Origin of the sequence: Mesorhizobium sp. M0772 (assembly GCF_040320135.1) — a bacterium.
In the GTDB taxonomy this organism is placed as follows: domain Bacteria; phylum Pseudomonadota; class Alphaproteobacteria; order Rhizobiales; family Rhizobiaceae; genus Mesorhizobium.
The window spans coordinates 56,850-113,300 of the sequence record NZ_JAMYPB010000013.1; the positions used below are offsets into that span (position 1 = coordinate 56,850).

Genomic DNA, 56,451 nt, shown 5'->3' on the forward strand with positions numbered 1-56,451 from the left:
TGGCCTCCATGAACTCGGCAACGCCATGCTTCTGGCCGCCTTCTCGCCCCAACCCGCTTTGCTTGACTCCGCCGAAGGGCGCCGCCGGATCCGACATCAGGCCGCGGTTGAGCGCGATCATGCCCGACTCGATCTTTGATGCCACGCGCATTCCTCTGGCCAGGTCGCGCGTGTAGATGTAGGCCGCGAGACCGTATTCTGTGTCGTTGGCCTTGGCGATGACCTCCGCCTCGCTGTCGAAGCGACTGATCGGCGCCACGGGACCGAAGATCTCCTCGTGAGCCATGGCAACGTCGGCCGGCACGTCCTTGAGCACCGTTGGCGGATAGAAAAAGCCTCTGCCTTCAGATACGCCGCCACCACACAGGATTTTGGCGCCGCGGGCAACGGCGTCCTGCACAAGCCGGTCGATCTTGTGCACAGCCTTCCTGGTGATCATCGGCCCGCATTCTGTGTCTGAGTCTGTGCCCGGGCCCACGTTGAGTGCCGCCATGCGTTTGCTCAAGCCTTCCGCGAAAGCATCATGGATGCCGGCCTGGACGTAAAGCCGGTTGGCGGCCGTGCAGGCTTCGCCGGCGTTGCGCATCTTGGCAACCATCGCACCGTCGAGGGCTGCTTCCAGGTCGGCGTCGTCGAAGACGATGAAGGGTGCGTTGCCGCCAAGCTCCATGGAACAGGAAATGACGTGCTTTGCGGCTTCGGCCAGCAGCACGCGGCCGACGCCGGTCGAGCCGGTGAAGGACAGCTTTCGCACGCGCGGATCGGCCAGCATGGCCGCCGTCACCGGTCCGGGGGTCGAGGTCGTCAGGACGTTGACGACGCCGGGCGGCACGCCGGCTTCCTCGTAGAGCGCCGCAAGCGCATAGGCCGTCAGCGGTGTCTCGCTGGCGGGCTTCAGGATCACCGTACAGCCGGCCGCCAGCGCCGGAGCGATTTTACGTGTCGCCATGGCGGCTGGGAAATTCCATGGCGTGATGAGCACGCAAATGCCGATGGGCTGGTAGTCGACAATGATCCGGTTCGCGCCCGAGGGTGCAAGGCCGAACTCGCCGTTGATGCGGACCGCTTCCTCGGCGTTCCAGCGAAAGAATTCCGCCGCATAGGCGACTTCGCCGCGCGCATCGCGCAGCGCCTTGCCGTTCTCCAGCGAGATCAGCGCGGCCAACGTCTCCGCCCGTTCGGTCATCAGTTCGAAGCAGCGCCGCAGGATTTCCGATCGCCTGCGTGGCGGGGTCTCGCGCCAGCCGGCCGCCGCCTTCGCGGCAGCGTCGACGGCGGCGGCGGCATCAGTGAGCGTTGCATCGGGAACCGCAGCGATCACGGCTTCAGCCGAGGGATCGACCACTTCGATCACGCGGCCCTCCGATGAGGGCCGCCAGCGTCCGCCAATGTAGAGACCGTGCGAGACCGTGGCGTAGTCGAACATATCTTGATCCTCGTCGGATATGCCTGCGGCAATGTTCATTGGATGAACTCCTGGTCGATCACATCATGGTGGCGGACATGTCGCCGTCATACGCAGCCCTGACCAGCCGTCGCATCGCGGCGCGGTCGAACGGACGCGGATTGTTCTTGATCAATCGGTCGATGCCGAGCGCCTGCTCGGCCGTCCAGTCGATCTTGTCTTCGGGAAGACCCAGTTCGGCCAATGTCGGCGTGATGCCGATGGCGCCAAACAGCCGGCTCACCTCCCGGATGGTGGCGTGCGCCAAGGCATCGGCGCCGCCGCCCTGAAGGGAAAGGCCAAGAGCAGTGCCGACTTCCGCAATCTCCGCGGCTGCTGCGGCCAGGTTGTAGGCCATCACATAGGGCAGCATGGTGGCGACCCCCAGACCATGCGGGGTGTGGGTAAGCGCACCGACGGGATACTGCACCGCATGGGCGGCGGCCGTTCCCGCCGTGCCGAAAGCGCAACCGGCGGCCAGCGCTCCCATCATCACGTCGGCGCGCGCATCCTCGTCCGATCCGTCGCGATATGCCTTTTCCAGACTGCGGCCGAGCAGCCTGATGGCCAAAAGCGCGAAATGATCGGTCAGAGCGCTCTTGCCGATGAACACGTGCTGTTGCGGCAAATGAGGGTCGGCGCCGCGTTTGGCCGCTGTGAAGGCCTCGATTGCGTGCGTCAGCGCGTCGGCGCCGGCGATCGCCGTCAAGGATGGTGGACAGGTCACCGTCAGATCCGGATCGCAAAGCGCCACTGCTGCGATGAGATGCGGACTGGCGATACCCACTTTCAGCGTCCGATCCGGGTCGGAGATCACGGCGACGGGGGTCACCTCGGAGCCTGTTCCAGCCGTCGTCGGCACTGCGATCACCGGAAGGGTAGGGCCGGGTACCTTGAACTCGCCATAGTAGTCCTCGAGCTTGCCGCCGTGGCTGAGCAGAAGTGCAGCGCATTTGGCCATATCGAGGCAACTGCCGCCCCCGATGCCGATCACCATGTCCGGCTTGAAATCTTTCGCTTGCGCAATGCAGGCGGCGACGCTGTCGCGCGGCACATCCGGCAGCGTTCGGTCGAAGACCAACGTCTCGATCGCCGCGTTGTGCAAGCCAGCGAGAATCTCGGCGAACTGCGACGTCGCCGCGAAGCGCTCATCGGTACAGACGAACGCGCGGCGCCCATATTTGGCGGCAATGGCAGGCAGGACATGGCGCTGGCCTTTGCCGAACAGAATCTCGCTCGGCAGGCGCGCCGCTGCAAACAAGCTCATGCACAAGATCCTGCGAAGACGGATTGGAAGCCGACAGGCTTGGCTTCGTGCCAGAGGCCGACCTCGGCGCTGCAGGTCATGATCATGCGATACCCCTCTAACAAAATCGTATAGGATATAGGATTGAGTTTCGCGGAGCATCATGTTAGTGGGTGGTTCTGTCAAGAGGCAAACGATGCAGAACACGGACCTGACGGTTGACAATGAAGCCCGTGCGACCGGTCGTATTCAGCGCGCCAACAGTCTGGCTGGCGACGTTTACGAAGCAATCTTCGCGCAGCTCATGTCTTTGAGGATTGCTCCGGGATCGCGCATCACCGTCGACAATCTCGTCAAGGAATTCAACGTCTCACATACCCCCATTCGTGAAGCGCTTGGCAGGCTGGAGGGGGAAGGGCTGGTTCTGAAAACTCACCTGATCGGCTATCGCGCCGCCCCACAAATCACCCGCCGGCGCTTCGACGAGCTTTACGAGCTGCGTCTAATGCTTGAACCTGCCGCCGCGGCCAAAGCCACCGCAACAATGGACGGCGAGCGCCTTGCCGCGCTGCAGGCGGCGGCCGGCGTGATGGCTCGGCGGGTGGGGAAAGACGAACGCCTGCGCTATTCGAACTTCGCCCGTCAGGATGCGATCTTCCACGACAAGATCGTCGAGTTTGCCCAAAACGAACTCATTCGCGAGACACTGAATCACCAGCATACCCACTTCCATATCTTCCGGCTGATGTATCACTCCAGGGTGACCGAAGAGGCGCTCGACGAGCACGAGGCTATTCTCGCTGCCTTTGCCGCGGGCGATCCGGACGCCGCCGAAAAAGCCATGCGTGCGCACATCGAAAATTCGCGGGACAGGCTCCTGCCTGCGTTCGAGTAGCCTGGCGATGTTGCTTGCCCGAGGCACCCTCAAGCGCGGCGCGCCGCTGTTCGCCCAGCCTGCCGCCTACGAATTCTACTCCCCGTTCTGAGCCGATTTCGATACCGGGAAGGAGGCGCGCAGTGCACCTCGCCCCTGAAACAAGCCGAGAGGAAAAGACATGCCAGCCAAAAAAATCCTGATGCTGACCGGTGATTTCACCGAGGAGTATGAAATCTTCGTCTATCAGCAGGCGATGGAAGCGGTGGGACACACCGTTCATGTCGTGTGCCCCGACAAAAGCGCCGGAGACATGATCAAGACGTCGCTGCACGATTTCGAGGGCGATCAGACGTACACCGAAAAGCCCGGCCACAATGCGCTGATCAACAAGACCTTTGCCGACGCCGAGAGGCAGCTGAGCCAGTACGACGCTGTCTATTGCGCCGGCGGTCGTGGCCCCGAATACATCCGCACCGACAAGCGGATACAAGCAATGGTGCGCCATTTCCACGAGGCGAAAAAGCCGATCTTCACGATCTGCCATGGCGTCCAGATTCTGATCGCGGTCGACGGCGTCGTGCGCGGCAAGAAGGTGGCGGCGCTCGCCGCTTGCGAGCCGGAGGTGACGCTTGCCGGCGGCACTTATATCGATCTGTCTCCCACCGACGCCTATGTCGATGGGACCATGGTTTCAGCCAAAGGCTGGACCGCGCTTGCGGCGTTCATCCGTGAATGCCTGAAGGTGCTGGGAACGGAAATCCACCATTCTTGAACGGTTTGTCCCGGCGCAACCCTGAGGGGATGCGCCGGCTCCTCCAACGGCGCGGCGACTTCCGTCATTTCATCAAGTTCAAATCAGGAACCTGCGGCAGGTGTGCTCCAGAACCTTGTGCCATCATCACCTCGGACGCCTTCAAGCGCTGCCGCATCGCGTGCGTGCACCAGCGCGCCATCCTCGTTGACCTTTCCCAGCTTGACGGGTGCGAACCCGAGTTGATGGACTCAATGGGAGGTCGACATGAAGTTGGCGCCCGGGAGCTGTCAGGGCTTCACGAACCGAAACGCGAAGCGATCGGTCTCGCCCTTGGTCGCGGGATCGAACACCTTGATCGAGTGCGGGTCATCCTTATTCACCAGCACGGTGCTTTCCGCGTCCAGTACGAAGCCGGCCGCCTCCACCTCCTCGCGGACGAATACAGGGTCGATCCGATGCAGCGACTGAGTGTCGCTCGTGCCCGACCCAGCGGCGGCGGCGTGGTCGACGATGACGTAGGACCCACCGGGTTTCAGCCGCTTGTAGACAGCTCGATTGAAGTCGGCCGCCGTCGCACCTTTCTTCTGGATCAGGGCGGTGTGAAGATCGTGGTAAAACAGGTGCAGCCATAGGACATCGGCTGGCGGCGTGACCTCCGGCATCGCGACGAGATCCGCCGAGGCGGCTTCGACGTTCTCTCGGCCCGGCTCCTTCGCGAGCGTCCGCATGAGGCCGACCGGATCGTTCTTGAAGTGGGCGACTTCGGCCGGCACGAAGCTGTAGACCCGCCCCTCTGATCCGACGATGTCGGAGAAGAGGCGCGTCCAGTCTCCGTCGCCAGGGTAGACGTCGATCACGGTGGAGCCCACCTCGATTCGTGCGAACCGGATTAAATCGGATACCTTGGATTGGTCGTACATCGAAATCTCCTTAGGAGTGGATATTCTTCTCGGTGCTCATAGTGATTTCTCCATTTTGCTCGGATCGGATCGGGCTTGATCCGATCCGAGCTCCGATCGCGTGCGTCGTCTCTTTGCGGGTGGGGACGTCGTGCTCGTCAGTCGAACTTGACTAGGTCCTCAAAGATCAGATGACACCAGCTGTTTCCGCGCGCCTGGACCAGCAGGCCACCTTCCGACACCCCGCCAAGCTTGATCGGCGCGAAACCGAGATTTTCCGCAAGCTCCCCAATCTGTGTTGCGGCAGCGTCATCGTCGCTTGCCAAGAACACGACCCTCCGGCCACCATGTACGGCCGGATCCTGATCAAGCACCGGGGCGACCAAATGGTTGAAGCCCTTAACCAGTTTTGCGCCAGAGAAGGCCTGCGCGATGAACTTGGAAGAAGGTTGTCCTCCCAGTTCCTCCGGGGGCACGCCATAGGCATTGGTCACATCGATGATCGTCTTCCCCTGCCAGGTGGGGAGCGCCTTCGCGACATTCGGGTGTGCCTCGAAGCGGACAGCCAAAAAGATGATGTCCGCCTTGATGGCTTCCGCCAGTTTTTGGGGATGATCGTGGGTCCGATCGCGGCCGCATCGGCGGCAAAGCTTTCCGGGTCGCGTGTGGTTGCAACGGAAACTTCGATGCCGTTTCGGGCAAACGCCTTGGCAAGGGCCTGTCCGATATTGCCGAATCCTACGATTGCATAGTTCATAGTACTTCTCCGATCTGGTGCTAATGCCGGGGTCAGACTTGCGCCATGCCTCCGTCGACGGCGAGATCCACGCCGGTGACGAAAGAACTTTCATCGGAGGCGAGGAACGTTACGGCAGCAGCGATTTCCTCTGGTTTGCCCCTGCGACCCATTGGGATCTGTGACGCAAACTGGGCGGCCGCTTGCTCCGCTTGCTCAGGGGTAAGGCCAGTCGTTGTCTCCAAGGCCGGCGTCTCGATTGGTCCCGGACTCATTGCATTGACGCGGATTTTGCGGTCTTTGAATTCCAGTGTCCAAGCGCGCGCGAAGTTGCGTACAGCCGCCTTGCTCGCGGCGTAGGTACTAAACCCTGGAAGCCCCAACACGTTCGACACTGAAGAATTCAGGATGATCGAACCGCCGTCTTTGAACAGGGGAAGGGCCTTCTGCACCGTAAAGAACAGACCCTTCACGTTCACATCGAAGGTCTGATCAAAATGTGCCTCGGTAGCGACGGCGAGCGGTGCGATCGTCCCCGCGCCGGCGTTGGCGAAGAGAATGTCGATATGACCATATTTCTCCTTCACGACGGCATAGAGGCGATCCAGATCTTCCAGGAGCGACACGTCACCCACGACCGTCGTAACGTTTTTCATGATGAAGGCTGCGGCCTCCTTCAGCTCCTTCTCTCTTCGCCCGGTAATCACGACGTGCGCTCCTTCTTCTACGAAGCGCTTGGCTGTGGCCAATCCGATCCCGCTGCTTCCGCCCGTGATGACTGCGATCTTGCCTTCGAGTTTTTTCATAATTCTTTGTCTTTCGTTGCGCACGGGCCAGGTATGGACCGCGCTGGGGGTCAGAGTTGAGCCAGGCCGCCGTCGACGGCGACCTCGCTGGCAGTCATGAAGCTGCTGTCCGGCGACGCGAGAAAGGCGGCCACGGCCCCGATCTCCGCCGGATCGGCCATGCGCTGGAGCGGAGTCATCGCGCCGTAGGCCTTCTGGCCTTCCTCGCCCAACGCCTCCTTCGCGAGTTCGGTCGCCGTCGCCCCGGGCGACAACACGTTTACCCGGATGCCGGTGCCCTTCAGGTCCTCCGCCCAGGTCCGCGCCAGGTTGCGCACTGCCGCCTTGCTCGCGCTATAGGCAGTGAACCCCGGAGCGCCCGTGGTGCCGGCGCTCGAGCCGGTCAGGATGATCGAACCGCCCTGGCTGATCAGCGGCAGCGCCTTCTGGACCGTGAAGATCGTACCCTTCACATTGGTGTCGAAGGTTTCGTCAATGTGCCTGGCGGTGATCTGCCCGAGCGGAAGCGGACTTCCCGCCCCGGCATTGGCGAAGACGATATCGAGGCTTCCGCGCTCGGCCTTCACCGCAGCGTAGAGTCGGTCGAGGTCGGCCTCATCCGAGACCGAGCCCTTAACCGCGCGGGCACCAGGCCCAAGGTCAGCCACGGCGGCGTCGAGCGCTTCCTGCCGGCGGCCGAAGATGAAGACGAAGGCGCCCTCCTCGATAAAGCGCTTGGCTGCGGCGCGGCCGATGCCCGTAGCGCCGCCAGTTATCACAGCGGTCTTTCCATTCAGTCTGTTCATGTCATGCATCCTTCGTTTCGCCGTCTCGTATCTTTGGCTGTACGGGAAAGTCCCGCGAGAGCCTCAAGATGGGTTCGCCGAAGTCGGGCGGTGAGTGCGCAATCGCGCACATCGCTGGTGCGAAAACGATCCAGCTAGATGATTGAACGCCGCGGCGACCGCACGAACTACGGCTGATCGTGTTAGTATGTGCTTTGCAAGCCGCACTGCGCTGCGCAGGAATGCACCATGATCGACTGGGATGACGTTCGCTACTTTCTTGCCGCCGCGCGCGTAGGCTCGGTGCGTGCTGCCGCCGCACACCTCGGTGTGAACCACTCGACCGTGCTGCGACGCATCGCTCAGCTCGAGGAACGCCTCGGGGCGCAGATGTTCGAAAAGCTGCCTTCCGGCTACCGCCTGACGGCTGCGGGCGAAGAGGTCCTCGATCTCGCGACCCAGATGGAAGCGTCGTCGCACCAGCTGGAGACGCGAGTCTTCGGTCGTGACCAGAGCGCGCGCGGGCTTTTGCGGGTGACGCTTCCACCGTTCCTCGCCACACACCTGCTCATGCCGGATCTCGCCGACTTCGCGCGTTTGCATCGCGACATCGAGATGGAAATCTTGTCGTCCGGCGAGCTGGCAAATCTGACCAACCGAGAGGCCGACGTCGCGATCCGCATTGTCGCCGACCGCAAGACCCTGCCGCTCAATCTTCACGGCCTGAAGGGACCGGAGCTGTTCAGCGGCGTCTACATGTCTCGCGATCGACTAGCCGCGTGGCGTGCGGGCACGCCTGATCCCATCCGGTGGATAGGCATAGACAATCATGGAATTCCGGACTGGGCGCGCGAGGGAGAAGTTCACGTCACGGGAGTACCGTTCAGGACACCTGACGCCGAGACGCAGATCATCGCGGCGCACCAGGGGATTGGGATAACGAAACTGCCGTGCTTCGTCGGAGATGCCGACCCCCTGCTGGTGAGGGTGCCGGGGATCGACGTGCCCATGCATGGGACACTGTGGCTTCTCACGCAAGGCGAGACACGCAAGACGAAGCGGGTGCGGCTCTTCACGGAGTTCGTATCCCGGAGGCTCGCCACGTACGCTCCGCTTCTCTCGGGGCTGTCCATATCGCGCGACTGACCCCCGGCAGGTCCGCCGGCAACGCTTCCCGCAATCCGGGTGGAAGCCGAGCTGCGATCGCCTGAAGCGGCGTGTTCAATCCGCGAATCCAGTGGGAGTAGGAAACGGCGGCAGTAGCGTAGAGGTACCAGCCTAAGCTCGACCTCTTCCCACACCATGATCAGACAACGATGCCACCGTCTTCAGCGCGCCATCGAGCATGTCGCCTTTCTCGTCTTTCAGCGCAGCTTCGCGCAACCGCCTGATCCAGTCGGCAGCGTCATCGCGGCCCTTGACCAGATCGAGCGCCGACAGCACGCGGTCGAATTTGGACTGGGCGCGGAGGTGGGTGTCGCTGTAGCCCTTGATCAGCCGGCGGCAGTTCAGGATTTCGACGGCGAGCGCGTAATCCTGGGGCACATATCCAAGTGCCAATGCATACCACCGCTCCAGATGCGCCGTCTCCACCTTGTGGCGCAACAGGCGGCGGCGCCAGCGGCGCAGGCCGCCAATGAACCAGAGGACCGCAAAGCCGGCAAAGCTGTCGGTGCGGATGCGCCGGCCGTGATTGATGCGCCGGTCGAGAAAGCCGGCAAGTTTCGGTCGGTTCTCGATGTAGCTGCCCAACCCCGCCGGCAAGGTGCCGCAGAACTCCTCGATGCGCGGATGGAAATATTCGGTCACCTGCAGGATGGAGCCGTCCTTGACGCCCACCTCCTTGCGCACCCGCCGGTCACGCGTCGAACGTGTCTTGAGATCGGCGACGCGGATCATGTCGTCGTAGCACAGCGCGTTGGCCAGATGCTTGGCGGCAGCGATGGACAATGCATGGGCATGTTCAGCGCTATCCAGCGCGACCGCCTGGTCGAGCCGGTCGAGATACTCGCCGCCATAGGAGATGTCCTGGTAGTCGACGACCTTTCTCAGGCCCCGGAGCGCCATGTCGCGCACCGCCGCGGGCATCAGGTCGATGCGGGCGGCCAGCGCCTGCCAACCCTGCAGCAGGTTCTGCGGACCGCTCACGCGCCCTGCACCCGGAGCTGGTTCGACCGTGGCCGGTTCTGCCGGCTCTGGCGCGGGGACCGTCGTACCGCGCGCGCGGTCGTAGGCAACGGCGAAGGCAGCGAGGCTGGCTTTCGCGCCCCGGCCGCCGGCGCCGATCGCTTGCTCATAGCTTTCACGCTTGAACGGCAATGCGTCGGAGCCGGCCAGCGCGCCAAGCAGACTGGCCGAGATCATCGAGCCATTGTCGGCGGCGATCTTTTCCATGTCGAAAGCGACGAAGCGTTTCGATGCAGCTTCCGCCGTCGCGCGTACCTTGGAAGACGAGGCCCGGCCGTCACCCGGCTCGATCTTTTCCGACACCGCGGCAATGCGATGCGAAGAAGCAATGAGCGTGGTTCGATCGGGCGTGACGAAGCCCCTGATGATGGCGCGGCCGGCTTCCATCAGCTCGGCGGCGATCAGTATGTCGACGTCGCCCTGCGAAGGCGACAGGGCAAAGACCGGCAGCCGGCCGGTGTCGCGGGCCATCTCGACGTAATAGATCGTAGCGCCGGTGCGCTGGGCGACGCCGGCGACGGAGGTCGATTGCGCGACGTAACCATTGCGCTCGGCGACATCGGTGATCCAGTCGGCGAGCACACCGCCGCCCTGGCCACCGACCGCGAGCAAAGCGAGCTTGATCACCGGCTCGGTATCGGCGGCAGCGGATTTCGGACGCAAGGGCGAAGCCTGGTCAAGCATCGGCGAACGTCAACCTACGGCTCTCGCGGCGGCGCTGCATCAGGCCGATCACGGCGCGGCGAGCGCTTTCCAGGAAACGGTCCCAGCGGCCCGGATTGTGCACGACATCGGCGCGGTAGAAGGATGGGCACAGCACGGCGGCGTCCGCCACCTCGCCGCAATTGCCGCAGCCGACGCAGCTCTGGTCGATCGATGCCACCGGATCGTCACGCAAGGGATCGTCGAGCGATTTCACCGACAGCGACGGGCAGCCGGACAGCCGCATGCAGGCGTGGTCGCCGGTGCAGATGTCCTCGTCGACGCCGAATTTCGGCTTGACGACACGCGTCCCTCCCTTGATCGCCTTGTCGATCAGCGGCTTTTCGCGACGCTGGCGGTTGAGCATGCATTCGGAAGAGGCGACGATGACCTTTGGTCCCTTTTCCTCCGTCGTCAGCGCCTCGCGCAGCGTGTCCTGCATCTTGCCGACATCGTAGGTGCGGTCGATGTGGCGCAGCCATTTGACGCCCATGCCTTTCACCGCCTCGGTGATCGGATGTTTTGTCGACTTGGTCTTGTTGCCTGCGCGCGACGACAATATGTCCTGCCCGCCGGTCGCGGCGGAGTAAAAGTTGTCGACGATGACGATGACGCCGTCATTCTTGTTGAAGACCGCGTTGCCGATCGAGGAGGTCAGGCCGTTGTGCCAGAAGCCGCCATCGCCGACGAAAGAGATCGACCGGCGTTTGGCGTCGGGCGAATTGAAGGCTGAAGCCGAGGCCGGCCCGAGCCCGTAGCCCATGGTGGTGGCGCCAAGCTCGAAGGGCGGCATGATCGAGAACAAATGGCAGCCAATGTCGGAGGCGATGTGGTGCTTGCCGAGTTCCTGCTCGACCAGCTTGGTCGCGGCAAAGATCGGCCGCTCCGGGCAACCGATGCAGAAGCCCGGCGGACGGCCCGGCACGACGTTGATCAGATCAGCAGTGTCGACGCCGTCGCCGACCTTGTTGGGCGCGCGCACTTCACCCGGCAAGAGATGCGGGGCCTCGGCGCGCAGGAAGGAGCCGATGCCGTCGAGCATCACCTGGCCGGTATATTCCCCGGCCATCGGCAGATACTCCTTGCCGACCAGCCTGGTGCCGCGCCCGGCCTTGTGCAGCATGGCGGCAAAGGCTTGCTCGATGTAGTTGGGCTGGCCCTCCTCGACCACGAGCACCGCCTGCTTGCCTTCGCAGAAGGTGAGGAACTCGTCGTCGATCAGGGGATAGACGGCATTGAGCACATAGAGCGGCACATCCGTCTCGCCGTAGGTGTCGGCGAGGCCGAGACGCTGCAGCGCGCGGATGACCGAATTGTACATGCCGCCCTGCATGACGATGCCGACCGAGCCGTGGTCCGAGCCGAAGAATTCGTTGATCTTGTTCTTGGCGATGAACTCCACCGCCGCCGGCCAGCGCTTCTGCACCTTCTCCTTCTCGTGCAGGAAGGAGGCGGGCGGCAACACGATGCGGCCGGTGTCGCGGCGCGGCGCGTCGAGCGCATCGGCCACCGTCATCGGCGGGCGCTTGTTGTCCTTGGCGATGAAATGGCCGTGGACGTGGCAGCAGCGGATGCGCACCTGCAGCATCACCGGCGTATTGGACGCCTCGGATAGCTCGAAGCCATCCTCGACCGCCTTGACGATCGAAGGCAGGTTGGGGCGCGGGTCGAGCAGCCAGACCTGGCTTTTCATGGCGAAGGCATGGCTGCGCTCCTGCATGATCGAGGAACCCTCGCCATAATCCTCGCCGACGATGATCAGCGCGCCGCCGGTAACGCCACCGGAGGCAAGGTTGGCGAGCGCGTCGGACGCGACATTGGTGCCGACAGTCGACTTGAAGGTCGCCGCGCCACGGATCGGATAATGGACCGAGGCAGCGAGCATGGCGGTGGCGGTGGCTTCCGAGGCGCTCGCCTCGAAATGCACCCCGAGTTCGCCCAGAATGTCCTGTGCGTCGGCCAGCACGTCCATCAGATGGCTGATCGGCGCGCCCTGGTATCCGCCGACATAGCCGACGCCGCATTGCAGCAGCGCCTTGGTGATGGCGAGAATGCCTTCGCCGGCAAATTCCTCGCCATCGCCGAGCCTGAGTTTTTCGACTTCCTTGGCAAAAGACCGTTCGGCCATTTTTCCAACCTTCCGTTGCCGGCGGTGCGGCCGGCGCCTGCGTCTAGATGTCGTGCTTGCGAATGTTCTTCAGCATCTTCTGCAATGTGGCGATCAGAGCCGCGTATTCGGCGTCGTCGACATCGTCGAACATCGCCTCGAACGCATCATGCATGGCCGGCCAGGCGCGGGTGAACTCGGCGCGGCCGTCATCGGTCAGGAAGACATGGCGGATGCGGCTGTCGGTGACGCCTTGCTCGCGCCGCACGAAACCTTGCCCTTCCAACGTGTCGAGCGTGCGGCTCAATGTCGACTGCTCGATGACGGTGTAGACCGAGAGGTCGTTGACGGTGACGCCGTCGGTGACCGACAGCACGGCCAGCGTGCGGACCTGCGGAATGGTCAGGCCCTGCTTGCGGAAATCGTCGCGCAAGGTGGCGTTGTAGCGCCCCATGATGCGGTTCATCAGATAGGGCGCGAATTGCTGCAGGCCGATCTGGCCAAGCGTCGAAATGCGCTGGCGCTTTTCCGGAACCTTCTGCTCCATCAAAGCCTCCCCGCCAGCAGAAAACCGGAACCGCCGCCGAGGCCCGCGCCCGGATGGGTGGACGCGCCGATGTGATAGAGGTTTTTGATGCCGGTCTGGTGGTTGCGGCTGGTCTTGAATGGGCGCCACAGGAACGACTGGTCGAGGGTCGAGGACCCGCCATAAGGATCACCGCCGACCAGATTGATGTTCATCGCTTCCAGATCGGCCGGCGAATAGGCGCGGCGCGCAATCACGCTGCCCTTGAAGCCATCGATGTGGCTGGCGAGAATGGTTTCGACGCGGTCGGCGTAGGCTTCACGCAGCGCCTCGGTCCATTGTCCGTCAGCCGGCGTCTGCAGCTTGCCGGCGGCGTCACCCTTGATGTGCCGGGGCGCCTCGGGCAGTTGCAGCCACAGGATCGCCTTGCCTTCCGGGCAGCGCGATGGATCGAGCGCATGCGGCTGGCCGACGCAGATGGTCGGCACTTCCGGCAGCATCCCGCGCGCCGCCTCGTTGCAGGCTTTCGAGACGCCATCGAGCCCCGGCGTCAGGTGCAGCAGCGCCACCTTGTCGAGGCCTTCGCCGCGCCATGCCGGCGGCTTGGCCAGCGCATAGTGGATCTGGAAATTGCCTTTGCCGTAGCGATATTTCTGTGTCGCCTCGACCTCGGCTTTGGGAGCATCCGCGCCGAGCAGCCGGCCGTAAAGCTGCGTCGGCGTGACCGAGCAGATGACGCTCTTGTTTGCTGTAATCGTTTCGTCGGATGCCAGCCGCACGCCGGTCGCGCGGCCACCGCTCTGGACGATCGAGGCGACATCGGCGCCGGTGCGGATTTCGCCGCCGCGTTCACGGATCAAGGCTTCGAAGGCGGCGAGCAGGTTCTTCGCCCCGCCCTTGACGATCGGCGCGCCGGCCGCTTCCAGCGCGAAGGCAATGACCTTGGCGATCTGCCCTGAGAAAGCATCTTCCGGTCCAAGCCCGGCATGCAGCACCCAGGGCGCCCACAGCGCGCGGATTGTCTCGGACTGATAGGTGCTTTCCAACCAGCTGCGCGCCGGCACCAGTGCCTCACCCAGAAAAGCGGCAAGGCCACGCGGGCTGCGCCGCCAGGCATCGCCGGCCAACAGCTTGGCTGTCGGATAAGACCACAGGCTGCCGCCGAGCAGGCCGAACAGCAGGCCGGCATTGCGCTCGATGCTGCCGACATCGTCGGCGTGCCGGTCGCCATCGCCGGGGGCGATCGCATTGATTGCAGCGACGTTGGCGGCGCGGTCGGTGGTGAGCACGGCATGGCTGCCGTCCGGCCGCAGCACGCCGGTTGGCGTGCCGGTGTGACAGAACTCCAGCCCGTGCCGCGCGAGATCGCTGCCCAATGCCGCAAAGGCCGGCGAGGTGATGAACAGCACGAAGGTGGTCGCCATCACGTCATGGATGAAGCCGGGCGCGGTGATCTCCTCGGTACGCATGCAGCCGCCGATGCGGTCGTTGCGCTCGAGGACGAGCACCTTCGCGCCCTTGCCGCCAAGCATCGCCGCGCAGACCAGCGCGTTGATGCCGCTGCCAACGATGATGTGATCCGGCTGGCTCACCTCAGCGTGCTTTCTCAGCCTTTCGACACCAGCGCCAGCGCGCGGATCGGGCTGCCGGTGCCATGTTCGATCTTGAGCGGTGCGGCGATCAGGATGGCGCCTTTTGGCGGCAACTGGTCGAGGTTGCAGAGGCTGGCAAGGCCATAGCGGTTGGCCTTGTGCATCAGCGTGTGCGCCGGGAATGGCGGCTCCATGCCGCCGGCCTTGCCGGCATCGGTGCCGATCGTCTCCGAGCCCCAGCCCTTGATGTCCTTGCTGATCAGATACTGGATGGCTTCGGCCGTCGGACCTGGCGTATGCGGGCCGGTCTCATTGGCGTTGAGGAACTCAGCCTCCGAACCATTGCGCTTGTACCAGTCGGTGCGCATCACCACCCACTCGCCAGGGCTGATGGCGCCATGCTTGGCCTCCCACGCCTTGATGTGGTCGACGGTGAGCAGGAAATCGTGATCGGCGGCGGCTTCCTTCGAGCAGTCGATGACATTGACCGGGCCGACGAAGTTCTGCGCCGGAATGGTGTCGGTGGCGCCGTCCGGATAATCCTTGCCGCTGATCCAATGCTGCGGCGCATCGAAATGCGTGCCCGAATGCTCCCCAAGCTTCAGCCAGTTCCATGCCCACCACGGGCCGTTCTTGTCATAACGGGAGATGTTATGGATCTCGACCTTTGGCGTGTCGACGGCAAGCTCCGGCGGCAGCTTGATAAGAGGCGTGTCGGGTCCGAGTTGCGCAGAGAGGTCGACCACCCTGATGGCGCCTGAAAGCAGCTGGCCGGCGACTTCGCCGAGGAGTTTTTGCGTGTCCATGGTCTGAAGTTCCCTCTTTATGGTGAAGATCAAGGCTCGTCTCGGCCCTTAATATCCTACTAGACGAAAACATATGCATCTGCAATTATCTTTAAGCATAAAGGAAATGGGAACGGGGCGTGAGCGAGTTTGACGCCATATTCGTCGGGGCGGGCCACAACAGTCTGGCATGCGCCGCGCATCTCGCGCTCAAAGGCTGGAAAACCGGGATTTTCGAGCGCAGCGCAGCAATCGGTGGCGCCGTCCAGACCCACGAATACACGCTTCCCGGCTTCCGGCACGATTTCGGTGCAATGAGTCTGAGCCTGTTCGCCGGCTCCGCCTTCCACCGGAAATATGCAAATGAATTGAAAGCACAGGGTCTTGAGTTCGCGCCGGTCGCCGACTGTTTTGCCAGCGCCTTCCCGGACGGACGCTGGTTCGGCGTCAGCAACGATCTGGAAAAAACCACCGGCCGCATGGCCGCTTTCTCCGCCGCCGATGCCGCGACCTGGCGTAGACTGGTCGCCGCCTTTCCGGGTGAAGCCGAGCACCTGTTCCGGCTGCTGGGATCGCCGATGAGTGCGCGTGCGCTTGCCGGCACCGCCTGGAACCTGTGGCGCAAGAAAGGCATGTCCGGCGCGCTCGATACGGGACGGCTGCTGTTGTCATCGCCTCGCGCCTGGCTGGAGGAAAATTTCGAGTCCGCGCATGTGCGGGCAACGCTTGCCACCTGGGGCATGCATCTCGACTTCGCCCCCGACATCGCCGGCGGCGCCGTATTCCCCTATCTTGAATCGATGGCCAACCAGAGCTTCGGCATGGTGCTGGGCAAGGGTGGCGCCGACACCATCATCCGCGCGTTGTCGGGCATGGTGGCGTCGGCCGGCGGCACGATCGTCACCGGGGCGGAAGTTGCCGAGATCACCGTTGCCGGGGGCAAGGCATCTGGGGTGCGACTCGCTTCAGGTGAGACACATACGGCCACCAAGGCAGTGATTGCCGGCGTCGCGCCCAGGGCGCTGACCGGCAGGTTGCTGCCCACCGGTTCCGGCGACACCGGCTTCGACACGGCTATGCAGAAATTTCGGCACGCGCCGGGCACGATGATGATCCATCTGGCGCTCGACGACCTGCCGGACTGGCGCGCCGGGGCCGAGCTGCGGCAGTTCGCTTATGTGCATCTGTCGCCGTCGCTCGACGCGATGTCGCGCACCTATCAGCAGGCGATGGCGGGCATGCTGCCGGACGAACCGGTGCTGGTCGTCGGCCAGCCGACCGCGATCGATCCGTCGCGCGCGCCTCAGGGCAAACATGTGCTGTGGGTGCAGGTGCGCATGCTGCCTGCCGAAATCCTGGGCGATGCGGCAGGCAGGATCGCTCACGCGCATTGGGATCAGGTCAAGGATGCCTACGCCGAGCGCGTGCTCGACATCATCGAGACCTACGCGCCCGGCCTGCGTACAAAAATCCTCGGCCGCGCGGTGTTCTCACCCATCGACCTCGAGCGCGAGAATCCCAATCTCGTCGGCGGCGACCAGGTCTGCGGCAGCCACCATCTGGCACAGAATTTCCTGTTCCGCCCGGCGCGCGGTTATGCCGGCTGGAACACGCCGGTCGGCAATCTGCATCTCATAGGCGCCGCGACATGGCCCGGCGCCGGCACCGGCGCGGCCTCCGGCTTCATGCTCGCGCAACAGCTTGGCGGGAGGTAGCTCGGAAGATTTCAGGAAGGCGACGAGAGGCAAGGCGCTGCTGCCCACGAAGCCCGGATCGATAAACTGATAGTGCCGCGCAAAGACAACAAAACCAACAAGGGGAACGACCATGACAATCAACAGACGAGAATTGCTGGGATACAGTGCCGCGGCACTTGGGGTGGCGGCGATCGGCCTGCCTGAGATCGCCAAGGCGGCAGCGGGCGAGCTGACCATCGCCTACAACGTCAATCTGCCGTCCTGGGATCCGACCACCGGACCTTCGGCCGTCAACCCGACGATCCAGGGTCTCTACCAGTCGGTGTTCGACCAGTTCATTCCGCAAAAGCCGGACCTGTCCTTTGCGCCTGGCCTGCTCACCGAATGGGGCTGGAACGAGGATCGCACCAAGGTGACGATGACGGTGCGCGAAGGCGTGACCTGGCATGACGGCTCGCCCTTCACGCCCGAGGACGTGGTCTGGTCGCTGCAGCGGGCGGGCGACGAAAAGACCGGCAATCCGATCCAGTTCGTCTGGAAGAACGTCAACAATTTCAAGATCGACGGCAACAAGATCACCGGCGACGTCGTGCAGTTCGATCCGGTCTACTTCAAATGGATGTCGTTCCTGACCGGCTACATCCTGCCGAAGGCCTATTACGAGAAGGTTGGCGCGGAAGGTTTCGAGAAGGCGCCGATCGGCACCGGCCCGTACATGGTGGAAAAATTCGAGCGAAATGCTTTCCTCCGACTGAAGGCCAACCCGCACTATTGGGGCGACAAGCCGGCCTTCGAGAATGTGACGATCAAGTTCGTCACCGACGCGGCGAGCCGCGTTGCCGAGATCGAATCCGGTTCCTCGCAGGTGACGCTGGAGGTCCCCTATGAAGAGTATGACCGGCTGATCGCCAAGGACGGGCTTGCCGGCTCGTGCAAGCCTGTTTCCGACATCGGCATGATCTTCTTCAATGACATTGAAGCGATGCTGGACAAGAACGTCCGCCAGGCCGCTGTCATGGCTGTGGACAAGGAGCTTCTGGTCAAACGGCTGCTGCGCGGCTATGGCCAGCCGATCGCTACGCTGGAGACCCCGGAGTACACGGCCTTCGATGCCTCGATCAAGGTCGAGCACAATCCTGAAAAGGCCAAGGAGCTGCTCGCGGCTTCCGGCTATTCGCCGGAAAAACCGGTCAAGTTCACCATCCAGACGACCAAGGGCTTCAAGCCCAAGGATTATGAGATGATCCAGGCAATCGTCGGCATGTGGCGCAAGGTCGGCATCGAGGCGACGATCGAGGTCTACGAGATCGCCAAGCACTATGAACTGCGCGCCGCCGACAAGCTGGCGCCGGCCGCCTTCTACAATTGGGGCAATGCCATCGGCGATCCGACAACGTCGACTGGTTTTGCCATGTATGGGCCGAGCCCGCATTCGGTGTGGGACAGCCAGGACCTGATCGACATGATCAATCCGCTCTGGGGCGAGAAGGACGAGGCCAAGCGCATCGCCGGCTGGAAGGCTGTCGACAAGTATATCGCCGAGCAGGCCTATGTGCTGCCGCTGATTCAGTATGCGCAACCGGTCGTGCATGCCAAGGGCGTCAACGTGGTGCAGCATGTGTCCGGCGCGCTGCTGCCGGCGCTGATGACCCCGGCCTGATATCGGCTTGTGGGCGCCACCCTTCGCTGAGCGGCCCCCTCATCCGGCCCTTCGGGCCACCTTCTCCCCGCTGGGAAGAAGAGACCAGCTCAGCTGTCCGTGACCTCTTCTCCCCTCGGGGAGAAGGTGGCCGCGAAGCGGACGAATGAGGGGGCTCTTCGTTAGAAACGCACTGGGCCAACACCAGAATGCTCCTGCAACGATTCCTGATCCGTCTGCTTACGATGCTGATCACGCTGTTCGGCGTGGCTGTCGTCGTCTTCGTCGTGATCCGCGTCGCGCCTGGTGACCCGATCGCCATGATGCTGCCCCCCGGTGCGACAGATGCCGACATCGACCGGCTGCGTGCACTCTACGGGCTCGACAAGACCATCGTGCAGCAATTCTTCATCTGGCTGTCCGGCGTCGTCAGGGGCGATTTCGGCACCTCGATTTCGCTCAGGCAAGATGTGCTCAGCCTTGTCTTCAATCGTTTGCCGGCAACGCTGGAACTTGCCATCATCGCGCTCGTCATGGCGGTTGTGCTCGGCGGCACGACGGCGATCCTCGGAGCCCGCGAGCGCGGCACGGCGGTCGAAGCCGGCATCGATATCGCCAGCGGCGCCGCCCTTTCCATTCCCGATTTCCTGTGGGGCCTCGTGCTGATCCTTTTGTTTGGCGTGCTGGTGCCGATCTTCGATATCTCCGGCCGCGTGTCGCCGCAGCTCGATCTGCCCTTCGTCACCCAGTTCTATTTCTTCGAGAGCTTGCTTCGGCTGCGCTTCGACCTGACCTGGGATCTGCTGAAACACATGCTGATGCCGGCAGTAGCCTTGGCATTGCCGCTGGCGGCAATCATCGCGCAGTTGCTGAAACAGTCGCTGAAGGAAGTGCTTGACCTCGACTATGTCGTGCTGGCCCGGGTGAAGGGGTTTTCGGAAACGCAGGTTATCCTGCGCGAGGCGCTGAAGAACGCTGCCTTGCCGACACTGACTCTCGTCGGCGTCCAGTTCACCTTCCTTGTCGGCGGCACGGTCATCGTCGAGCGGCTGTTTTCCTACGAAGGGCTCGGCAACATGGCGATCGATGCCGTCATCAACCGCGACCTGCCGCTGATCCAAGGCATCGTGCTGGTGTTCGCGCTGCTGTTCGTGCTGATCAATCTTGGCGTCGACATGATGTACGCGCTGCTCAATCCGAGGCTGCGCCATGGATGAGGCACGCATCGCCCGGCGCGGACTCGGCCCGAGGCTGTGGCTGGCCGGCGGCTGGCTGCTGCTGGCGCTGCTGGCCGCGATCTTCGCGCCGCTGGTCGCACCGCAGGACCCGCTGGCGCAAGACCTGATGCTGGAACGGCTGCCGCCATTCTGGATGAGTGGTGCGGAATCCGGCTATTGGCTGGGCACCGACAGCCTCGGCCGCGATCTCCTCTCCCGGCTGATCTTCGGCGGCCGTATCGCCTTCATCGTCGCTTTCGCGGCGGCGATCGCCGCCTGCCTTGTCGGCTCGACGCTCGGACTGGTCGCCGGCTATTTCGGCGGCTGGGCCGACCGCATCATTTCACGCATCGTCGACGTCTGGATGGCATTCCCGCCGGTGCTGTTCGCCATCCTGCTGGTCGCGGTGCTCGGCACCGGCCTCAGTTCCGTCATCCTCGCCATCGTCATAATCGACTGGACGCGCTTTTGCCGGGTGATCCGCGCCGAAGCGATGGGCCAGTCGCGCATGGACTATGTCGAGAACGCCCGCATCGCCGGCTATGGCCGCATCGGCATCATGCTGCGCGAGGTGCTGCCCAATGTGGTGCCGTCCATCGTGGCACTGCTGTCGCTGGAGATGGGCATCGCCGTCATCGTCGAGGCCATCCTGTCCTTCGTCAATCTGTCGATCTCGACCGACGATCCGACCTGGGGCGGCATCATCGCCGAGGGCCGGCTGTCGATCCATCAGGCCTGGTGGGTGCTGGTGTTTCCGCTTGTCACGCTGATCCTCACCGTGCTGTCGTTCAGCCAGTTCGGTGAGGCGCTGAAGACACGCTTCGATCCGGTGCTGCGATGAGCGCTTGCCTGGATATTGCCAATCTGAGCGCCGTGCTGCCGAATGGCCAGCGCGTGCTGCGCTCGGTGTCGCTCTCCGTGCAGCCGGGTGAGGTGCGTGCTCTTGTTGGCGAGAGCGGCGCCGGCAAGACGATGATCGGCAAGGCGGTGCTGGGTGTGCTGCCGTCAAGCGTGCGCATCGTCGAAGGCGCCATGCAGCTCGAAGGCCAAGACCTCGGCAGGCTGCAGCCCAAGGCAAGGCGCACGCTGATCGGCGCTCGCACGGCGCTGATCCCGCAAGATCCGTTGACTGCGCTCAACCCGTCGCGCCGCATCGGTCCGCAGATGACTGACCGGCTGGTGCGCATTCTCGGCTGGAACGGTGACAAGGCGTACAAGCGTATCCGGCAATTGTTGGATGAGGTGCAGATCCGCGATCCCGACCGGGTGCTGAAATGCTATCCGCATGAACTCTCCGGCGGCATGCGCCAGCGTGTGCTGATCGCCGCCGCCTTCGCCGCCGAGCCACGGCTGATCGTTGCCGACGAGCCGACAACCGCGCTCGACGTTACCGTGCAAAAGCAGATCCTGCGACTGATCGCCGAGCTGCAGCGCGAGCATGGCACCGCGATCCTGTTCGTCACCCACGATCTCGGCGTCGTTGCAAAGATCAGCCAGCAAGTGTCTGTGCTCTACGCCGGCAAGGTGGTGGAAGAGGCTGACACAGCCGCTCTCTTCGCCGCGCCTGAGCATCCCTATACGCGGGCATTGATGGCCGCTACGCCGCGCTACACGGATCCCTTTGCCTCGCTGAAGCCGGTGGATGAGACGGTGCTGGCAGGACTCGCTGCGGAGATCGCCGCCTCCGACCAGGCGTGGAGAGGGCCGCATGGTTGAGCCGCTGTTTTCCGTGCGCGGGCTGAAGGTGGCGCTAGCCGACATGACCCGCAAGCCGCTGATCGGGCGCGCGCCGCTGGCCGAGATTTTGAGAGGCCTGGATTTCGATTTGCCGAGGGGCTTGGTGACCGGCATCGTCGGTGAATCCGGGTCCGGAAAATCGACGCTCGGCCGCACGCTTGTCAGACTTCTGGAGCCGAGCGTCGGCAGCATCCATTTCGAGGGCCGCGATATCGCCCATCTGCCGGATGCCGAGCTGCGACCTCTGCGCCGCCACCTGCAGATGATCTTCCAGGACCCGATGTCGTCGCTCAACCCGCGTCGCACCATCGCCGGCATCATTGCCGCGCCGCTCAAGCAGAATGGGCTTGGCGACAGGCTCAAGGAACGCGTCGCCGAGGCATTGCATCGCGTCGGCCTGCCGCAAAGCTTCGCTAGTCGCTATCGTCATGAACTGTCGGGCGGGCAGCGCCAGCGCGTCGGAATTGCGCGCGCGTTGGCGCTTTCGCCGAAATTCGTGCTGGCCGACGAGATCGTCTCCGGCCTCGACGTATCGACGCAGGCGCAGATCCTCACCCTTTTGGAGAGACTGGCCGCGGAGATGGGGCTGACGGTCGCCTTCATCAGCCACGACCTGTCGGTCATCCGGCGGCTGTGCCAACAAGTGATCGTCATGCGCGAGGGCAGGATCGTCGAGGCGAGCGCCACCGATGCGCTGTTCGACAATCCCAGGAAGACCTACACGCGCGACCTGCTTGCCGCCATCCCACTGCCTGAGATCGACGCGGACTGGTTGCGGCCAGCAACGAAAGCGCCGGCATAGGACTGTTCACCCACCACGCCGAACAGCGGGCTTCGGACGTGCATGAGGGCAAAATCAGCCCGCGAACGGAGGGTAATATGAATTACGCAGCCCGCGGCACGATGCTTGCCGCGATCCTGTTCTGCTCGATGGGAACGGCTTCGGCCGATGCGATCCCGGGGATGCGCGGCCACGACCACACCGGCATCACGGTGCCCGACATGAAGCAGGCAGTCGACTTCTTCACCGAAGTCGTCGGCTGCAAGAAGGCGATGTCGTTCGGTCCGTTCGCGGATGACAAGGGCACCTTCATGCAGGATCTTCTGGGCGTCGATCCGAAGGCTGTCATCGAGCAGGTCACCATGGTGCGTTGCGGCTATGGCTCGAATATAGAGCTGTTCAAATACACCGCGCCCGACCAGAAGGATTTGACGCCGAAGAACAGCGATATCGGCGGCTTCCACATTGCATTGTACGTCGATGATGTCGCCGCGGCCAAAGCCTATCTCGACGGCAAGGGCGTGAAGACGCGGATGGGGCCGCTGCCGGTCAAGGAAGGTCCGGCGGCCGGCCAGACCATTCTCTATTTCCAGGCGCCATGGGGGCTGCAGCTGGAGGCGATCAGCTATCCCGACGGGATGGCCTATGAGAAAGGTGCCGAGACTGTGCTGTGGAGCCCGAAGAACCCGGAGAAGTGATTTCCAGAGCGCGCTTTCGGGGCCAACCCGCAGGCGCGCCACCCGTGTTCAGCAATCGTTCCAACATGAAACTTTAAGCTTGAAATATTTCATCTCCGGCGCGATACTTGAGATGCAGCAAGCGAAGAGGAGATCGCACGGATGAAGGTTGCGGTTCTCGGTGGCGGACCAGCCGGCCTCTACTTTGCCATTTCAATGAAGCTGCGGGACGCCGCCCACAAGGTCACGGTGTTCGAGCGCAACCGCGCCGACGATACCTTCGGCTGGGGCGTCGTGCTGTCGGCCGAAACACTCGACAACCTTGCCAAAAACGACCCGGTCAGCGCTGTCTGGATCAAGAAGCATTTCGCCTATTGGGACGACATCGCCGTCATCCATGACGGCGTGCGCACGGTCTCGTCGGGCCACGGTTTCTGTGGCATCGGCCGCAAGCGGCTTCTGATCCTGCTGCAGCGACGCGCGCGCGAACTTGGCGTGAGGCTGATGTTCGAGAGCGATATCGCCGACCCTCAGCCCTATATGGAGACGCATGATCTGGTCGTCGCCGCCGATGGGCTGAACTCAAGGGCGCGCAACACCTTCGTCGAAGTCTTCAAGCCCGACATCGACACCCGCAAATGCAAATTCGTCTGGCTCGGCACCAACCAGAAATTCGACGACGCCTTCACCTTCATCTTCGAGAAGACCGAGCATGGCTGGGTGTGGGCGCACGCCTATCAATTCGACAGCGAGACAGCGACCTTCATTGTCGAGTGCAGCGAACAGACCTGGGCTGCCTTCGGCTTCGGCGCCATGTCGCAGCAGGAATCCATCGCCGTCTGCGAGCGCATCTTTGAGAAACATCTCGGCGGCCACGCGCTGATGACCAATGCCAATCACATCAGAGGTTCGGCCTGGATCAATTTCCCGCGCGTGCTGTGCGAACGCTGGTCCTACAAGAACCTGGCTCTGATGGGCGACGCGGCGGCCTCGGCACATTTCTCGATCGGCTCCGGCACCAAGCTCGCATTGGAAAGCGCGGTGGCGCTGGCCGAATATGTCAAAACCGAACCGGACCTCGACGCCGCCTTCCGCAAGTATGAGGATGCGCGCCGCACCGAGGTGCTGAAGCTGCAGTCGGCGGCGCGCAATTCGCTGGAGTGGTTCGAGGAGGTCGAGCGCTATCTCGGCCTTGATCCGGTGCAGTTCAATTATTCGCTGCTGACCCGCTCGCAGCGCATCAGCCACGAGAATTTGCGGCTGCGCGATGCCAAATGGCTTGAAAGCGCCGAGGAATGGTTCCAGCGCCAGGCGGGGGCAGGCGGCAACAGGCAGCGCCGGGCGCCGATGTTCGCGCCGTTCAAGCTGCGCGACATGCAGCTCAACAACCGCATCGTTGTTTCGCCGATGGCGCAATACAAGGCAGTCGATGGCTGCCCGACCGACTGGCATTTCGCCCACTATGCCGAGCGTGCCAAGGGCGGCGCCGGGCTTGTCTATATCGAGATGACCTGCGTCAGCCCGGAAGGACGCATCACGCCCGGTTGTCCCGGCTTCTATGCGTCCGAACATGAGGTGGCGTGGAAGCGGCTGGTCGATTTCGTCCACACCGAGACCGAGGCTAAAATCTGCGCCCAGATCGGGCACTCCGGGGCCAAGGGCTCGACCCGTGTCGGCTGGGAGGGCACCGACGTGCCGCTCTCCTCGGGCAATTGGCCGGTCATGGCAGCCTCGGCGATTGCATGGTCGCCGCAAAACCAGGTGCCGAAAGCCATGGACCGCGCCGATATGGATTTGGTGCGCGACCAATTCGTGGCCTCCACCGAAATGGCCGATCGTTGCGGCTTCGACATGCTGGAGATCCACGCCGCGCATGGCTATTTGCTGTCGTCCTTCATCACGCCGGTCACCAACCAGCGTACGGATGAGTATGGCGGTTCGCTGGAAAATCGCATGCGCTATCCCCTGGAAATCTTCCATGCGGTGCGCGCCGCCTGGCCGGCGCGAAAGCCGATTTCGGTGCGCATTTCGGCCAATGATTGGGTCGGCATGGAGGGTGTGACGCCGGCCGATGCGGTGGAGATCGCGCGAATGCTGCATGAAGCCGGCGTCGACATATGCGACGTCTCGGCAGGTCAGACCTCGATTGCCGCCAAGCCTGTCTATGGCCGAATGTTCCAGACGCCGTTCTCGGACCGCATCCGCAACGAGGTCGGCATGGCGACGATGGCGGTCGGCAACATCTACGAGCCGGATCATGTCAATTCGATCCTGATGGCCGGCCGCGCCGACCTGGTGGCCCTGGCACGGCCGCATCTCGCCGATCCCTACTGGACGCTGCATGCCGCCGTGACGCTCGGTGATCGTGGTGTCAAATGGCCGGATCCCTATCTGCCCGGACGCGACCAGATCTACCGGCTGGCCGAGCGCGATGCGGCGGCGGGGCTGAAAGTATGACGACGGCCTCGGCGATCCCCGGCAAGCATGCTTTGGTCACCGGCGGCGGCTCCGGCGTCGGCCGGGCCATCGCGCTCGTGCTGGCCGAGGCCGGCATAGAGGTGACCATATGCGGGAGGCGCGACGCCGAGCTTGCCAAGTTGGCCGGCGAGAACGACCGCATCCACGCCATGTCAGCCGATGTCACCGACGAGGCGGCGATGATTTCGCTCTACGCGCAAGCGGAAGCCGTGCGCGGCCCGTTCGACATCGTCGTCGCCAATGCCGGCATGGCCGGCAGCACGCCGGCGCACAGGACCTCGCTTGCCGACTGGCAGCGGACGCTCGACGTCAATCTGACCGGCGCCTTCCTGACGGTGAAGCCGGCGCTGGCCGGCATGGCCGCGCGCAAGGCGGGCCGGATCGTCTTCGTCGCCTCGACCGCAGGGCTGAAAGGCTACGCCTATGTCGCGCCCTACGTGGCGGCCAAGCATGGGGTGGTCGGGCTGATGCGGGCACTGGCGGCCGAGACGGCGAAATCCGGCGTGACCGTCAACGCCGTTTGCCCGGGCTTCGTAGAGACCGGCATGCTGGAGGAGTCCATTCAGCGCGTCGTCGAAAAGACCGGCCGCTCAGTCGAGCAGGCGCGGGCGAGCCTTGCCTCGACCAACCCGCAAGGCCGTTTCATCCAGCCGCAGGAAGTTGCCTCAGCGGTGCTCTGGCTGTGCGGCGATGCGGCTGCGTCGATTACCGGACAAGCAATTTCGATCTCAGGAGGCGAAACATGGTAGCCGGCCCATTGCCCGCGCCGTCGGGACCCGGCAAGGACCGGCTGCGTCTCTGGATCAGGCTGCTGCGCGCCTCGCGCACGATCGAAGCGGAGCTGCGCGAGCGCCTGAAGAAGGAATTCGATACGACGCTGCCGCGTTTCGACGTCATGGCCGCCCTCTACCGCGCGCCGGAAGGCATGCTGATGAGCGATCTGTCGCGCTTCCTGCTGGTATCCAACGGCAATGTCACCGGCATCGTCGACCGGCTTGTTTCGGAAGGGGTGGTCGCGCGCGCGCGCCGCAATGGCGATCGCCGCACATCCATGGTGCGACTGACCGACGAGGGTTCCAAATCTTTTGCCGCAATGGCCGCGGCGCATGAGGGTTGGATCGGAGAATTGCTGGCCAAGGTCAGCGAGGAGGATGCGCGCCGGCTGACCGGCATGCTGACCTCGTTCCGCAGCAACTGGGAGGGACGCGAATGAGTTCGATGGCCGGCCTCAAGCCGAAGCACTTCCTTTGGGAAGTCGAAGGCAGGATCGCCAAGGTGCGGCTCGACCGGCCGGAGCGCAAGAATCCGCTGACCTTCGACAGCTATGCGGAACTGCGCGACACGTTCCGCGATCTCGTCTATGCCGACGACGTCGACGCCGTGGTGTTCCTGCCCAATGGCGGCAATTTCTGCTCGGGCGGCGATGTCCACGACATTATCGGCCCATTGGTCAAGATGGACATGAAGGAATTGCTCGCCTTCACCCGCATGACCGGCGATTTCGTCAAGGCGATGCTCAACTGCGGCAAGCCGATCATCGCGGCGGTCGACGGTGTCGCGGTCGGCGCCGGCGCCATCATCGCCATGAGCGCCGACATCCGCATCGCCACGCCGGAGGCCAAGACCGCTTTCCTGTTCACCCGCGTCGGCCTTGCCGGCTGCGACATGGGCGCCTGCGCGATCCTGCCGCGCATCATCGGCCAGGGCCGTGCCGCCGAATTGCTCTACACCGGCCGCACGATGACGGCAGCGGAAGGCGAGCGCTGGGGCTTCTACAACAGGCTGGTCGATGCCGCAGTGCTCGAGGCCGACGCGCTCGAGATGGCGGCGCGCATCGTCTCGGGTCCGACCTTCGCGCACGGCATCACCAAGACGCAGCTCAACCAGGAATGGTCGATGGGCCTCGACCAGGCGATCGAAGCGGAAGCGCAGGCGCAGGCGATCTGCATGCAGACGCGTGACTTCGAGCGCGCCTACAAGGCCTTCCTCGCCAAGGAGAAACCGGTGTTCGAGGGCAATTGATGGCTGACAAGAGTTTCCTCAACTGGCCGTTTTTCGAAGACCGGCATCGCGAACTCGCCGAACGCCTTGATGCCTGGTGCGCCAGGAACCTGCCCGTCGATCACCACGACGTCGATGCCGCCTGCCGCGAGCTGGTGGCGAAACTTGGCAGCGACGGCTGGCTGAAGCCGACGGCGCTCGATACCGACAATCCGGGACCGCTCGATGTCCGCACCTTGTGCATCACGCGCGAGACGCTGGCGCGCCATGACGGGTTGGCCGACTTCGCCTTCGCCATGCAGGGGCTCGGCACCGGCGCGCTCAGCCTGTTCGGCACACCCGACCAGCAGCAATGGCTGGCAAAGACCAGGGCCGGCAAGACGATTTCCGCCTTCGCGCTTTCGGAGCCACGCTCCGGGTCGGATGTCGCCAACACCGAAATGACGGCGAGCCGCGATGGCGACTTCTATATCCTCAGCGGCGAGAAGACCTGGATTTCCAATGGCGGCATTGCCGATCTCTACGTCGTCTTTGCCCGCACCGCCGAGGCACCGGGTGCCAAGGGACTTTCCGCCTTTCTCGTACCCGCTGATACCAAGGGGCTTGGCATTGCCGAGCGCCTTGAAGTGATCGCGCCGCATCCGCTGGCGCGGCTTTCCTTCGATCAGGTCCGGGTGCCGGCTTCGGCGCTGATCGGCAAACCGGGAGACGGCTTCCGCATCGCCATGTCGGTGCTTGACGTGTTCCGCTCCACGGTCGGCGCGGCGGCACTCGGCTTTGCCCGCCGGGCGCTGGACGAAAGCATCAGCAGGGTGGCCGAGCGCAAACTTTTCGGCGCGCCGATGGCAGAGCTGCAGATGGTGCAAGGCCATATCGCCGACATGGCGCTGGACATCGATGCCGCAGCGCTGCTGGTCTACCGCGCTGCCTGGACCAAGGACATGGGCGCGGCGCGTGTCACCCGCGAGGCGGCGATGGCCAAGCTGTTCGCCACCGACAAGGCGCAAGAGGTGATCGACAAGGCTGTGCAGCTGCATGGGGGGGACGGCGTCCGCAAGGGCCATATCGTCGAGAGCCTCTATCGCGAGATCCGCGCGCTACGCATCTACGAGGGCGCATCCGATGTGCAGAAGGTGGTGATCGCACGGCAGGTGATGGGCGCGGCCTGACGGCGACGTATTTGATTTTGAGATTTGGTTTTTAAGAATACCGGGGAGGCTTGAAAATGCACGAGATCCTGCAGCCGGAGGGCTGGGCGAAACCGGTCGGCTACGCCAACGGCATTGCTGCGCGCGGCAGGCTCGTCTTCGTGGGCGGACAGGTCGGCTGGAACGGGCAGTGCCAGTTCGAGACCGACGATTTCGCCGGCCAGGTGCGGCAGACGCTGCAAAACATCGTCGCCGTGCTGGCGGAAGCCGGCGCGGAGCCACGGCACATCACCGCGATGACCTGGTATTTCACCGACAAGGCCGAATATCTCGGCAATCTCAAGGGTATAGGCGAGGCCTATCGCGAGGTGATCGGCCGGCATTTCCCAGCGATGGCCGCCATGCAGGTGGTGGCGCTAGTGGAAGATCGCGCCAAAATCGAAATTCAGGCAACCGCCGTCATTCCGGATTAACGAATTCGTTATTCCCGGATTGATCAGCAGCGCAGCCCCGCCCGCTTCAGCAGAGGAAATACGTGGTCGCAGAAATAGGGCAGTTCCTGGGTGTAGTTGACGAACGACAGCGCGATGCCCTGGTAGCCATGCCCGGCGATTGCCGCCATCTCGGCGGCAATCGTCTCCGGCGTTCCAACCAGCGGGTAGGTGCCGGCGCCGCCGGCGAAACGCTGCCGGTAGCGGTCATAGGCATGCGGGTCATGCGACTGCGAGAACTCCTTCTTGCCTGCCATATGAGCATCGACCGCATCGTGGTCGACCAGATCGACGGCATAGCGCGTGTAGTAGGCCTGCGCCTCTTCCATGGTTGGACGGCAGACGACATGCGCCACCGTGTAGACGCCGACGTTGCGGCCAACCTTGTCGGCCCGCTCGCTGATGTCGGCGACATGCTTGCCGGCATCGCTCATTTCCGAAAAGGTCGTGAACAGATAATCGCATCGGGCGGCGGCGAAATCCCGGCCCGGGCCACCGAAAGCAGCGTTCATGGTCACCGGGCGTGGAACCTGCAGGCTCGCCGGCCGGCTCACCGCCTCCTTGAGGCGATAGTAGGTGCCTTCATAGTCCAGAGGCTGGTCCGAGGCGTAGAGCTTTTCCAGGATTTCGATCCATTCGGCGGCCTGGTCGTAGCCCTTCTCGACCAAAGGCGTGCCGAACATGCCGAATTCCTTCGGGTTCCAGCCGCAGACGATGTTCAAGCCGGCGCGGCCCTGGCTGATATGGTCGACAGTTGCCAGCGCCTTGGCGGCATAGAGCGGATGCACCAGCGGCACATGCACGGTCATGAACAGGCCGATCTGCTCGGTGGCCACCGCCAGAGCTGCTGCCCAGGTGAAGGTCTCGAACGACCATTCGCGCACCTTGTTGCGGCCGCCAAAGCCACGCCAGCGCGCGATCGGAAGCATAAATTCCAGCCCGGCGCGGTCGGCGATCTGCGCCGCCGTCAGATTGTCCTGCCAGCTTGCCGTCCAGCGTTCCGGCACATCGGTGATGGCCAGACCGCCATCGGCATTGGTCGAAAAGACGCCGAGCTTCAGTTTGTTCGAGCCGTGCAGGGGATGCGTTTTGATCATCATGGGAACTCGTGGCGGGAGACCGACACGCTAGGCCCGCGCAAAAATATTTCAAGCCTGAAATAGCTTCGCCTCGCCGCCGATTGCGGATATGAATTTGGAGGGGAAAAGGGGATGTGAACGCGTTCCGTCAGAAGTGCATCGGCAAGACCAATCTCGTCGGCTCCTTCGCCGCTATTCCCCATCCCGTCGCCGTCGAAGTGATGGCGCTCACCGGCCTCGACTTCGTCTGCATCGACTGGGAACATGCCCAGATCGCGCGCGACACGATCGAAACCATGGTGCGCGCGGCCGACGTGCATCGCGTGCCGGCCATGGTGCGTGTTCCCGGTCATGCGCCGGAAGCTATCCAGGCGGCGCTCGACAGCGGCGCACAAGGCGTGCTCGTGCCGCGCGTCTCGACCGCTGCTCAGGCCGAGGCGGCGGTGAAAGCCTCGCGCTATCCGCCGCTGGGCGAGCGCGGCGTCGGACCTGGCCGCGCGGCCGGCTATGGCTATCGCATTCCCGAATATCTGGCCGCGGCCAATGACAGGGTGGTCGTCGCGGTCCAGGTCGAGACATCGGAGGGGCTGGCCAACATCGAGGCGATCGCGGCCATAGACGGCATCGATGTGGTCTTCGTCGGCCCCGGCGATCTCTCCGTGTCGATCGATGCGATCGGGCCGAAAGGCGTGGACAAGCTCGATGAGGCGATCACAAGGATCATCCGCGCGACCGTCGCGCATGGCAGGACATCGGGCATATTTTGCGCCAGCCCACAGACGATCAGCCAGTGGGCCGCTATCGGCGCGAGCTTCTTCGTGCTGGCCAGCGATACGATGTTTCTTGGCGCCGGCGCTGCGGCCAACTGCACCGCTGCGCGCGCCGAGCTGCGGTAGACGGGCGGGATCGGGCAAAAACTTTTTAAGCTTAAAACTTTTTCCTTGAAAAGCGCAGCACATTGGATAGCATCCAAACTCGATGGCGACTGTCGTGCCGGTGGGGCTTGCCGGGCAGTCCGTCGCGGTGCTCCGGGTGGGAGGGGTTTCAGTCCTTGTCGTTCATACTGCCCCAGTCATCGTCCAGCGCGCGTTATGCTTTCGACGGCGTACGTGCCCAGATCCGTGACCTGCACACCGAAAACATTGCCAACCTTGCCGTGCGCGCCCGAGAACTGGGCGACGTGATCGCGCTCTGGTACGGCGAAGGCGACATGGTGACGCCGGCCTTCATCCGCGATGCCGCGAAGGCCGCCTTCGATGAAGGCCAGACGTTCTACGTCCCTAACATGCGTGGGCACCCCCTACTGACCGAGGCGCTGTCGGAATACCAAACGCGCATTCACGGCCGGACGATCCCGATTGCGCGCACCACGGTCACGCCTGGCGGCATGCAGGCGCTGTACCTGGCGCTGGAACTGCTGGTCGATACCGGCAGCAACGTCGTCTATGTCGCGCCGCAATGGCCCAACATCCACAACGCCATCCATCTGATCGGCGGCGAGCCAAGGCCGTTTTCGCTCGACTTCAAGGGCGACTGGCATCTCGATCTCGACCGGCTGTTCGCCACTTGCGATGCGCGCACACGCGCGATCTTCCTGTCGACGCCGTCCAACCCGACCGGCTGGACCGCGTCGCGCGAGGAGATGCAGGCGCTGCTCGACTTCAGCCGGCGCACCGGCATCTGGATCATCTCCGACGAGGTCTATGGCCGGCTCTATTTCGACGGCAATGTTGCTCCTTCCATCCTGCAGATCGCCGAGGATGGCGACCGGGTGCTGTCGGTCAACAGTTTTTCGAAGGCGTGGGCGATGACCGGCTGGCGCATCGGCTGGCTGACGCATCCGTCCGGGGTGGCCGACCAGCTTGGCGCCATGACGCAGTACATCAACAGCGGCACCGCCGCGCCTATCCAGGCAGGCGCTGTCGCCGCCATCCGCCAAGGCGAGCCGCTGGTCGAGGAGATCAGGCAGCGGATCAAAACCGGCCTCGACCTTGCCTATGACAGGCTGGCCCAGATTCCCGGCATCATCCTGCCGACGAAACCGCGCGGAGGCATGTATGCCTTCTTTGCCATGGACGGCGAAAGCGACGCCCGGCAGGCCTGCGCCAGGATACTGGAGACGGCGCGCGTCGGGCTGGCTCCCGGCCACCTCTTTGGAAATTCGGCAGCGGCCTTCCTGCGGATGTGCGTGTGCCGTGAACGCGACCAGATAGCGACCGCGCTCGAGCGCATGGTCGCCGCCATGAATTGACGCCCCGCTGGGAGGTGGGACGGCAACAAACCGTGCGGGAGCAAACCCGCCCGATCAACAACCAGAGGGAACACAAAATGAGCTTCACTCGTCGCAACCTGCTTCTTCTCGCCGCCACGATCGGCATCGCTGCCGGCCCGGCCACCGCCTTTGCCGCCGATGTGCTCAATGTCGGCGCCTACCCGACCAATCCGCCCTTCGAATACAAGAACGAGAGCGGCACTTTCGAGGGCTTTGAAGTCGACATCGTCAACGAAGCGGCCAAGCGTGCCGGCATGACCACCGACATTGCCGACCTCGGCTTCCAGGCGCTGTTCGCGGCTGTCAGTTCCAACCGCATCGATGTCGCGATCTCCTCGATCACCATCACGCCGGAGCGACTGAAAACGCTGTCCTTCACCCAGCCCTATTATGACTCCGACATGGGCATTGCGACGAAGACCGATAGCGCTGTTAACACCGAGGCCGACCTCAAGGGCAAGATCGTCGGCGTGCTTTCAGGCTCGACCGGCGAGACCTGGGTCAAGGCGCACCAGGAGGCTGACGGCTACAGCGACGTGAAGGGCTATGACACGCAGCAGAATCTTCTGCTCGACCTCAGCGCGGGCCGCGTGGACGCCGCCGTCAGCGATATTCCGGGCATGGAATACTCCTTCACCAAGATGAAGGACCTGAAGGTCAAGCAGCGCATCAAGACCGGCGAACAGTACGGCCTGATGATGAGCAAGGACCATCCGCTGCTCGGCAAGCTGAACGACGCGCTGACCGCGATGAAGAAGGACGGAACGCTGGCCGCGATCCACAAGAAGTGGTTCGGCAGCGACGCGCCAGCCGATTCCTCGACGGTCAAGGAAATGCCGCTGCCCAAGGCCTGACCGGCAATGCACTTAAATCGTGCCGGCTCCCAGGCCGGCACGATTCATTTCACGCTCCGGCGCCTGCTGCCACACGGATAGCCTCATCGGAGGCAAGGTCGATTGGTTTTAACTTGAGCATCCTTTGCTCTGGGGTTCGGGAACGCTCCCATGTCGCTGATCGACACCTTCTTCAATCCTGACGTGATCATGTCCAGCCTGCCGGCGCTGTTGCGTGGCTTCCTGAACACGCTGCTGCTCGGCATTTTGAGTATCGGCATCGGCATTCCCATTGGCCTGGGGATCAGCCTGTTGCGGCTCTATGCGCCGAAGCCGCTGCGCTGGCTGGCGGTCGGCTACACCGACATCTTCCGGGCCCTGCCGGTGCTGGTGGTGCTGATCCTGATCTATTATGCGCTGCCCTTCCTCGGCATCCGTCTGTCGTCCTGGGCCTCCGCCGTGACGGCGTTCGCCATCATCATGTCGGCCTATTCAGCAGAAGTGTTCCGCTCCGGCATTGAGAGCATTCCGAAAGGCCAATTCGAGGCAGCACAGGCGCTCGGCCTGCCTTTCCTTTTGACCTTGCGCAAGGTGGTGCTGCCGCAGGCGATCCGAGTCGTAATCCCGCCGATGACCAGCAATTGCGTCTCGATGTTCAAGGACACGTCGCTCGCTTCCACCGTTGCGCTGCCTGAACTGTTGAAGGAAGCGACCAACGCGCAATCGCTCTATGCCAATCCCTCGCCGCTGATCGGCGCCGCTTTGGTCTATCTCATCTTCCTCTGGCCCATGGTCCGCCTCGTCAGCCTGCTCGAAGACCGCTTCAAGACCGAGAAGACGCGCTGACCTCATCAACCGTCCCGCTTCCCAAGCCATTCGCAGGAGATACAGTTGAGCAATTCCCAAGCCGCCGGCGGCTTTCCGGTCGACACCATCCGCGCCATGTTTCCGGCCTTGCAGCGCGCCGGTGATTTCATCTTCATGGACAACGCCGCCGGCGCGCAGATCCCGCAGAGCGTGCTCGACGCGGTGACCAATCACCTGGTCTCGCACAATGTGCAGCGTGGTGGTCGCTATGGACGCTCGGTCACGGTCGACCAATCGGTTGCGGATGCTCGGACGAGCGTGGCCTTGCTGATCAACGCCTACAGTCCGTCGGAAATCTGCTTCGGCATGAACGCCACCTCGTTCATTCGCCTGGTCAGCCTCGGCATCAGCCAGATGCTGGCCAAGGACACAGAGCGCGACGAGATCGTCATCACCGATATGGACCACGACGCCAACATCGCCACGTGGCTGGCGCTGGAGCCCGCCGGAGCCAAGTTCAAATGGTGGCGCATGCGCGAGGACGGCAACCTGCATGTCGACGACCTCAAGCCGCTGGTTTCCGATCGCACCCGTCTCGTCGCCTGCACGGTGACCGCGCATTCGATCGGCTCGATCGTCGACGTCGCTTCGGTGGCCGCGATCGCGCATGCGGCCGGCGCCGAAGTGTTCCTTGACTGCGTGCATTACGGACCGCACGGGCTGATCGACGTGCAGGCCTGGGACTGCGACTATCTCGTCTGCTCCGGCTACAAGAATTTCTCGCCGCATATGGGCTTTCTGTGGGGCCGCTTCGAAACGCTGAAGCGGCTGCCGACCTTCCGCGAGGACTTCATCCCCGACGAGCCGCCTTACAAGGTCGAGGCCGGCACCTTCATCTACGAGAACGTCTCAGGCATGGATGCCGCGGTGCAGTACCTGGAACTGATCGGCCGCAATCTGGCGCCCTCCAACAACCGCTCGCGGCGCGACAACATCGTTGCCGGCATGGGCGCTATCCGCGACTACGAAGTGCTCCTGGCGCGTGAGATGCTCGCGGTGCTCAAAGCTTGCGGCGCGACCATTTACGGGGTTTCGGAAGAGACCCGCATCAAGGAGCGCGTGCCGACCTTCTGCTTCAACATCGGCAAGCTGTCGCCGCAGCGGATCGTCGAGGAAATGGCTGAGATGCAGATCGGCATCCGCGACGGCCATATGTATGCGCCCCGGTTGATGAAGCGTCTCAACCTGTCGATGGACAGCGGCGCCATCCGCGCCTCGCTGGTCCATTACAACACGGTCGACGAGGTCAGGCGTTTCGGCCAGGCGTTGCGCGCCGTCGTAGCCAAGCTGTCGTAGCTTGTCCGTCAGATGTCTCCGGCGTGGAACATCGGCCCGCCCTTGTGGGCCGGGAAGCCATAGCCGTTGATCATCACCAGATCGATGTCGGAGGCACGCGCCGCGATGCCTTCGGCAAGCAAGGCCTTGCCCTCTTCGGCCATTGCCGCCAGCAAGCGCGTGACGATCTCATCGGGCGAAAAGCGGCGCGGCACGATGTCCTTGGCCGCTCGCACGGCCTCGATCAGCGCCGTTACTTGCGGGTCGCTCCTGCGTTCGCCGTCCGAATAATCGTACCAGCCGCGCCCGGTCTTGCGGCCGAAGCGGCCGGCCTCGCACAGCCGGTCGGCGATTTCGACATAACGTGCTTGCGGATCGCGCATCGCCGCCTGTCGCTTGCGCCGCGCCCAGGCTATCTCCAGCCCAGCCATATCGTTGACCGCGAAGATCCCCATCGGGAAGCCCCAGGCCTCCAGCGCGGCATCCACCTCATCGGGTGCTGCGCCATCCTCCACCATGAACTCCGCCTCGCGGCGGTAGGCGGAATAGATGCGGTTGCCGATGAAACCCTCGGTAACGCCGCACACGACAGGCAGCTTGCCGAGCTTCCTGACGAAGGCGATCGCCGAGGCGAGCACATCGGGCGCCGTCGCCGCGCAATCCACCACTTCGGTTAGCCGCATGACGTTGGCCGGGGAGAAAAAATGCAGGCCGACGATCCGTTCGGGCCGGGCGGTTGCCGAGGCGATCTCGTCGGGGTTGAGGTAGCTGGTGTTGGTCGCAAGGATGGCGTCCGGGCGGACGATACGTTCGAGCTTCCGGAAGAGTTCGGTTTTTACCGCGAGATCGTCGAACACTGCCTCGATGACCAGATCGGCCTGCACCAGCCTGTCGGCTTCGCTGGCCGCTTCAAACCGGCTCAGCGCCTCCCTGCGCGCATGATCGGTGAGACGGCCGGATTGGACTGACTTGTCGAGAAGGCCGGCGATACGCGCGTATCCTTTTGCCGCGGCGTCGTCGGTCTGCTCGACGCCGATTACGCCATAGCCGGCATTCAAGGCCGAGACCGCGATGCCTGCACCCATCAGGCCGGTTCCGACGATACCGACGGTCTCGACCTTGCGAGGCGTGACACCCTCCAGCCTGTCGACTTTGCTGGCTTGCCTCTCGGCAAAGAAGACGTGGCGCAACGCTGCCGCTTCGCGAGAATCCCGGAGGCGCAGGAAGGTCGCGCGTTCGTCCGCAAGACCGTCCTCAAGTTTGGCCGTGGACGCAGCCTGGACCAATCTCACGGCTTCTGCAGGCGCGATCTGTCCACGGCTGCGGGAAAGCACCTTTCTTGCGGCTGCCGCTTCGGCTTCGGGTTGCGAGCGTGGGACGGAAAGCGCACCCGTGCGCCGCAAGGGTTGGCCAACGAGACGGCGGACGACATCGAGCGCGCCTTCGGGAAGATCGTCGGCAATGGTATCGATCAGACCGAGAGCGAGCGCTTCGTCGGCATTTGCGGGCCGACCCGTGCCGATCAGGTCAATTGCGGCGACCGTGCCGATGAGGCGGGGCAGGCGTTGGGTTCCGCTGGCCCCAGGCACTAACCCGAGCTTGACCTCGGGCAGGCCGAAGCTGGCCGCCTTGCTGGCCACCCGGTAGTGGCAGGCCAGCGCAATCTCGCAGCCGCCGCCGAGCGCCGCGCCGCCTACTGCCGCCACGATCGGTTTGGCGAAGCTCTCGATCGCTTCGATCACGTCAGGCAGTGTGGGCTCGATAGCGGGCTTGCCGAATTCCTTGATATCGGCGCCACCGATGAAGGTGCGCCCAATGGCGGTCAGCACCACGGCAGACACTTCATCCGACGCCGCACGCCCAAGCGCATCCATCAATCCGGCCCTGACATGGAAGGACAGCGCGTTGATCGGCGGATTTTCGATCGTGACGACGAGAACGCCATCGACGATCTTGCCTGTGACACTCTCGGAAAATCGTGCTGTGTTCATGGAGTTTTATCCCGGAACGACGGCAAATCTTCCTCCTCCTTCTGCTCTCCGCCAAATGCCGGTGTCCCGGCTCGGACGGATGAAGCGCCATGGATCGTCAAAATAATTTCAAGCTTAAAATAATTAGAATTCGAAAAACTTCAAGCCTACCGGAGTCGACTGCAAAAGGCGTCGCTACCACGACGGTGATCGGTCAGACTTGACGGTTGCACTGCGGTGCCGGGTCAAGGCGAGTTTGTGGAAACCTTCGGCAGCAGGGCTTTGAAATAGTCGATCGTCTGTTGCAGCCCGGCTTCCAAAGTCACCGTCGGCTCCCAGCCGACAAGCCTTTTGGCAAGGGTGATATCGGGCTGGCGGTGCCGCGGATCGTCTTGCGGAAGATCGCGGTAAATTATATCCGAACCTGATCCGGTCATCTGCGTCGTCAGTTCGGCCAAGCGCCGGATCGTTACTTCCCTTGGATTGCCGATGTTTACTGGACCGGTCACCTCCGGCCCCGTATCCATGAGGCGCAGCATGCCGCTCACCAGGTCGTCGACGTAGCAAAACGACCTTGTCTGTGAGCCGTCGCCGAAAATGGTTATCGGTTCACCACGAAGCGCCTGCACGATGAAATTTGAGACAACCCTGCCGTCTGCCGGGTGCATGCGCGGCCCGAACGTATTGAAAATCCGCGCGACCTTGACCCACAAGCCATGTTGTCGGTGATAGTCGAAGAACAGCGTTTCGGCGCAGCGTTTGCCTTCATCGTAGCATGAGCGCGGCCCGATCGGGTTTACATTGCCCCAGTAACTCTCGGGCTGCGGATGCACAGACGCGTCACCATAGACCTCGCTGGTGGAGGCCTGAAAGACTTTGCATTTCAGCCGCTTTGCCAGTCCAAGAACATTGATGGCGCCGTGCACGGCGGTCTTGATCGTCTGAACCGGGTCATACTGGTAGTGAACAGGCGAGGCCGGACACGCCAGGTTGTAAATCTCATCGATTTCGACGTAGAGCGGAAAGGTCACGTCATGGCGCATGAATTCAAAGCGGGGATGCTTGGCCAAATGGTCGATATTGCGCTTTGATCCGGTGAAAAGGTTGTCGACACACAAGATTTCGTCGCCTCGTTCCAACAGGCGGTCAATAAGATGCGAGCCGATAAACCCTGCGCCCCCGGTAACGAGAATGCGTCTGCGGCTGTCATAGAGTCTGGCCAATTTCTGCTCCCAGGCAAATGCTGATCGACCACATATCGGTCGCCACACGCAGGATACGACGTGTCCGCAACCAATGCACAAGGACCAAACTGAAATTTCGCAGATCCGCTCGGTGCCGATGCGAATTCCGATCCCGGCATTTTGATCAGAAGGCACGATTGAGGCCGATAGTGGCCTATGGATTGGCAGCAGAGAATATCGGCCCTGTCGTCAGGGCCGCCGCTGCGTAGATGGCCGGCAGAACCTGACGGTTCACCCCAATCCGCAGCAGAGAGTGGCTCGAAACCCGATCCTGCTGGATTTTATCCACAACATCGATGGCATCGGCGGATGGCAACATGAAAAAACGGTGACGCCTATTTGCGTGAGACATTCCTCTTCGCGATAGAGCATCGTTGAATTGGCCAACAGCCTGCCATACAAGCACGTCGGCTCAACAGGTGGCTCGAGGAACCCCACGGATGTCCGAACGCATTGCAGTTATCGGCCTGGGTTATGTCGGCCTGCCGGTAGCCATTGCCTTTGGGAAGGTTTTCCCCGGCACCATAGCTTTTGACATCAGCGAGCGTCGGATCGGGGAATTGCGTGGCGGCGTCGATCGTACGGGGGAAGTTGACGCAACGGCGCTCAAGGAGACCTCGATAGGGCTGACCACCGACCGGGAGATGTTGAAAGGCGCTACTTTCTTCATCGTTGCCGTGCCAACCCCTATCGACGCAAATCGCGCTCCCGATCTAGCTTCTTTGAAACTGGCGTCCGAACTCGTCGGCGAGGCGGTGAGCAAAGGCGCCGTCGTCGTTTTTGAGTCGACAGTCTATCCAGGTGTGACCGAAGATTTCTGTGGGCCGATCATCGAGCAGGTTTCCGGCCTGCGACATCCCCGCGACTTTGCCCTCGGCTATTCGCCCGAACGCGCCAACCCCGGCGATCGAGAACACTCGCTGCAAAAGATCGTCAAAGTCGTCTCCGGCGAGAATAACGAGACGCTGGAGCGCGTCGCGAACGTTTATGGCCGTATCATCGATGCCGGCGTCTACCGCGCCCCGTCGATCAAGGTGGCCGAGGCAGCGAAGGTTATCGAGAACACCCAGCGCGATCTGAACATCGCGCTGATGAACGAACTGGCAATGATCTTCGAGCGGCTCGATATCCGGACGCAGGATGTTCTTGATGCTGCGTCGACGAAATGGAACTTCCTTCCCTTCAAACCGGGGTTCGTCGGCGGCCACTGCATCAGCGTCGATCCATATTATTTGACCGCCAAGGCCGAGGCCGAAGGTTACCATCCGCAGATCATCCTCGCCGGACGTCGCATCAATGACGGCATGGGGGCCTTCGTCGCCCAGCAGGTTGTCAAACGGCTGATTGGTTCTGACACGCCCGTCAAAGGGGCTTCTGTCGGCATTCTCGGGCTGACATTCAAGGAGGACGTGCCGGATTTGCGCAACAGCCGCGTTTTCGACATGGTCAAGGAACTAAGGCAGTTCGGAATTGTCCCCAAAGTCCATGATCCCCTTGCCGATGTCGAAACCGCTCGGCGTGATCACGGCGAAACAATCCTGCCGCTCGATGAGATAAACGATTTGCAGGCGCTTGTTCTGGCGGTGCCTCACAGGCAATATCTCACCAACGAAAGAGCGCGTCTTTTTCAAATGATCAGGCCGGGGGGGACACTGTTCGATGTCAAGTCGGCCATCAAGCCCAATGAAGTTCCCGACAACATAAAATACTGGAGCTTGTAAAGCTCGCCTGAAATTAACGCTAGGATATGCAGTGACATCAAGCAGGCCGATACTGATCACCGGCGCAGCCGGGTTCATAGGGTTTCATCTTTGTCTGAGGCTGCTTGCCGAAGGACGCCAGGTTATCGGCCTCGACTCCATGAACGAGTATTATGACGTCAGCCTGAAGCAGGCTCGTCTCGAGCGGCTGAAAGCGTTTTCGAATTTTTGTTTCGAGCATGCCGATCTCACGGAGCGGGACCGTATTTCGGAGCTCTTCCTCTCGGCCGCGCCGGAGGTTGTCGTCAATCTCGCGGCGCAAGCCGGCGTACGTTATTCGATCAGCAATCCGCACGCCTATGTGGAAAGCAACCTCAGCGGCTTTGTCAACATCCTGGAAGGATGCCGGCAGGCCTCCGTCGGCCATCTGGTCTATGCATCGTCGAGTTCGATTTATGGCGGCAGCACCCGCATGCCGTTTTCCGTGCACGATCCGGCGGACCATCCGCTCAGCCTTTACGCCGCAAGCAAGAAGGCGAACGAGCTGATGGCGCACACATACAGCCATCTGTTTCGACTGCCGGCCACCGGGCTGCGTTTTTTCACCGTCTATGGTCCGTGGGGGCGGCCGGACATGGCGCTGTTCATCTTCGCCAAGGCTATCCTCGCCGGCGAGCCGATCGAGGTCTTCAACTATGGCAACATGCAGCGGGATTTCACCTATATCGACGACATTGTCGAAGGTATTATCCGCGTCATGCAGCAACCCGCGACACCCAATCCTGAGTGGAAAAGTGTCGCGCCAGACCCAGCGACCAGCAACGCCCCGTTCAGGATTCACAACATCGGCGGCAATTCGCCCGTTCAACTGAACCGATTGATCGAGGTGCTCGAAGACGCGCTGGGACGCAAGGCAAACCGCAACCTCAGGCCACTTCAGCCAGGCGACGTTCCGGCAACTTTCGCCAATGTCAGCTCGCTCGAGGAGGCGACCGGCTTCAAGCCCAAAATCCCGATCGAAATAGGGGTTCCGCGCTTTGTCGAATGGTACCGGGAGTTCTACCGATCATGATCGGACGCTTCGCCACCTGGAGGCGGCTGGCTCCTGACCAGCCATCGCTGGCGCATGCCGCTCGGAAAACTCAATAAGCCGCAGCCGAACTGGGTGTCGCCTGAAGGCGGTGAATATCTTTCCGGGGCGGCGCACCGAACAGGCGACGATATTCTCGGCTGAACTGCGAAGGGCTGTCATAGCCCACCGCGAACCCGGCCGTGCCTGCGTTTGCGCCGCCGGCAAGCATAATCCTTCGCGCCTCCTGCAGGCGCAGCTGCTTCTGGTATTCGAGCGGGGTCATGCGCGTAATCGCCTTGAAATGGGCATGAAGGGACGACGCGCTCATGCCTGATGCCGCCGCAATGTCTTCGATGCGCAGTTGTGCCTGGAAATGATTGCGGATCGTGGCGATGGCGCGGCTGACCTGGCTCAGGTGGCTGTCCACCGACGCCATCTGGCGAAGCGTGTCACCGTGCGGTCCGGTGAGGAGCCGGTAAAGGATTTCGCGTTCGATCAGCGGCGCCAGCACGGTGATGCTCTCGGGGCGATCGAGCAGCCTGACAAGCCGACAGGCGGCATCGATCAGGTCGGGGTCACTTGGATAGGCAGCTAACACCGGCAGATCCCTGCTGGGGGATGCACGTCCTTCTTTCACAAGCAGCTCGGCCAGCGCGGTGGAATCAAAATCTATCTTGCAACAGAGGTAGGGCGCCGCCGGGCTTGCCTCCAACACATGCCCGACCAGCGGCAGGTCGACCGAGACGAGCAGGTAGCTCGATGCGTCATAGACCACGCTCTGGTCGGCCAGCGAGACGCGCTTCGATCCTTGGGCGATTATGCAAAGCGACGCCTCGTAGACCGCAGGCACGGGTGCACTGGGCTGGTTGGCGCGAATGAGCGACAGCCGCGGCACCGCAGTGCCGGCCACGCCAGATTTCGGCGCAAAGCGGGTGATTAGCTCGGCGAGTTCATTGATTTTCTCCATGCCGCATAAATCTTCCTGGCGCGAAATGTTGCAAGGCATTTCGAGTTCATTTGGAGGATCGTGCAAACTCTTTGGACGATCACGCTACCGCCCTTTACCGGTTCGCCGCCATCTATCTCCCCGTCACCGCAGCGAAAAAGGAAACGATCATGAAGGGACTTAAAGACAAGGTTGTACTCATCACCGGCGCCTCCAGCGGCATCGGCGAAGCGACGGTTCGGGAACTTGCCGGTGCCGGCGCCAGACTGTTCATCGGAGCCCGCCGCACCGAGCGGCTCAAGGCGCTGGCCGCAGAAATAGGCAAAGGCGTGGCGTGGCGCGAACTCGACGTGACTGACGCGGCGAATTTCGACGCCTTTGCCGATGCCGCTCATGCCGAATTCGGGCAGATCGATGTGCTGGTCAACAATGCCGGCGTCATGCCGCTGTCGCCGCTTGCCGCGCTGAAGCGCGATGAGTGGTCTCGCATGATCAATGTCAACATCGGCGGCGTGCTGAACGGGATCGCCGCGGTGCTGCCGCGCTTCGTCGCCCAGAAGAATGGGCATATCGTCAATGTCGCCTCGGTCGGTGCGCATATCGTGCTGCCCACCGCGGCGGTCTATTGCGGCACGAAATATGCCGTCTGGGCAATCACCGAGGGGCTGCGGCAGGAGCATGACGACATCCGCGCCACGATCATCTCCCCCGGAGTGACCGCAACCGAACTGGGCGACGATATCAGCGATCCTCAGGTCGCCACGGCTCTGAAAGAATGGCGGCAGAAGTCGCTCACACCGGACGCCATTGCACGGGCGATCCGTTTTGCGCTTGATCAACCCGATGGCGTCGACGTCAACGAAGTGATCGTGCGGCCAACCGCTGCCAATATGTAGAACTTGCTGCCGGATGCCGGCTTTCGGCGAGCTAGGGCGCTCTCCGAGATCCGGCAAACGGCCCACCCCTTAATGCACCCGCCCTCAGCCTCTGGCGCAACTCCCGCGGGCCACATCGTACCGGCTCTCGAACGCGCGCGAAAAATGCGCACTCGAATTGAACCCGCAAGCAAAGGCGATTTCCGAGATCGTGGGCGACACTCGGGCGGGCGACAACAATTCTTCCTTGCTGCGCTCCAGCCGCCTGTCCCAGACGAAGCGTTCCGGTCTCGCGGCAAGGCCGGTGCGCCGCTGGGAACTTACCCCGCTAATCATCTCCCCTGCGACGGTAGAGATGTCAGGCTTCGCCGGCCAGGCGCGCTGAAATCAGCCGCGCCGCCTTGATCACCGCTTCGCCCTGGCTGGCCGCCATGCTGTCATCGGCGCGTGACACAGGCGAGGCCACCGCCAGAGTGCCTAAAGGACGGCCATCGGAGCCGAGGATTGCCGCGGCTATGCTGTGGACGCCTTCTTCATAGCCTTGGGAGCTCGAGGAATAGCCGCGCTTGGCGGCAAGCCGGATCGCCTTCATCAGCCTGTCGGGCTGCGTCACCGTGTGTGGCGTGAAGGTCGGCAACGGCTTGTCGACATAGGCCTCGGCCGCTTCCTGAGGCGAAGCGGCGAGAAAGGCGATGCCGGAGGCGGTGCCGTGCAAGGGCAGCACCTGGCCGACATCGACATTGACCCGGTTGGCCTTTGCCGAGAGTTCGACGTGGACGGTCAGCAGTGCGCCGGCGCTGAATTCCGACAGATGCACCGTTTCGCCTGTTTCCAGCGCCAGCTCGCGAACCACAGGTGCTGCCACGCGCACGAAGGGAAAATGCGCGTCGCGAAAGCGGGCCAGCCGCGACAGGCCGGCGCCGAGCCGGTAGCGGCGGCTTGCCGGCTCTTGTTCGATCAGGCGGTGGTCGGCCAGCGCCATCAGCAGGCGCCGCGCCGTCGCCTTGTCGAGGCCGGTTTTGCGGGCGAGCTCGGACAGGCCGATCTCCGGTTCGCCGAGCGTGAACTGTTCCAACAGCGATATCGCTTTGCCGACTGTGCTCATCGTGCATCCTCAAGATACTTCGCATGGGACGGAAGCCAATCCACCTTGCAGTCCGCTCATAGCACATAAAATGGTGGTTCAAATAACGAACCCGTTTGGAAGCGACAAAAAACACCAGCAAGTTTCGCGGCGACATCAATCGATGCGCCGCGCCGTGCGCGGGGTGATGCTGCGCGGCAACACCTATCAACAGGTGGATCAACTCGGCGGCGCTGCGCCTAGCCGGCGTGTCGGCCCAAACGCCTGATCCTGGCCGGCGCGGAAGCTTCAACTCTGCCCGAGCTGCGCGCGGCGCCAGGCGGCGGGCGCCTGGCCAACCCGCTCCCGGAAGAAGCGTGAGAAATAGGCCGGATCTTCGAAGCCGATTTCGTAGGCGATGTCCTCGACGGTGCGCACGGTGAACAGCAGCAAGCGCTTGGCCTCCAGCAACCGTCGCTCGCCCATGAGCCGCTTGACGCCGCTGCCAAGCACCGTATGGGCGGCCTTGTCGAGAAGATGCGCTGTCGTGGCCAGCGCCTCGACGTAGCGGTCGACGGGCCAGTTGTCGCGGAAATGCGCATCGACCAGACGGCGCAAGCCGCGCGCCAATGCAGCATCGGAAGAGCCAGTGGCATCCATTACCTCGGGACCAAGACGCGCGATGTGGGAGAGCGCGACGGCAATCAGCGCCGGCAGGGTCTTGTCACTCCCGGCCTGCGCCTCGGCATATTCGGTGGCGATCATCTCCAGCACCGCCGCAAGCCTTTTCCACGCGACGTGCTGAGAAAGGCTATCGGCAAAGACCGGCCGGTCCAATGGCAGCAGGCTGTGAGCGGCTATTGCCGCAAGCGCATCATCGGCGACCGAAACGACGATGGCGTCGGTGCCGGGCCCGATCGAGAAGCCATGCACGATGGTGCTCGGCACGAAGCTGACGGCCGGTGCCGAAAAGTCCCAGGATTGGTCTTCGATGCGGTAGGTGCCGGAGCCGCTGGTCCAGTAGGTGATCTGGCCCATTTGCGGATGTTTGTGCGCGGCAACCTGGCCGAGATGAATGTTGCTGCGCGCAAGCACCGTCTCGACATGCAGGAAGCCGACATCGAGCGGCCGCACCGGCTCGCCATAGACAAAGAAATCAGGGATGGAATTGAGGCTCATGGCGCCGGAAAAAGTCCAATCGGTTTTGCCGTTACGGCCTAACCGATCCTTGCCAGGAGCGCTAGAGTTGATGCCATAAGTGGAGGAACATCATGCGATCGGAAGACTTTCGTGCCGACAATGGGCGCCCGTTCACCGGGGCCGAGTATATGGGGAGCCTGCGCGACGGCCGCGAGGTCTACATCAACGGCGAGCGCATTGCCGATGTCACCACCCATCCGGCGATGCGCAATTCGGCGCGGTCGCTGGCGCGCCTCTATGATGCGCTGCACGATCCAAAGCGGCAGGGCACGCTGACCTCGCCTACCGATACCGGTTCGGGCGGCTACACCCACAAATATTTCCGCGTTGCCAAATCCTCCGGCGAACTCGCGGCCCAGCAGACCGCGATCGCCGAGTGGTCACGCATGTCCTATGGCTGGATGGGCCGCACGCCCGATTACAAGGCGGCACTGATGAACACGCTCGGCGCCAATGCCGACTGGTACGGCCCGTTCAAGGACAATGCGCTCGCCTGGCACAAGCGTGCGCAGGAAGCCGTGCTGTTCATGAACCACGCCATCGTCAACCCGCCGATCGACCGCCACAAGCCGGCCGAACAGGTGAAGGATGTCTTCGTCCACATCACCAAGGAGACCGACGCCGGCATCTATGTCTCCGGCGCCAAGGTGGTGGCGACGTCCTCGGCGCTGACCCACTACAATTTCCTGGCGCAGAGTTCGGCGACGGTCACCGAAGATCCGTCGCTGTCGGTCATGTTCATCGTGCCGATGAATGCGCCGGGGGTAAAGATGTTCTGCCGCGTCTCCTATGAGCAAACGGCCAACACGGCGGCGGCTCCGTTCGACTATCCGTTGTCGTCGCGCTTCGACGAGAACGATGCCATTCTGGTGCTCGACAATGTCTTCATCCCCTGGGAGGACGTGCTGGTGCTGCGCGACGCGCAGAAAATCCTGTCCTTCCATCCGGCTTCGGGCTTCATGCATGGCTATTGCTTCCAGGGCTGCACACGCTTTGCCGTCAAGCTCGACTTCCTCGCCGGCCTGCTGGCAAAGGCGCTGCGCGCCACCGGCGGCGATGCCTTCCGCGGCAACCAGGCGGCGCTGGGCGAGGTGATCGCGCTCAGGCACATGTTCTGGAGTTTCTCCAACGCCATGGCTTATAATCCGATCCCCTGGGCGAATGGCGCTGTCCTGCCCAACCTGGAAGCAGCCCTTGCCTACCGGACTTTCATGTCGGAAGCCTATCCGCGCGTCATCGACACGGTGCGCCGGGTGATCGCTTCTGGGTTGATCTACCTGCCGTCATCAGTGCGCGACTTCAACAATCCCGAGATCGACAAATACCTCGCGCAATATGTGCGCGGTTCCAACGACATGGGCCATGTCGAGCGCATCAAGATCATGAAACTGTTGTGGGACGCGACCGGCACCGAGTTCGGCGGCCGCCACGCGCTCTACGAACTCAACTATGCCGGTGCGCCGGAAGAGGTGCGGCTGCAGGTGCTGAAGGGCGCCGAACGCGGCGGCCGGCTGAAGGCCATGGAAGAACTGGTCGATACCTGCATGGCCGACTATGACGAGAATGGCTGGACGGGAGATACCTGGCTCAATCCGCTCGCTTCATCGGCTGGGTGATGTCAGATGGCCACGCAGATTTCGAAGGCCGATTTCCGCGACGCCATGGCAAGGGTCTGCGCGCCGGTCAACATCGTCACGACAGATGGCCCGGCCGGGCGCGGCGGCTTCACCGCCACCGCCATGTGCAGTGTGTCGGACGAACCTCCGACACTGCTGGTGTGCATGAACGGACGCTCGGCGCAGGCGGCCATGTTCCTCGCCAACCGGCGCTTCTGCGTCAACGTGCTGACGCATGACCATATGCACCTGGCCGGCAAGTTCGCCGGCGCGACCAGGGACATGGAGGCACGCTATTCGGCGGCGCGCTGGCAAACGCTGACCTCGGGGACGCCGGCGCTGTCCGATGCGATCGTCAATTTCGATTGCGAGATCGAGGATGTGCACATCGTCGGCACGCATAATGTCATGATCGGCCGCGTTATCGACGTCAGGCACGGCAGCGGCGGCTCGGCCTTGCTCTATGTCGACCGCAATTACACGCAGCCGACGCGGCTTGGCAGCTTTGGCGGCTGAGCCGCAGCAATCAGCTCTCGCCGGCGATCAGGCTCTCCAGCAGATCGAGCAATTGCTCGAGCCTCTCATGTCCGAAGCGCTGTTCGATGTCGCGGTAGATGACGAGGCGTTCCGGCGACAAGGCATCGATCAGGGCGGAACCCGCCGGGGCGATCGTCAGCACGACACGGCGGCCATCGCCTTCCGCCTTGTTGCGGGTGATGAATTTTCGGCCCTCGAGCGTCTTGATGATGCGTGTCAGGCTGGGCGGCAGCACCGAAGCGCGATCGGCAAGTTCCGTCGCCTCGACAGGGCCGGCCTCGCTCAGAACGCGCAGCACACGCCATTGCTGTTCGGTCACGTCATGCGCCGCCAGCATAGGGCGAAACCGCGCCATCACCACTTCGCGGGCATGGAGCAGCGCCATCGGCAGAGAACGACGGGTGTTTTCAGGCAGCAAGAAGCAGCGTCCCCAATGATGCGGGCGGTCGGCGGGACCGCACGCCAAAACCTGACCTTTCCATCCCGTATCGTCGCCTCAACTTGGATGCAAGGCTTGACTTCAGTGATGCTGCATGTAATTAACGCGTTAACTACAACAGTGGAACAATCCGGGGAACGAGACGCGGTGCCTCACTTTTCCATCGAGTATTCGGCCAACCTCGATGCCAAGGTCGACATGAGCGAATTGTGCGCGCTGGTGTTGCGCACCGTGCTCGGCACCGGGCTGTTTGAAACCGGCGCGGTGCGGGTGCGGGCCTTCCGCGCGGAGGCCTATGCGATCGCCGACAGCTTACCGGAAAACGCCTTTCTCGACATGTCGTTTCGCATTGGAACCGGGCGCAGCGTCCAGGACAAGAAACGAACCGGGGAGGCGGTCTTCGCCGCGGTGAGCGAATACCTTGGCCCCCTGTTCGAGACCCCGCATTTCGCTCTTTCCCTGGAGATCAGGGAAATCGATCCGGTCCTGAGCTGGAAGAAAAATGCAATCCACGCGCGACTGCGCGGCAAGTGACGGAAGCTGATATGTCCAACCTCGAAGGCAATCTGAAAAAGGCCGAGGCCTATCTGGCCCGTTTCAAGCGCGACGGCGTGCTGAACCAGATCGGCGGCGAAGCGGTGCCGGCGGTGGATGGCTCGACCTTCGAGAGCATGTCGCCGGTCGATCTCAAGCCGCTGGCCAAGGTCGCGCGTGGCAGTGCCGCCGATATCGACCGCGCCGCCAAGGCGGCAAAGGCGGCGTTCCCGGCCTGGGCCGCCATGCCGGGCGACGGGCGCAAGAAGCTGCTGCACAAGATAGCCGATGCGATCGAAGCGCGCGCCGAGGAGATCGCCTTCGTCGAGTGCATGGACACCGGCCAGGCGCTGAAATTCATGGCCAAGGCCGCGCTGCGCGGCGCCGAGAATTTCCGCTTCTTCGCCGACCGCGCGCCGGAAGCGCGCCACGGCGAGACGCTGCGCACGACAGGCCAGGTCAACATCACCACGCGCGTGCCGATCGGCCCGGTCGGCATCATCACGCCGTGGAACACGCCGTTCATGCTGTCGACATGGAAGATCGCGCCGGCGCTGGCGGCAGGCTGCACCGTCGTTCACAAGCCGGCCGAATTTTCGCCGCTGACCGCTCGCCTGCTGGTCGAGATCGCGGAGGAGGCCGGCCTGCCGAAAGGCGTGTGGAACCTGGTCAACGGCCTCGGCGAGCACGCCGGCAAGGCGCTGACCGAGCACCCTGACATCAAGGCGATCGGTTTTGTCGGTGAGAGCCGCACCGGCTCGATGATCATGAAACAAGGCGCCGATACGCTGAAGCGCGTGCATTTCGAACTGGGCGGGAAGAACCCGGTGATCGTCTTCGCCGACGCCGATCTCGAACGTGCGGCGGATGCGGCCGTGTTCATGATCTACTCGCTCAACGGCGAACGCTGCACCTCATCGTCGCGGCTTCTGGTCGAAGCCTCGGTCTACGACACATTCACGGATCTGGTTGCGGAGAAGGCAAAGCGCATCAAGGTTGGCCATCCGCTCGATCCCAAAACGGTGGTTGGTCCGCTGATCCATCCGGTGCACGAGGAAAAGGTGCTTTCCTATATCGAGATCGGCAAATCGGAAGGCGCGGTGGTAGCCGCCGGCGGCGGCAAGTTCGCCGGTCCGGGCGGTGGCTGCTATGTCAGCCCGACGCTGTTTACCGGCGCCACCAACAGGATGCGCATTGCCCAGGAAGAGATTTTCGGGCCGGTGCTGACCGCCATTTCCTTCAAGGACGAGGCCGAAGCGCTGGCGCTGGCCAACGACACCCAATACGGCCTGACCGGCTATCTCTGGACGTCGGATGTTACCCGCGCCTTCCGCTTCACCGATGCGCTGGACGCCGGCATGGTCTGGGTCAATTCGGAGAATGTGCGGCATTTGCCGACGCCGTTCGGCGGCGTCAAGAATTCCGGCATCGGCCGCGACGGCGGCGACCATTCCTTCGATTTCTACATGGAGACGAAGAACATCGCCTTCGCCACTTCAGCGCACACGATCCAGAAGCTCGGCGGCTGACCGGAGGACATCGCATGCCACTGCCCAAACCAAACCTCTATCCCGCCTTCAACATCGTGCGCCTCAGCCATGTCGAACTGGCGGTCACCGACCTTGCGAAATCCCGCGCCTTCTATGTCGACACGCTTGGCCTGCAGGTTACCGACGAGACATCGGACGCCATCTATCTAAGGGCCCTGGAAGAGCGCGGACACCACTGCATCGTGCTGAAGAAGGCCGGCAGCGCCGAAGCCCGCGATCTCGGCTTCAAGGTTTTTTCGGATGAGGATCTCGACAAGGCCGAGCATTTCTTCAAGGCAAAAGGCCTGCCGGTCGAGTGGGTCGAGCGACCGTACCAGTCGCGCACCTTCCGCACCCGCGACCCGCACGGCATTCCGCTCGAGTTCTTTGCCCAAATGGAAAGGCTGCCGCCGATTCATCAGAAATATGCGCTCTACAAGGGCGTGAAGCCGCTGCGCATCGACCACTTCAACTGCTTCTCGCCCAATGTCGACGAGTCCGTCGCCTTCTACAACGAGCTTGGCTTCCGCGTCACCGAATACACCGAGGATGCCAGTAGCGGAAAGCTGTGGGCGGCCTGGACGCACCGCAAGGGCGGCGTCCACGACATCGCCTTCACCAACGGTGTGGGTCCGCGCCTGCATCACGTCGCCTTCTGGGTGCCGACACCGCTCAACATCATCGACCTGCTCGACCTGATGGCCACGACCGGTTACCTCGCAAACATCGAGCGCGGCCCAGGCCGGCACGGCATTTCCAACGCCTTCTTCCTCTATGTTCGCGATCCTGACAATCACCGCATCGAGATCTACTGCTCGGACTACCAGACGGTCGATCCGGATCTGGAGCCGATCAAATGGGACCTCAAGGACCCGCAGCGCCAGACGCTATGGGGCGCGCCGGCGCCGAAAAGCTGGTTCGAGGAGGGCAGCACCTTTGCCGGCGCGGCCGCACGCCAACCGGATTTGGCGGCGTCGCCGATCATCGCACCGTGACCACAGACGCGAACCTGACGGAGACCGGGATGACTGCACATGGGCGGCTCGCCACCTTCACCGTCGGCGGCAAGACGCGCTATGGCGTGGTCACAGATAAGGGCGTCGTCGACCTGTCGGCGCGGCACAGCCAGTGGCCGACGCTGCGCGAAGTGATCGAGGCCGGCGTGCTACGGCGGCTGGCGGAAGAGGCCGAAGCCTACGCCGTCGATTTTCCAGTCGGCGCCATCGCTTATGAAATCCCTGTGCCGTCGCCGGAAAAGATCATCTGCGTCGGCGTCAACTACCCGGACCGCAACGAAGAGTACAAGGACGGCCAGGCCGCGCCTTCCAACCCGTCGCTGTTCATCCGCTTCCCCCGCTCCTTCGTCGGCCACGACGCGCCGCTGGTGCGGCCGCCGGAATCGCCGCAGCTGGACTATGAGGGCGAGATCGTCATCGTCATCGGCAAGGGTGGACGACGCATCGCCGAGAGGGATGCGCTTGACCATATCGCGGCACTATCCCTGTGCAACGAAGGCACCATTCGCGATTGGGTACGGCACGCCAAGTTCAACGTCACGCAGGGCAAGAATTTCGACCGCACCGGCTCGCTCGGTCCGTGGCTGGTGCCGTTCACCGACGAGGCGCAGATTGCCGACATCGCGCTGACCACCCGCGTCAATGGCGAATTGCGCCAGCAGGACCGCACCAGCCGGATGATCTTCTCGTTCCGCAAGATCATCGCCTATGTCTCCACCTTCACCACGCTGGTGCCAGGCGATATCATCGTCACCGGTACGCCGACCGGCGCCGGCGCCCGCTTCGACCCGCCGATCTGGCTGAAGCCGGGCGACGTGATCGAAGTCGAAGCCGACGGCATCGGCGTGCTCCGCAACGGCGTCGTCGACGAGGCAGCATCGTGACCCCCGAGCAAGTTGAAGATGCCGCGGCAAGGCTGTTCGAAGCCGAGCGTTCGCGCCGCCAGATCCGTCTGCTCAGCCTCGATTTTCCCGACGCGACGATGGAGGATGCCTATCGCGTCCAGGCAGCGCTGGTGAAACGCAAGACCGATGCCGGGCTGACCCCGAAGGGCTGGAAGATCGGCCTGACATCGAAGGCGATGCAATATGCGCTCGCCATCGACACGCCGGATTCGGGCGTGCTGTTCGACGACATGTTCTTCAACGACGGCGCGACGATACCCGTCGGCCGCTTCATCCAGCCGCGCGTCGAGGCCGAGATAACCTTCGTCATGAAGGCGCCGCTGAGGGGCCCAGGCGTGACCATCTTCGACGTGCTCAACGCCACCGATTATATCACGCCGGCGCTCGAAATCCTCGACACGCGCATCGAACGCGTCAATGCCGAGACAAAGAAGGCGCGCACTTTCTTCGATACGATTTCCGACAACGCCGCCAATGCCGGCATTGTCATCGGCGGCCGGCCGCAACGACCCGATGAAGCCGATATGCGCTGGATCGGCGCCATCGTCTCGCGCAATGCGGAGGTCGAGGAGACCGGGCTTGGCGCCGGCGTGCTCAACCATCCCGCGATGGGCATTGCCTGGCTGGCGGACAGGCTCGCCCGCTACGGCATGTCCATCGCGGCCGGCGAGGTGGTGCTGTCCGGATCGTTCGTGCGCCCGGTCGAGGCGCGGCCCGGCGATACCATCGTCGCCGACTTCGGCAGCTCGGGAACGGTCAGCATCCATTTCGCCAAGAGCTGATGGCTCTCATCGGCTCGTCAGTTGGGCTGTTCGCCGCGCAAGTAGTCAATCACCACATCGGCTGCGATGGTCGACATCCGCAAGCCGACATCCCTGGTGATGTCGCCTTCGACGCGGCTTTGCACCCAGCCAAGAAACGCGAAGGCACGCAAGGCGGCGAATAGAGGCAATGCGGCGATGTCCTGCGGGGTCAGCGCACGCTCTTGCTGGTAGCCGTCAAGCAAAGCGGTCTCGATCAGCGGGTAGATCGCCTCCTCGCGGTTCTGGTAGAGGGCGACGGCAAGGTCGTACATGTGCCAGCCATGGCCGCAATCATCGAAATCGATGATGCGCACCGCGCTGTCATGGATGAGCACATTTTCGCGCACCAGATCGGCGTGGATGATGCCGAAATTGCGCGCGCTGCGCTCATGTTGCGACAGCGCCTTCACTGCCTTGTCGCGCGCCTGCAAGACCAGCGCGCGGCGAGGACCATCGAGAAAGGGCGAGGTCTCGAACCGGCCCCAGACCGGGTTCGGACCGAAGAAGCCGTCGAAGTCCCAGGCATGGCGGGCGAAGCCCGCGGGCGGCGTCCAGTTGGCTGTGACATTGTGCATATGGGCGATGGTCCGCCCGATCGCCGTGAAGATCTGGACCGACTGGTCGGCCGTGTAGGCCAGTGGCACGCCGCGTGCGCCCACGGCGCGCCCCTCCAGCCAACTCAGGCAATCGGCCTGCCGGGGCTGCGCCGAGGTGGCCGTGCTGACAAGTACGAACGGATCGCCGGCCTGTGTTGCGACGCAAGACGGCGTGGCGACGCCGGCGGATTGCAGGAAGCCCATCCATTGCAGTTCCGAACGCAGCGCGGCGTCCGTGTGGTAGCCGAGCCGGTGGATGCGCATGGCTGCCGGCTGGCCATCCGGCAGCCGCACGCGGAAGACGGCGTTCTCGCGGTGCTTCAGAAGTTCCGGCTCAGAGTTGCGGACGCCCCAATGTTCGAGCGCACGCCTGGCGAGCTCCGTGACATCGGCTGCCGTTTCGGGCTGGGATTGGGTGGAAACAGAATTCACGCCGGCACTCCGCCGACTTGGCCCAGCACCTCGTCCAGCAGGCCGATCAGGAACTCGGCATTGTCGCGCGAGAACGGCATGGGCGGGCGGATCTTGAGCACATTGCCGTGGATGCCGGTCTTGCCCATCAGCACGCCGCGATGGCGCATGCGATTGGCGACCTGCTCGGCAATGTCGGGCGCCGGTTCGCGCGTGTCGCGGTCGTGGACCAGCTCGGCGCCGAAGAACAGTCCGGCCCCCCTGACCTCGCCGATGCACTCATGCCGATCGGCCAGCGGGCGCAGCAGGCCAAGCGCATAGGCGCCGACGTCTTGCGCGTTGGCGACAAGGTTTTCCTGTTCGATGACGTCGAGGACGGCATTGGCGACCGCGCAGGAGACCGGGTTGCCGCCAAAGGTGTTGAAGTAGCGGAAAGCGTCGCGGAAGGTCGCCAGTATCTCCTTGGTGGTGACCACGGCCGCGATCGGATGGCCATTGCCCATCGGCTTGCCCATGGTGACGATGTCGGGGACGAAGCCGGCGCGCTGATGGCCCCAGAAATGGCTGCCGGTGCGCCCGAAGCCGGGCTGCACTTCGTCGGCGATAACCAGACCACCGGCTTCGCGCACGGCCGCCAAGGCGTCGTCGAAAAATCCGGAGGGCAGAGCCGGGAAACCTTCATTGGCGAGCAGCGGACACAAGATGATGCCAGACAGGCCAATGCCGTCCTGTGCCAGCGAAGCGATCGCTTGACGCACGGCGTCGCCGAAGGCCTTGCCATTGGCCATCGCATCGGGATGGCGATAGCTGTCGGGGGCCGGCACCAGCCTGACATGGGGGGCGCGGCCGCGGATCGGAGGCATGCGCGTGCTGAGCTGCGAAACCGCCGCCGTGTTGCCATGATAGGTGGCGTCGGTGGCGATGATGCCCATATTGCCGGAGGCGGCCTGCGCCATGCGCAGCGCTATGTCGTTGGCCTCGCTGCCGGTACAGGTCAGGATTGCGGTGGCGAGGCTTGCATCGAAGGTCGCCGTCAGCCGCTCGACATAGTCGAGAATTGCGGTGTGCAGATAGCGTGTGTGGGTGTTGAGCAGGCTTGCCTGACGGCACAAGGCCTCGACCACATGCGGGTGGCAATGGCCGACATGGGCGACGTTGTTGTAGGCATCGAGATACTTGCGGCCGTCGGCATCGTAGAGCCAGACGCCTTCGCCGCGCACCAGGTGCACGGGCTCGTCGTAGAACAATTGCGATTTCGCGCCGAGCAGGCGGGCACGCCGCTTGACGAGCGCTTCCTCGCTCGGGTTCTTCTCAGATTGGGTCATTGCGTACCAAACTCCATTGCGTCAGCGGGTCCATCAGGCCCTCGACAGACCTGCATCGATGGCCTCGCCGATCTTTGCCACGTCGGCGGCGCCGATGATCAGCGGCGGCGACAGGATGATGTTGTTGCCGGACACGCGCAGCATGACGCCGGCGTCATAAGTGGCTTCCGAAACCACGGCCATGGTCTTCTTGTCCACCGGCTTTTTCGTCGTGCGATCGGAGACCAGCTCTAGCGCAGCCATCAGGCCCTTGTACCTGATGTCGCCGACGATCGCGTGCTTGGCTTTTAGCCCCTCCAGCGTCGCCGCCAGCTCGATGCCGCGCGCGGCTGCGTTCTCGTCCAGGCGAAGCCGTTTGGTCTCGGCAAGTGCAGCCAGCCCTGCCGCGCAGCCGACAGGATGGCCGGAATAGGTATAGCCATGACCGATCGCCCCGAAGCTGGTCTTGTCGGCCTCGAAGACGTCGGCGACCTTGGCGCCGATCAAGGTGGCGCCGAGCGGGAAATAGCCCGAGGTGATCGCCTTGGCGATGGTCATGAAATCCGGCTTCACGCCGGATAGCCGCGAACCCGACCAGGCGCCGGTGCGACCGAAGCCCGTGACCACCTCGTCGGCGATCAGCAGGATTTCGTGGCGGTCGCATATCTCGCGCACCAGCGGCATGAAGCTGTCATGCGGAACGATGACGCCGCCGGCGCCGAGAACCGGCTCCATGATGAAGGCGGCAATGGTGTCGCCGCCCTGGAAGGCGATCTCATCCTCCAGCGCTTTGGCGCACAGTTTGGCCAGCCGCGCCGGATCGGTCTCATCGAACGGATTGCGGAAGGTCCAGGGTGCGGGAGTGTGGAAGACGCCGGGCATAAGCGGCTCATAGTTGCGGCGGAAATTGGCGTTGCCGTTGACTGACGCGCCACCGAAATGGGTGCCGTGATAGCCCTTCTTCAGCGCGAGGAATTTTGTCCGGTCGCCCTGGCCGCGGATCTTCCAGTATTGGCGGGCGAGCCGCAGTGCGGTTTCGACCGAATCCGAGCCGCCCGAGGTGAAGAAGGTCCG

The 56,451-nt window shown here is 63.1% G+C and carries 52 protein-coding genes and 2 pseudogenes (2 of these 54 running past the window's edge); 32 read left to right on the forward strand and 22 right to left on the reverse strand.

Annotated features, from left to right (window positions below):
* A protein-coding gene (locus NKI06_RS11810) for an NAD-dependent succinate-semialdehyde dehydrogenase (RefSeq protein WP_352985435.1) crosses the window boundary here: on the reverse strand, positions 1–1,426 show its 5' portion. The gene continues 23 nt to the left of window position 1, outside the view; only the first 1,426 of its 1,449 coding nucleotides appear in the window; the start codon lies at positions 1,424–1,426; the stop codon falls past the left edge of the window.
* A 58-nt stretch (positions 1,427–1,484) separates the two neighbouring features.
* Positions 1,485–2,711, reverse strand: coding sequence for an iron-containing alcohol dehydrogenase (locus NKI06_RS11815; RefSeq protein ID WP_352535606.1), 1,227 nt, complete (start codon positions 2,709–2,711; stop codon positions 1,485–1,487).
* A 175-nt stretch (positions 2,712–2,886) separates the two neighbouring features.
* Between NKI06_RS11815 and NKI06_RS11820 the strand changes: the two genes are divergently transcribed.
* Both NKI06_RS11820 and NKI06_RS11825 read left to right on the forward strand, forming a co-directional pair.
* Positions 2,887–3,585, forward strand: coding sequence for a GntR family transcriptional regulator (locus NKI06_RS11820; protein WP_352985378.1), 699 nt, complete (start codon positions 2,887–2,889; stop codon positions 3,583–3,585).
* Positions 3,586–3,745: 160 nt separating this feature from the next.
* Positions 3,746–4,339, forward strand: a complete 594-nt coding sequence (locus NKI06_RS11825; protein ID WP_023686902.1) for a DJ-1/PfpI family protein — start codon at positions 3,746–3,748, stop codon at positions 4,337–4,339.
* 269 nt (positions 4,340–4,608) lie between these two features.
* Here the strand turns inward: NKI06_RS11825 and NKI06_RS11830 are convergent, their stop codons facing one another.
* The 4 genes and pseudogenes from NKI06_RS11830 to NKI06_RS11845 all read right to left on the reverse strand — a co-directional run bounded on the left by NKI06_RS11830 (position 4,609) and on the right by NKI06_RS11845 (position 7,547).
* A complete protein-coding gene (locus NKI06_RS11830; RefSeq protein WP_352985380.1) occupies positions 4,609–5,241 on the reverse strand; it encodes a class I SAM-dependent methyltransferase in 633 nt (210 codons plus the stop codon).
* A 137-nt stretch (positions 5,242–5,378) separates the two neighbouring features.
* Positions 5,379–5,977, reverse strand: a pseudogene (locus tag NKI06_RS11835) (NADPH-dependent F420 reductase).
* A gap of 32 nt (positions 5,978–6,009) precedes the next feature.
* On the reverse strand, positions 6,010–6,762 hold the full coding sequence (locus tag NKI06_RS11840; protein WP_023820886.1) for an SDR family NAD(P)-dependent oxidoreductase: 753 nt from the start codon (positions 6,760–6,762) through the stop codon (positions 6,010–6,012).
* Between the two features lie 50 nt (positions 6,763–6,812).
* Positions 6,813–7,547, reverse strand: coding sequence for an SDR family NAD(P)-dependent oxidoreductase (locus NKI06_RS11845; protein WP_352985437.1), 735 nt, complete (start codon positions 7,545–7,547; stop codon positions 6,813–6,815).
* A 228-nt stretch (positions 7,548–7,775) separates the two neighbouring features.
* Between NKI06_RS11845 and NKI06_RS11850 the strand changes: the two genes are divergently transcribed.
* The gene (locus NKI06_RS11850) at positions 7,776–8,672 is read left to right on the forward strand and encodes a LysR family transcriptional regulator (RefSeq protein ID WP_352511436.1); all 897 of its coding nucleotides are present in this window, start codon (positions 7,776–7,778) and stop codon (positions 8,670–8,672) included.
* Between the two features lie 132 nt (positions 8,673–8,804).
* Here NKI06_RS11850 and NKI06_RS11855 read toward each other — a convergent pair whose 3' ends face one another.
* Genes NKI06_RS11855 through NKI06_RS11875 form a run of 5 tightly spaced genes read right to left on the reverse strand, consistent with a single transcriptional unit; the run spans position 8,805 to position 15,446 of the window.
* Positions 8,805–10,397 (reverse strand): indolepyruvate oxidoreductase subunit beta family protein, encoded by a 1,593-nt coding sequence (locus NKI06_RS11855; protein WP_352985383.1) that lies wholly within the window; start codon positions 10,395–10,397, stop codon positions 8,805–8,807.
* Positions 10,390–12,543, reverse strand: a complete 2,154-nt coding sequence (locus NKI06_RS11860) for a thiamine pyrophosphate-dependent enzyme (RefSeq protein WP_352985385.1) — start codon at positions 12,541–12,543, stop codon at positions 10,390–10,392. Before NKI06_RS11860 ends, NKI06_RS11855 begins: the two co-directional genes overlap by 8 nt.
* Before the next feature lie 43 nt (positions 12,544–12,586).
* Positions 12,587–13,069 (reverse strand): MarR family winged helix-turn-helix transcriptional regulator, encoded by a 483-nt coding sequence (locus NKI06_RS11865; protein ID WP_023682744.1) that lies wholly within the window; start codon positions 13,067–13,069, stop codon positions 12,587–12,589.
* Entirely contained in the window at positions 13,069–14,640 is a 1,572-nt protein-coding gene (locus tag NKI06_RS11870; RefSeq protein WP_023682743.1) for a phytoene desaturase family protein, read from the reverse strand. Before NKI06_RS11870 ends, NKI06_RS11865 begins: the two co-directional genes overlap by 1 nt.
* Positions 14,641–14,654: 14 nt before the next feature.
* Positions 14,655–15,446: a cyclase family protein gene (locus NKI06_RS11875; protein ID WP_023682742.1), complete on the reverse strand. Its 792-nt coding sequence runs from the start codon at positions 15,444–15,446 to the stop codon at positions 14,655–14,657.
* Positions 15,447–15,565: 119 nt separating this feature from the next.
* Between NKI06_RS11875 and NKI06_RS11880 the strand changes: the two genes are divergently transcribed.
* The 14 genes and pseudogenes from NKI06_RS11880 (at position 15,566) to NKI06_RS11940 (ending at position 29,273) form a co-directional block, all read left to right on the forward strand.
* Complete coding sequence (locus NKI06_RS11880; protein WP_352985387.1) at positions 15,566–17,140, forward strand: phytoene desaturase family protein; 1,575 nt, start codon at positions 15,566–15,568, stop codon at positions 17,138–17,140.
* A 112-nt stretch (positions 17,141–17,252) separates the two neighbouring features.
* A complete protein-coding gene (locus NKI06_RS11885; RefSeq protein WP_023682740.1) occupies positions 17,253–18,782 on the forward strand; it encodes an ABC transporter substrate-binding protein in 1,530 nt (509 codons plus the stop codon).
* Positions 18,783–18,815: 33 nt separating this feature from the next.
* Positions 18,816–18,928: pseudogene (locus NKI06_RS30900) on the forward strand (endonuclease domain-containing protein); the annotation flags it as partial.
* 42 nt (positions 18,929–18,970) lie between these two features.
* Complete coding sequence (locus NKI06_RS11890; RefSeq protein ID WP_023682739.1) at positions 18,971–19,978, forward strand: ABC transporter permease; 1,008 nt, start codon at positions 18,971–18,973, stop codon at positions 19,976–19,978.
* Positions 19,971–20,819: an ABC transporter permease gene (locus tag NKI06_RS11895; RefSeq protein ID WP_023714925.1), complete on the forward strand. Its 849-nt coding sequence runs from the start codon at positions 19,971–19,973 to the stop codon at positions 20,817–20,819. The genes NKI06_RS11890 and NKI06_RS11895 overlap by 8 nt, the downstream gene beginning before the upstream one ends.
* The gene (locus NKI06_RS11900; protein WP_352811992.1) at positions 20,816–21,694 is read left to right on the forward strand and encodes an ABC transporter ATP-binding protein; all 879 of its coding nucleotides are present in this window, start codon (positions 20,816–20,818) and stop codon (positions 21,692–21,694) included. The genes NKI06_RS11895 and NKI06_RS11900 overlap by 4 nt, the downstream gene beginning before the upstream one ends.
* Positions 21,687–22,517 carry an ATP-binding cassette domain-containing protein gene (locus tag NKI06_RS11905; protein WP_023751781.1) on the forward strand — a complete coding sequence of 277 codons (831 nt, stop codon included), beginning with the start codon at positions 21,687–21,689 and terminating at the stop codon, positions 22,515–22,517. The genes NKI06_RS11900 and NKI06_RS11905 overlap by 8 nt, the downstream gene beginning before the upstream one ends.
* A gap of 77 nt (positions 22,518–22,594) precedes the next feature.
* Positions 22,595–23,194, forward strand: coding sequence for a VOC family protein (locus NKI06_RS11910; protein ID WP_023751782.1), 600 nt, complete (start codon positions 22,595–22,597; stop codon positions 23,192–23,194).
* Between the two features lie 141 nt (positions 23,195–23,335).
* Positions 23,336–25,630, forward strand: coding sequence for a bifunctional salicylyl-CoA 5-hydroxylase/oxidoreductase (locus tag NKI06_RS11915; RefSeq protein WP_023751783.1), 2,295 nt, complete (start codon positions 23,336–23,338; stop codon positions 25,628–25,630).
* Positions 25,627–26,400: an SDR family NAD(P)-dependent oxidoreductase gene (locus NKI06_RS11920; protein WP_023751784.1), complete on the forward strand. Its 774-nt coding sequence runs from the start codon at positions 25,627–25,629 to the stop codon at positions 26,398–26,400. Before NKI06_RS11915 ends, NKI06_RS11920 begins: the two co-directional genes overlap by 4 nt.
* Complete coding sequence (locus NKI06_RS11925; RefSeq protein WP_023667803.1) at positions 26,394–26,864, forward strand: MarR family winged helix-turn-helix transcriptional regulator; 471 nt, start codon at positions 26,394–26,396, stop codon at positions 26,862–26,864. Before NKI06_RS11920 ends, NKI06_RS11925 begins: the two co-directional genes overlap by 7 nt.
* Positions 26,861–27,673: an enoyl-CoA hydratase family protein gene (locus tag NKI06_RS11930; RefSeq protein ID WP_023667804.1), complete on the forward strand. Its 813-nt coding sequence runs from the start codon at positions 26,861–26,863 to the stop codon at positions 27,671–27,673. Before NKI06_RS11925 ends, NKI06_RS11930 begins: the two co-directional genes overlap by 4 nt.
* Positions 27,673–28,821, forward strand: a complete 1,149-nt coding sequence (locus NKI06_RS11935; protein WP_352985392.1) for an acyl-CoA dehydrogenase family protein — start codon at positions 27,673–27,675, stop codon at positions 28,819–28,821. Before NKI06_RS11930 ends, NKI06_RS11935 begins: the two co-directional genes overlap by 1 nt.
* 56 nt (positions 28,822–28,877) lie before the next feature.
* Positions 28,878–29,273 carry a RidA family protein gene (locus tag NKI06_RS11940; RefSeq protein ID WP_023667806.1) on the forward strand — a complete coding sequence of 132 codons (396 nt, stop codon included), beginning with the start codon at positions 28,878–28,880 and terminating at the stop codon, positions 29,271–29,273.
* 23 nt (positions 29,274–29,296) lie between these two features.
* Here the strand turns inward: NKI06_RS11940 and NKI06_RS11945 are convergent, their stop codons facing one another.
* Entirely contained in the window at positions 29,297–30,388 is a 1,092-nt protein-coding gene (locus NKI06_RS11945) for an LLM class flavin-dependent oxidoreductase (RefSeq protein WP_286460991.1), read from the reverse strand.
* Positions 30,389–30,504: 116 nt separating this feature from the next.
* Between NKI06_RS11945 and NKI06_RS11950 the strand changes: the two genes are divergently transcribed.
* The 5 genes from NKI06_RS11950 to NKI06_RS11970 all read left to right on the forward strand — a co-directional run bounded on the left by NKI06_RS11950 (position 30,505) and on the right by NKI06_RS11970 (position 35,638).
* Complete coding sequence (locus NKI06_RS11950; RefSeq protein ID WP_023740557.1) at positions 30,505–31,266, forward strand: HpcH/HpaI aldolase family protein; 762 nt, start codon at positions 30,505–30,507, stop codon at positions 31,264–31,266.
* Between the two features lie 155 nt (positions 31,267–31,421).
* Entirely contained in the window at positions 31,422–32,621 is a 1,200-nt protein-coding gene (locus NKI06_RS11955) for a pyridoxal phosphate-dependent aminotransferase (protein WP_352985394.1), read from the forward strand.
* Positions 32,622–32,698: 77 nt separating this feature from the next.
* Positions 32,699–33,496, forward strand: coding sequence for an ABC transporter substrate-binding protein (locus NKI06_RS11960; protein ID WP_023682726.1), 798 nt, complete (start codon positions 32,699–32,701; stop codon positions 33,494–33,496).
* Positions 33,497–33,646: 150 nt separating this feature from the next.
* Entirely contained in the window at positions 33,647–34,321 is a 675-nt protein-coding gene (locus NKI06_RS11965) for an amino acid ABC transporter permease (RefSeq protein WP_023667812.1), read from the forward strand.
* Positions 34,322–34,366: 45 nt separating this feature from the next.
* A complete protein-coding gene (locus NKI06_RS11970) occupies positions 34,367–35,638 on the forward strand; it encodes a cysteine desulfurase-like protein (protein WP_352985396.1) in 1,272 nt (423 codons plus the stop codon).
* A gap of 8 nt (positions 35,639–35,646) precedes the next feature.
* Here NKI06_RS11970 and NKI06_RS11975 read toward each other — a convergent pair whose 3' ends face one another.
* Positions 35,647–37,608, reverse strand: a complete 1,962-nt coding sequence (locus tag NKI06_RS11975; protein WP_352985398.1) for a 3-hydroxyacyl-CoA dehydrogenase NAD-binding domain-containing protein — start codon at positions 37,606–37,608, stop codon at positions 35,647–35,649.
* A gap of 224 nt (positions 37,609–37,832) precedes the next feature.
* Positions 37,833–38,810, reverse strand: coding sequence for a UDP-glucuronic acid decarboxylase family protein (locus tag NKI06_RS11980; RefSeq protein ID WP_352985400.1), 978 nt, complete (start codon positions 38,808–38,810; stop codon positions 37,833–37,835).
* A gap of 461 nt (positions 38,811–39,271) precedes the next feature.
* Between NKI06_RS11980 and NKI06_RS11985 the strand changes: the two genes are divergently transcribed.
* Complete coding sequence (locus tag NKI06_RS11985) at positions 39,272–40,552, forward strand: nucleotide sugar dehydrogenase (RefSeq protein ID WP_023686926.1); 1,281 nt, start codon at positions 39,272–39,274, stop codon at positions 40,550–40,552.
* A 31-nt stretch (positions 40,553–40,583) separates the two neighbouring features.
* Positions 40,584–41,603: an NAD-dependent epimerase gene (locus NKI06_RS11990; protein ID WP_352985402.1), complete on the forward strand. Its 1,020-nt coding sequence runs from the start codon at positions 40,584–40,586 to the stop codon at positions 41,601–41,603.
* Between the two features lie 70 nt (positions 41,604–41,673).
* Here the strand turns inward: NKI06_RS11990 and NKI06_RS11995 are convergent, their stop codons facing one another.
* Positions 41,674–42,570 carry an AraC family transcriptional regulator N-terminal domain-containing protein gene (locus NKI06_RS11995; protein ID WP_352985404.1) on the reverse strand — a complete coding sequence of 299 codons (897 nt, stop codon included), beginning with the start codon at positions 42,568–42,570 and terminating at the stop codon, positions 41,674–41,676.
* A 149-nt stretch (positions 42,571–42,719) separates the two neighbouring features.
* Here NKI06_RS11995 and NKI06_RS12000 point away from each other — a divergent pair, with 149 nt between their 5' ends.
* Positions 42,720–43,445 (forward strand): SDR family oxidoreductase, encoded by a 726-nt coding sequence (locus NKI06_RS12000; protein ID WP_023692277.1) that lies wholly within the window; start codon positions 42,720–42,722, stop codon positions 43,443–43,445.
* An 84-nt stretch (positions 43,446–43,529) separates the two neighbouring features.
* On the opposite strand, the gene NKI06_RS12005 is transcribed toward NKI06_RS12000, so the two are convergent.
* The 3 genes from NKI06_RS12005 to NKI06_RS12015 form a co-directional block, all read right to left on the reverse strand.
* Positions 43,530–43,760: a helix-turn-helix domain-containing protein gene (locus NKI06_RS12005; RefSeq protein ID WP_023692276.1), complete on the reverse strand. Its 231-nt coding sequence runs from the start codon at positions 43,758–43,760 to the stop codon at positions 43,530–43,532.
* Positions 43,761–43,782: 22 nt separating this feature from the next.
* Entirely contained in the window at positions 43,783–44,529 is a 747-nt protein-coding gene (locus NKI06_RS12010; RefSeq protein ID WP_023748001.1) for an IclR family transcriptional regulator, read from the reverse strand.
* 267 nt (positions 44,530–44,796) lie between these two features.
* Positions 44,797–45,666 carry a helix-turn-helix domain-containing protein gene (locus NKI06_RS12015; RefSeq protein ID WP_352985407.1) on the reverse strand — a complete coding sequence of 290 codons (870 nt, stop codon included), beginning with the start codon at positions 45,664–45,666 and terminating at the stop codon, positions 44,797–44,799.
* Between the two features lie 92 nt (positions 45,667–45,758).
* Between NKI06_RS12015 and NKI06_RS12020 the strand changes: the two genes are divergently transcribed.
* Complete coding sequence (locus NKI06_RS12020; protein ID WP_352460186.1) at positions 45,759–47,303, forward strand: 4-hydroxyphenylacetate 3-hydroxylase N-terminal domain-containing protein; 1,545 nt, start codon at positions 45,759–45,761, stop codon at positions 47,301–47,303.
* Between the two features lie 6 nt (positions 47,304–47,309).
* Positions 47,310–47,819, forward strand: coding sequence for a flavin reductase (locus tag NKI06_RS12025; RefSeq protein WP_023682716.1), 510 nt, complete (start codon positions 47,310–47,312; stop codon positions 47,817–47,819).
* A gap of 10 nt (positions 47,820–47,829) precedes the next feature.
* Here NKI06_RS12025 and hpaR read toward each other — a convergent pair whose 3' ends face one another.
* Entirely contained in the window at positions 47,830–48,225 is a 396-nt protein-coding gene (gene hpaR / locus NKI06_RS12030; RefSeq protein WP_023704722.1) for a homoprotocatechuate degradation operon regulator HpaR, read from the reverse strand.
* Positions 48,226–48,426: 201 nt separating this feature from the next.
* Here hpaR and NKI06_RS12035 point away from each other — a divergent pair, with 201 nt between their 5' ends.
* From NKI06_RS12035 to hpaH, 5 genes are read left to right on the forward strand one after another with little or no spacing between them, the layout of a single operon-like run.
* Positions 48,427–48,813, forward strand: coding sequence for a 5-carboxymethyl-2-hydroxymuconate Delta-isomerase (locus NKI06_RS12035; protein WP_352985440.1), 387 nt, complete (start codon positions 48,427–48,429; stop codon positions 48,811–48,813).
* 11 nt (positions 48,814–48,824) lie between these two features.
* Positions 48,825–50,342, forward strand: coding sequence for a 5-carboxymethyl-2-hydroxymuconate semialdehyde dehydrogenase (hpaE, locus tag NKI06_RS12040; protein WP_352985409.1), 1,518 nt, complete (start codon positions 48,825–48,827; stop codon positions 50,340–50,342).
* A gap of 14 nt (positions 50,343–50,356) precedes the next feature.
* A complete protein-coding gene (gene hpaD / locus NKI06_RS12045) occupies positions 50,357–51,337 on the forward strand; it encodes a 3,4-dihydroxyphenylacetate 2,3-dioxygenase (protein WP_352985411.1) in 981 nt (326 codons plus the stop codon).
* Positions 51,338–51,366: 29 nt separating this feature from the next.
* A complete protein-coding gene (locus tag NKI06_RS12050; protein ID WP_023735687.1) occupies positions 51,367–52,242 on the forward strand; it encodes a fumarylacetoacetate hydrolase family protein in 876 nt (291 codons plus the stop codon).
* Positions 52,236–53,045, forward strand: a complete 810-nt coding sequence (gene hpaH / locus NKI06_RS12055) for a 2-oxo-hept-4-ene-1,7-dioate hydratase (RefSeq protein WP_352985442.1) — start codon at positions 52,236–52,238, stop codon at positions 53,043–53,045. The genes NKI06_RS12050 and hpaH overlap by 7 nt, the downstream gene beginning before the upstream one ends.
* 17 nt (positions 53,046–53,062) lie before the next feature.
* Here hpaH and NKI06_RS12060 read toward each other — a convergent pair whose 3' ends face one another.
* The 3 genes in view from NKI06_RS12060 to NKI06_RS12070 are tightly spaced (at most 33 nt apart) and all read right to left on the reverse strand, a layout consistent with a single transcriptional unit that may run on beyond the window.
* The gene (locus NKI06_RS12060) at positions 53,063–54,094 is read right to left on the reverse strand and encodes a phosphotransferase enzyme family protein (protein WP_352985414.1); all 1,032 of its coding nucleotides are present in this window, start codon (positions 54,092–54,094) and stop codon (positions 53,063–53,065) included.
* Positions 54,091–55,398, reverse strand: coding sequence for an aminotransferase class III-fold pyridoxal phosphate-dependent enzyme (locus NKI06_RS12065; RefSeq protein WP_352985416.1), 1,308 nt, complete (start codon positions 55,396–55,398; stop codon positions 54,091–54,093). The genes NKI06_RS12060 and NKI06_RS12065 overlap by 4 nt, the downstream gene beginning before the upstream one ends.
* A gap of 33 nt (positions 55,399–55,431) precedes the next feature.
* Positions 55,432–56,451 carry the 3' portion of an aminotransferase class III-fold pyridoxal phosphate-dependent enzyme gene (locus NKI06_RS12070; RefSeq protein ID WP_352985418.1) on the reverse strand. Its footprint extends 330 nt past the window's final position, so 1,020 of the gene's 1,350 nt are visible here — the last part of the coding sequence; the start codon falls outside the window, past its right edge; its stop codon occupies positions 55,432–55,434.

Bases quoted from the DNA above. Each gene is read 5' to 3' on its own strand.
- NKI06_RS11815 (WP_352535606.1), bottom strand. From the start codon at position 2,711: ATGAGCTTGTTTGCAGCGGCGCGCCTGCCGAGCGAGATTCTGTTCGGC.
- NKI06_RS11820 (WP_352985378.1), top strand. From the start codon at position 2,887: ATGCAGAACACGGACCTGACGGTTGACAATGAAGCCCGTGCGACCGGT.
- NKI06_RS11825 (WP_023686902.1), top strand. From the start codon at position 3,746: ATGCCAGCCAAAAAAATCCTGATGCTGACCGGTGATTTCACCGAGGAG.
- NKI06_RS11830 (WP_352985380.1), bottom strand. From the start codon at position 5,241: ATGTACGACCAATCCAAGGTATCCGATTTAATCCGGTTCGCACGAATC.
- NKI06_RS11840 (WP_023820886.1), bottom strand. From the start codon at position 6,762: ATGAAAAAACTCGAAGGCAAGATCGCAGTCATCACGGGCGGAAGCAGC.
- NKI06_RS11845 (WP_352985437.1), bottom strand. From the start codon at position 7,547: ATGAACAGACTGAATGGAAAGACCGCTGTGATAACTGGCGGCGCTACG.
- NKI06_RS11850 (WP_352511436.1), top strand. From the start codon at position 7,776: ATGATCGACTGGGATGACGTTCGCTACTTTCTTGCCGCCGCGCGCGTA.
- NKI06_RS11855 (WP_352985383.1), bottom strand. From the start codon at position 10,397: ATGCTTGACCAGGCTTCGCCCTTGCGTCCGAAATCCGCTGCCGCCGAT.
- NKI06_RS11860 (WP_352985385.1), bottom strand. From the start codon at position 12,543: ATGGCCGAACGGTCTTTTGCCAAGGAAGTCGAAAAACTCAGGCTCGGC.
- NKI06_RS11865 (WP_023682744.1), bottom strand. From the start codon at position 13,069: ATGGAGCAGAAGGTTCCGGAAAAGCGCCAGCGCATTTCGACGCTTGGC.
- NKI06_RS11875 (WP_023682742.1), bottom strand. From the start codon at position 15,446: ATGGACACGCAAAAACTCCTCGGCGAAGTCGCCGGCCAGCTGCTTTCA.
- NKI06_RS11885 (WP_023682740.1), top strand. From the start codon at position 17,253: ATGACAATCAACAGACGAGAATTGCTGGGATACAGTGCCGCGGCACTT.
- NKI06_RS11890 (WP_023682739.1), top strand. From the start codon at position 18,971: ATGCTCCTGCAACGATTCCTGATCCGTCTGCTTACGATGCTGATCACG.
- NKI06_RS11895 (WP_023714925.1), top strand. From the start codon at position 19,971: ATGGATGAGGCACGCATCGCCCGGCGCGGACTCGGCCCGAGGCTGTGG.
- NKI06_RS11900 (WP_352811992.1), top strand. From the start codon at position 20,816: ATGAGCGCTTGCCTGGATATTGCCAATCTGAGCGCCGTGCTGCCGAAT.
- NKI06_RS11905 (WP_023751781.1), top strand. From the start codon at position 21,687: ATGGTTGAGCCGCTGTTTTCCGTGCGCGGGCTGAAGGTGGCGCTAGCC.
- NKI06_RS11910 (WP_023751782.1), top strand. From the start codon at position 22,595: ATGAATTACGCAGCCCGCGGCACGATGCTTGCCGCGATCCTGTTCTGC.
- NKI06_RS11915 (WP_023751783.1), top strand. From the start codon at position 23,336: ATGAAGGTTGCGGTTCTCGGTGGCGGACCAGCCGGCCTCTACTTTGCC.
- NKI06_RS11920 (WP_023751784.1), top strand. From the start codon at position 25,627: ATGACGACGGCCTCGGCGATCCCCGGCAAGCATGCTTTGGTCACCGGC.
- NKI06_RS11925 (WP_023667803.1), top strand. From the start codon at position 26,394: ATGGTAGCCGGCCCATTGCCCGCGCCGTCGGGACCCGGCAAGGACCGG.
- NKI06_RS11930 (WP_023667804.1), top strand. From the start codon at position 26,861: ATGAGTTCGATGGCCGGCCTCAAGCCGAAGCACTTCCTTTGGGAAGTC.
- NKI06_RS11935 (WP_352985392.1), top strand. From the start codon at position 27,673: ATGGCTGACAAGAGTTTCCTCAACTGGCCGTTTTTCGAAGACCGGCAT.
- NKI06_RS11940 (WP_023667806.1), top strand. From the start codon at position 28,878: ATGCACGAGATCCTGCAGCCGGAGGGCTGGGCGAAACCGGTCGGCTAC.
- NKI06_RS11945 (WP_286460991.1), bottom strand. From the start codon at position 30,388: ATGATCAAAACGCATCCCCTGCACGGCTCGAACAAACTGAAGCTCGGC.
- NKI06_RS11960 (WP_023682726.1), top strand. From the start codon at position 32,699: ATGAGCTTCACTCGTCGCAACCTGCTTCTTCTCGCCGCCACGATCGGC.
- NKI06_RS11965 (WP_023667812.1), top strand. From the start codon at position 33,647: ATGTCGCTGATCGACACCTTCTTCAATCCTGACGTGATCATGTCCAGC.
- NKI06_RS11975 (WP_352985398.1), bottom strand. From the start codon at position 37,608: ATGAACACAGCACGATTTTCCGAGAGTGTCACAGGCAAGATCGTCGAT.
- NKI06_RS11985 (WP_023686926.1), top strand. From the start codon at position 39,272: ATGTCCGAACGCATTGCAGTTATCGGCCTGGGTTATGTCGGCCTGCCG.
- NKI06_RS11995 (WP_352985404.1), bottom strand. From the start codon at position 42,570: ATGGAGAAAATCAATGAACTCGCCGAGCTAATCACCCGCTTTGCGCCG.
- NKI06_RS12000 (WP_023692277.1), top strand. From the start codon at position 42,720: ATGAAGGGACTTAAAGACAAGGTTGTACTCATCACCGGCGCCTCCAGC.
- NKI06_RS12005 (WP_023692276.1), bottom strand. From the start codon at position 43,760: ATGATTAGCGGGGTAAGTTCCCAGCGGCGCACCGGCCTTGCCGCGAGA.
- NKI06_RS12010 (WP_023748001.1), bottom strand. From the start codon at position 44,529: ATGAGCACAGTCGGCAAAGCGATATCGCTGTTGGAACAGTTCACGCTC.
- NKI06_RS12015 (WP_352985407.1), bottom strand. From the start codon at position 45,666: ATGAGCCTCAATTCCATCCCTGATTTCTTTGTCTATGGCGAGCCGGTG.
- NKI06_RS12020 (WP_352460186.1), top strand. From the start codon at position 45,759: ATGCGATCGGAAGACTTTCGTGCCGACAATGGGCGCCCGTTCACCGGG.
- NKI06_RS12025 (WP_023682716.1), top strand. From the start codon at position 47,310: ATGGCCACGCAGATTTCGAAGGCCGATTTCCGCGACGCCATGGCAAGG.
- hpaR (WP_023704722.1), bottom strand. From the start codon at position 48,225: ATGGCGCTGCTCCATGCCCGCGAAGTGGTGATGGCGCGGTTTCGCCCT.
- hpaE (WP_352985409.1), top strand. From the start codon at position 48,825: ATGTCCAACCTCGAAGGCAATCTGAAAAAGGCCGAGGCCTATCTGGCC.
- hpaD (WP_352985411.1), top strand. From the start codon at position 50,357: ATGCCACTGCCCAAACCAAACCTCTATCCCGCCTTCAACATCGTGCGC.
- NKI06_RS12050 (WP_023735687.1), top strand. From the start codon at position 51,367: ATGACTGCACATGGGCGGCTCGCCACCTTCACCGTCGGCGGCAAGACG.
- NKI06_RS12065 (WP_352985416.1), bottom strand. From the start codon at position 55,398: ATGACCCAATCTGAGAAGAACCCGAGCGAGGAAGCGCTCGTCAAGCGG.